Here is a 57671-nt window from a genome sequence, read left to right on the forward strand (position 1 = left end):
CATGGAGCTGACTGCTACTAATCGGTCGAGGGCTTGACCAAAAGGTCAGGGTAGGAAATGGTAATAGGTTTGAGATGGAAAGTTTGTGTGCAGTTTTGAAGGTACAGTGAAATATAAAGGTCGAAATTCCTTTTAAGGGGGAATTTCGGCTTTTTTTAATTTTTTGCAGTTTTTTGAAAAAAGTTCTTGACGGGGCCATTCACTTATGCTATACTACTCTAGCGTTTGGAAGGCGCAGGTCTTTTTTTTTATGCGCAAAAGACCGAAAAGTTTGCTAATTTATTACGACGGAGGTGGAGATTGTGCGAGTAAAGATCACATTGGCATGTACGGACTGCAAGCAGCGTAATTACAACATGACAAAAGATAAGAAGACACATCCAGACAGAATGGAGACAAAGAAGTACTGCAGATTCTGTAAGAAGCATACATTACACAAGGAAACCAAGTAATTGGTCTCCAGTAAGGAGTAGTTGATTATGGAAGAAACAGGAAAAAAGGCAGAAACCAAATCAAAGAAGCTGGCCAAGACAAAGAAGAAGTCTAAGCCATCCGTGAAAGAGCGCATAGTTGCGTTTTGGAAGGGTGTAAAGGCCGAGTTTCGCAAGATCATCTGGCCAAGCAAAGAATCATTAAAGAATCAGACAATTGCAGTGCTGGTTGTTTCTGTTGTACTCAGCGTGTTTATCAGGTTCTTTGATATTGCATGTCAGTATGTAGTTGAGTTTATCAGGTAAGAGAGGAATCAGAATGGAAGAGGCAAAGTGGTATGTTGTCCATACCTTTTCAGGTTATGAGAATAAGGTAAAGGTTGATATCGAAAAAACTGTCGAGAACCGGAATCTTCAAGATCAGATTCTCGAGGTTGCGATTCCCCTTCAGGAAGTGATGGAGAACAAGGATGGTCAGAAGAAGTCCTCTATGAGGAAAATCTTCCCAGCATATGTGTTGGTTCATATGATTATGAATGACGATACCTGGTATGTAATCCGCAACACCAGAGGTGTTACAGGATTTGTAGGCCCGGGATCAAAGCCGGTGCCGCTGACGGAGGAAGAGATGATTGCTCTTGCTACCTTTATGGGTACTCCGCAGGAAAAGGTGAACTTCGCAGAAGGCGACCTTATCAGTGTTATTACTGGTGCATGGCAAGGTACCGAGGCTGTGATTCGTTCTGTAGATGCTGAAAAGCAGACCGCTACAATTTTTATTGACATGTTTGGACATGAAACACCGGTTGAACTGAATTTTACCGACATTAAGAAAGTTCAGTAAAACGCCTATTTGGCGTATGGTTCTGCTGTGGGAGGGTATCCCCCGCAAATACCACATTATTAGGAGGTGCCACAATGGCAAAGAAAGTTACAGGTTATATTAAGTTACAGATTCCTGCTGCAAAGGCAACACCGGCTCCACCGGTTGGACCTGCTCTTGGACAGAAGGGTGTCAACATTGTACAGTTTACAAAGGAGTTTAACGCAAGAACTGCTGATCAGGCTGGTATGATCATTCCGGTTATCATCACTGTATACGCAGACAGAAGCTTTACCTTCGTTTGCAAGACTCCGCCGGCTGCTATTCTTATTAAGAAGGCATGCAATATTCAGACTGCTTCTGCAGCACCAAATAAGACTAAGGTTGCAACTCTTTCCAAGGCTGATCTTCAGAAGATCGCTGAGACAAAGATGCCAGACCTTAATGCAGCAAGCCTTGAGGCTGCTATGAGCATGATCGCAGGTACTGCTCGCAGTATGGGTGTTAAGGTAGAAGAGTAAGAATATCAACATTAAGTGGGAGGGATATTCCCGCAAATACCACCAGGAGGTTTTTCGATGAAAAGAGGAAAAAAGTATGTAGAGGCTGCCAAGTTGGTAGACCGCGCTACTCTTTATGATGTAAACGAAGCCGTATCTATCGTAAAGAAGGCTTCTAGTGCAAAGTTTGATGAGACAGTTGAAGCTCATATCAGAACAGGTTGTGATGGACGTCACGCAGATCAGCAGATCCGTGGTGCAGTAGTTCTTCCTCATGGAACAGGTAAGAATGTTCGCGTTCTTGTATTCGCTAAGAATGACAAGGCTGATATCGCAAAAGAGGCAGGAGCTGATTACGTTGGAGCTGAGGAGCTGATTCCGAAGATCCAGAACGAAGGATGGCTTGATTTCGACGTTGTAGTAGCTACCCCGGATATGATGGGTGTTGTTGGTCGTCTGGGTCGTGTACTTGGACCGAAGGGCTTAATGCCAAACCCGAAGGCTGGTACCGTAACTATGGACGTTGCAAAGGCTATTAAGGAAATTAAAGCTGGTAAGATTGAGTACAGACTGGATAAGAGCAACATTATTCATGTTCCGGTTGGTAAGGTTTCCTTCACCGAGGAGCAGTTAGCAGACAACTTCCAGGCGCTGATGGGCGCAGTAATCAAGGCTAGACCGAGCACTCTGAAGGGTACCTTCTTAAAGAGTGTTACCATGGCTTCTACCATGGGACCTGGCGTTAAGTTAAATACCGTTAAATTTGGTCAGTAAAAAGTACTTGACAAGTGATTGTCAGTATGATATTATTGCAATGTTTGAGGCCGCAAGGCTTTCATATATTTGCCGAAGACAGCAGGTGCCGCAAGGCATAAGGAGAAAACGCCTGCCGAGGAGAGATCTATATTAAAGATTATCTTTGCCTCTCTGTCTTTGCAGAGAGGCATTTTTCGGCCTTTTCTTAAAATTTTCAAGAAGGAGGGCACATATCATGGCTAAAGTTGAGCTGAAGCAGCCGATTGTTGAGGAAATCAAAGCATCCTTAGACGGCGCAAAGGGTGTAGTTCTGGTTGACCATCGTGGTCTTACCGTTGAGCAGGATACCGTACTGCGTAAGAGTCTGAGAGAAGCTGGTGTTACTTATAAGGTATATAAGAACACACTGGTTAAGCGTGCAATCGAGGGCACTGAGTTCGAGAGCTTAAAGGATCTGTTAGAGGGTCCATCCGCAATTGCAATCAGCAAGAGCGAGGCAACCACACCGGCAAGCATTATCTGCAAGTTTGCTAAGACAAACGATAAGCTTGAGGTTAAGGGTGGTGTTGTAGAAGGAGCCTTCTACGATGCTAAGGGTGTTGAGGTTCTGTCCACAATCCCGTCCAGAGAAGAACTTCTTGCAAAGTTCCTGGGAAGCATCCAGTCTCCGATCACCAATTTTGCTCGTGTTATCAAGCAGATCGCAGAGAAGCAGGAAGCATAATCTGGTTTATGATTGGAATTTGGCAGCTGCGTAAAACAGCTGCATGAGATGATTCAAAATGGATCATCATTCGTAAAAGCCGTAAGGCATAGTTAATAATTCTTATATTAGGAGGAAAATTATCATGACAGCAGCAGAGATTATCGAAGCTATTAAGGGTATGAGCGTTTTAGAGTTAAATGACCTTGTAAAGGCATGTGAGGAAGAGTTTGGCGTATCTGCAGCAGCAGGTGTTGTTGTAGCAGCAGCAGGCGCTGGCGCAGCAGCTGAGGAAGAGAAGACTGAGTTCGACGTAGAGCTGACTGAGGTTCCAGCAGCTTCTAAGATCAAGGTTATCAAGGTTGTTCGTGAAGTAACCGGTCTGGGTCTGAAGGAAGCTAAGGAATTAGTTGAGGCAGCTCCGAAGGTAGTTAAGGAAGCAGCAGCTAAGGCTGACGCTGAAGAGCTGAAGAAGAAGTTAGAGGAAGTTGGAGCAAAGGTTACCTTAAAGTAATTTGTGCTTAACATTAGGTTCTGGAATCCTTGAAAAACAAGGGTTTCAGAACCTTTTTTTGTTTATCTGACTGATATTTGATAGATATTTGTTTCAAAAGAGCAGGCAATTGACTTTAGAAAGACAGCTGCACATGTAAAGTGCAATAAAAAAAGACCGGTTTTTCCGGTCTGATAAAAGATAAGGTCAGATAAAATTAAATAAAATCGGGGCGACAAGACTTGAACTTGCGGCCTCATGAACCCCATTCATGCGCGCTACCAAACTGCGCTACGCCCCGACGCTCACAAGTAAAAACAATTATATCAAATAAGCAGAAGTTTGTAAAGAAAAAAGTTAAAAAAATCAAGAAAACGGCAAAAAAATAGTTGACAGTCTGCCTATGCTATGCTATAGTGATATGTGCACTATCATGGACAAAATCGCTTTCTATGCTTTCCGTATAGAAGACAATGGTGTCTGCCAATATACTTTGAGGCAGCATGCCGCGCAGATATGGATCGGATAGAGGCACAAAATATATTTATCAGGGGTGAGCAAACATGGAAAAAAACAGAATTCGACCAGTCAAATCCGGCAGAACCTTCCGTATGAGTTATTCCAAGTCCAACGAAGTTCTTGAAATTCCGAATCTGATTGCGATCCAGAAGGATTCTTACCAGTGGTTCCTTGGCGATGGACTTAAAGAGGTATTTGATGATATCTCCCCTATCGTAGATTTCAGCGGCAATCTGGAGTTGCGTTTTGGCAAATTCCGTCTGTGCCCGGATGAAATTAAGCACACAATCGAGGAATGCAAGGAACGTGATGCAACATATTCCGCACCACTTAAGGTTGAGGTCAGACTTCATAATAAGGAAACTGATACCATTAAAGAACATGAGATTTATATTGGTGATCTTCCGTTGATGACGGATACAGGCTCCTTTGTAATCAATGGAGCAGAGCGTGTTATCGTTAGCCAGCTGGTACGTTCACCTGGTATTTATTTTACTATCGACCATGATAAGACCGGAAAAGAGCTGTACTCTTCTCAGGTCATCCCGAATCGTGGAGCATGGCTTGAGTATGAGACAGACTCAAATGATATTTTCTATGTAAGAGTCGATCGTACACGTAAGATACCGGTAACTGTTCTGATCCGTGCATTAGGATGGGGCAGCAATGAGCAGATTTTAGAGATTTTTGGCGAGGAGCCAAAGCTTCTTGCAACACTTGAGAAGGATGTCAGCAATGATTACAAGAGCGGTCTTCTTGAATTATATAAGAAGATTCGTCCAGGCGAGCCGCTTTCTACCGACAGTGCTTCCAGCTTGCTGCAGGGTATGTTCTTTGATGTAAGAAGATATGATCTGGCACGTGTAGGCCGTTATAAATACAATAAGAAGCTTCATTTCCGCAATCGTCTGAATGGACATACTTTAGCAGATGATGTAGTAGATGTTTCTACAGGCGAGATTATCGCTGAGGCAGGTACGACCTGTAATCGCGCAATCGCAACAAAGATTCAGAACTCAGGTGTTCCGTACGTATATGTTGATGTAGAAGGACGCCGTGTAAAGGTTCTGTCTAACCTCATGGTAGATGCTTCTGAGTATCTTAACCTGACAGAGGAAGAGCTTGAAGCTGCTGGAATCAATGAGCTTGTTTATTATCCAGTACTGACTCAGATCTTAGAGAAGGGTCTTGAGGGTGATGAGCTGATGGCAGAGCTTCGTGCAAATAATGCAGAGCTGATTCCGAAGCACATCATGAAGGAAGATATCTTAGGTTCTATTAACTACTGCTTAAACTTAGAGTATGGCATAGGACAGGATGATGATATCGACCACTTAGGAAATCGTCGTATCCGTGCTGTAGGTGAGCTGCTTCAGAACCAGTATCGTATTGGTATGTCCCGTATGGAGCGTGTTGTAAGAGAGCGTATGTCTACAAACGATCCGTCTGATCTGACACCACAGAGCTTAATTAACATTAAGCCTGTTACTGCTGCTGTTAAGGAGTTCTTCGGAAGTTCCCAGCTGTCTCAGTTCATGGATCAGAATAACCCGCTTGCAGAGTTAACTCATAAGAGACGTCTGTCTGCGTTAGGACCTGGTGGTCTGTCAAGAGACCGTGCCGGATTCGAGGTTCGAGATGTTCACTATACTCATTATGGACGTATGTGCCCAATTGAGACTCCTGAAGGTCCTAATATCGGTTTGATTAACTCACTTGCAACATATGCAAGAGTAAATAAATATGGATTTATCGAGGCACCGTATCGTATCGTTGATAAGAGTGATGCCCAAAATCCGCGTGTAACTGACGAGGTTCGCTACTTCACAGCTGATGAAGAGGATGATTTCGTAGTAGCACAGGCAAATGAGCCATTAGATTCAGAAGGCCATTTCATGAATAAGATGGTTTCAGGTCGTTTCCGTGAGGAGACTTCTGAGTTTGAGCAGAAAAATATCGACTTGATGGACGTTTCTCCACGAATGGTATTCTCTGTCGCAACTTCCATGATTCCATTCCTGCAGAACGATGATGCGAACCGTGCACTTATGGGTTCCAACATGCAGCGTCAGGCAGTTCCGTTAATGTTAACAGAGGCTCCGGTAGTTGGTACCGGTATGGAAGATAAGGCAGCATACGATTCAGGTGTTTGCGTAGTAGCAAAGCACGCAGGTGTTGTTGAGCGTTCCTCCTCTAAGTTAATTATCGTTAAGTGTGATGATGGTACAAGAGATGAGTATCGTCTGACAAAATTCTCAAGAAGCAACCAGAGCAACTGCTACAACCAGAGACCAATCGTTTTCAAGGATGAGCGTGTTGAGGCTGGACAGGTTCTTGCAGATGGTCCGTCCACAAAGAATGGTGAGATTGCACTTGGAAAGAACCCGTTAATCGGATTTATGACCTGGGAAGGTTATAACTACGAGGATGCTGTCCTTTTAAGTGAGCGTCTTGTTCAGGAGGATGTATATACCTCCATTCATATTGAAGAATATGCAGCAGAGTCTCGTGATACAAAGCTCGGACCGGAAGAGATCACAAGAGATGTTCCTGGTGTCGGCGATGAGGCTCTCAAGGATCTTGATGACCGTGGTATCATTCGTATTGGTGCGGAAGTACGTGCCGGAGATATTCTGGTAGGTAAGGTAACACCAAAGGGTGAGACAGAGCTGACTTCTGAGGAAAGACTGCTTCGTGCAATCTTCGGTGAGAAGGCAAGAGAAGTTCGTGATACATCATTGAAGCTTCCACACGGTGCATATGGTATTGTTGTTGATACAAAGGTATTTAACCGTCAGAATAGTGATGAGCTGGCTCCTGGTGTAAATCAGGTAGTACGCATCTATATCGCACAGAAGAGAAAGATCTCTGTCGGCGATAAGATGGCAGGTCGTCACGGAAACAAAGGTGTTGTCTCCAGAGTTCTTCCTGTAGAAGATATGCCGTTCCTTCCAAATGGACGTCCTCTGGATATCGTATTAAACCCGTTGGGCGTACCTTCTCGTATGAACATCGGACAGGTGCTGGAGACTCATTTGAGCCTTGCTTCAAAAGCACTTGGATTTAATATTTCTACACCAGTATTTGATGGCGCAAGCGAGAGTGATATCCTTGATACTCTTGATCTGGCAAATGATTATGTTAACATGGAGTGGGATGAATTCTACGAGAAATATAAGGATTCCCTGCGTGAAGATGTTATGGATTACCTTGGCACTCATCTGGAGCACAGAGAGCTGTGGAAGGGTGTTCCGATTCGCCGTGATGGTAAGGTAAGACTGCGTGACGGCCGTACCGGTGAGTATTTCGATAGCCCGGTAACAATTGGACACATGCACTACTTAAAGCTGCATCATCTGGTAGATGATAAGATCCATGCACGTTCAACAGGTCCTTACTCACTTGTTACCCAGCAGCCTCTTGGTGGTAAGGCACAGTTTGGTGGACAGCGTTTCGGAGAGATGGAGGTTTGGGCTCTCGAGGCGTATGGTGCCGCTTATACACTGCAGGAGATTCTGACTGTTAAGTCTGATGATGTTGTAGGACGTGTAAAGACATATGAGGCAATTATCAAGGGCGAGAATATTCCAGAGCCAGGTGTACCGGAGTCCTTTAAGGTACTTCTTAAGGAATTACAGGCACTGGCACTTGATGTACGCGTACTGGATGCAGATAATAATGAAGTAGAAATTAAGGAAAGCACAGAGTATGGCAATACTGACTTCAGAAGTATTATGGAAGACGGTGGAAAGCGCCATTATTCTGAGGAAGAGTTCCAGAGAAACGGTTCTACCATTCAGGAAGTAAAGGATGGAGAGATTGCAGACGTTGATATGGATGCTTCCAATGCAGATGATTTTGATAAAGATGATATGGACGGGTCATTTGGGTCTGATGGATTTGATACAGATGATTTTGATGATTTAGGAGACTCAGATAACTAAGAGCCAGAAGGGAGAACCATTTATGCCGGAAAATAAAACCGATGGAGGACAGTCAATTGCTTTTGAGTCCATTAAGATTGGTCTTGCTTCCCCTGAGAAGATCAGAGAGTGGTCAAGAGGCGCTGTCACAAAGGCTGAAACAATTAACTACAGAACGCTGAAGCCGGAACCGGATGGCTTATTCTGTGAGCGTATTTTCGGACCGCAGAAGGACTGGGAGTGTCACTGCGGAAAGTATAAGAAGATTCGTTACAAGGATATGATTTGTGATCGTTGTGGTGTTGAGGTTACAAAGTCCAGTGTCCGCCGTGAGCGTATGGGACATATCGAGCTGGCAGCTCCGGTTTCCCATATCTGGTATTTCAAGGGTATTCCGAGCCGTATGGGCCTGATCCTTGATATTTCACCAAGAAATCTTGATAAGATTTTATATTTTGCATCCTATGTCGTTCTTGACAGGGGTGAGTCTGATCTGAATTATAAGCAGGTACTCTCAGAGAGAGAGTACCGCGATGCAATCGAGCAGTACGGCTATGGCAAGTTCCGTGTAGGAATGGGTGCCGAGGCAATTCAGGAGCTGTTAAAGGCAATTGACCTTGAGAAGGATTCTGAGGAACTTCGCGCAGAGCTTAAGGATGCATCAGGCCAGAAGCGTGCTCGTATCATCAAGAGATTAGAGGTTGTTGAGGCATTCCGTAATTCTGGAAATCGTCCTGAGTGGATGATTCTTGATGCTATCCCGGTTATGCCGCCGGATCTTCGTCCTATGGTTCAGCTGGATGGAGGAAGATTTGCAACATCTGATTTGAATGATCTGTATCGTCGTATTATTAATAGAAATAACCGTCTGGAAAGACTGCTTGAGTTAGGCGCTCCGGACATCATCGTGCGCAACGAGAAGCGTATGCTTCAGGAGGCAGTTGATGCCCTGATCGATAACGGTCGTCGTGGACGTGCCGTAACAGGACCTGGAAATCGTAACTTAAAGTCTCTTTCTGATATGTTAAAGGGTAAGCAGGGACGTTTCCGTCAGAACCTGTTAGGTAAGCGTGTTGACTATTCTGGTCGTTCCGTTATCGTCGTAGGACCAGAGTTAAAGATTTATCAGTGTGGTCTTCCGAAGGAGATGGCAATCGAGCTGTTCAAGCCTTTCGTTATGAAGGAGCTTGTTGAGAACGGTTCTGCTCACAATATCAAGAGTGCAAAGAAGATGGTAGAGCGTCTTGAGACAAAGGTTTGGGATGTGCTTGAGAACGTAATTAAAGAGCATCCTGTTATGTTAAACCGTGCACCTACACTTCACAGACTTGGTATTCAGGCATTCGAGCCAATCCTTGTTGAAGGTAAGGCAATTAAGCTTCATCCGCTTGTTTGTACCGCATTCAACGCCGACTTCGATGGAGACCAGATGGCTGTCCATCTGCCGCTGTCCTTAGAGGCACAGGCAGAGTGCCGTTTCATGCTGCTGTCCCCGAACAACCTGTTAAAGCCGTCTGATGGAGGTCCTGTAGCAGTTCCTTCTCAGGATATGGTCCTTGGTATTTATTACCTGACTCAGGAAAGACCAGGTGCAAAGGGCGAGGGCATGTGCTTTAAGAGTATGGATGAGGCACTGCTTGCATATGAGAATGGCTGCATTACATTCCACAGCAGAATCAAGATTCGTGTAAGAAAGACAATGGCAGATGGCACTGTTCTTCAGGATACACTTGATACTACACTTGGAAGAAGTATGTTTAATGAAATCCTTCCACAGGATTTAGGATATGTAGACAGAAGCATTCCAGAGAACGCATTAAAGCTTGAGGTTGACTTCCATGTCGGCAAGAAGCAGTTAAAGCAGATTCTGGAGAAGGTTATCAATACACACGGAGCAACAAAGACTGCTGAAGTTCTTGACTCCATTAAGGCAATGGGTTACAAGTACTCAACAAGAGCAGCTATGACCGTATCCATATCTGATATGACAGTTCCGCCGCAGAAGCCAGAGATGATTAAGAAGGCTCAGGCAACTGTTGACCAGATTGCAAAGCACTACAAGATGGGTTGGATCACCGATGAGGAGCGTTACAACCAGGTTATCAAGACTTGGGAAGCAACTGATAAGGAGCTGACAAAGGCACTTCTTGATGGTCTTGATAAGTACAACAACATCTTCATGATGGCTGACTCTGGTGCCCGTGGTTCTGATAAGCAGATCAAGCAGCTGGCTGGTATGCGTGGACTTATGGCAAACACAACTGGTAAGGCAATCGAACTTCCTATTAAATCAAACTTCCGTGAAGGTCTTGACGTATTGGAGTACTTCATTTCCGCTCATGGTGCAAGAAAGGGTATGTCCGATACCGCACTTCGTACCGCTGACTCTGGTTACTTGACAAGACGTCTTGTTGATGTATCTCAGCAGCTTATGGTTCGTGAGATGGATTGTTGTGAAGGAAAGAACATTCCATATATGGAAATCGGTTCCTTTATGAATGGTCAGGAAGTTGTTGAGCAGCTTCAGGAGCGTATGACCGGCAGATTTATCGCAGAGACAATTGTTGATCCTGATACAGGAGAAGAAATTATTCACGAAAACTGCATGGTAACACCAAAGCGTGCTGCAAAGATTATGAATGCACTTGAGCGCATGGGCAGACATACAGTAAAGATCCGTACTGTTCTTAGCTGCCGTTCCCATGTGGGAATTTGTGCAAAGTGTTATGGTTCTAACCTGGCAACAGGACAGGCTGTACAGATCGGTGAGGCTGTTGGTATTATCGCAGCTCAGTCTATCGGTGAGCCTGGTACACAGCTGACCATGAGAACCTTCCATAGTGGTGGTGTTGCCGGCGGCGATATCACACAGGGTCTTCCTCGTGTCGAGGAGCTTTTCGAGGCACGTAAGCCAAAGGGTGTTGCAATCGTAACTGAGATTGGCGGTATTGCTACTGTTAAGGATGTCAAGAAGAAGAGAGAGATTATCGTAACAAATCCGGAGAGCGGAGAGTCAAAGACTTATATGATCCCATATGATGCAAGAATCCGTCCGATCGACGGCAAGGTAATAAATGCCGGTGATCCTCTGACAGAAGGTAGCATCAACCCGCATGATATCCTGCGTATTCAGGGTGTTCGTGCCGTACAGGATTACATGCTTCAGGAAGTTCAGCGTGTATATCGTCTGCAGGGTGTTGAGATCAACGATAAGCATATCGAAGTAATTGTTCGTCAGATGTTAAAGAAGATCCGTATCGAGAGAAGCGGAGATGCCGATGTTCTTCCAGGAGTATCTATGGATGTTCTTGATTTTGACGATATGAACGAGAAGCTTGTCGAGGAAGGTAAGGAGCCAGCAGAAGGAAAGCAGATTATGCTTGGTATCACAAAGGCATCTCTTGCAACAAACTCCTTCCTGTCAGCAGCATCCTTCCAGGAGACTACAAAGGCTCTGACCGATGCAGCTATCAATGGCAAGGTTGACCCGCTGCTTGGTATGAAGGAAAATGTTATCATCGGTAAGCTGCTTCCAGTAGGTACTGGTATGAAGCGTTATCGCAATCTGGAACTCAATACAGATTATCAGCAGTCTGATATTGTTGATTTCTCTGATGATGAGACTGAGACTGCAGGTGATGATACTATCGAGCTTTCTGAGGATTTTGATGAGTCTGATGATGCAGACGAGGCTGTAAAGGCAGCTGAGGAAGCATTTGCAGATGATGATGATGATACAGATGCAGATATAGACACAGATGATTTCGATGAGGAATATTTAAAGGCATTTTCTAAATCAGATGATTCTGATGCAAAATAAAATATAAAAAAAGCTGTTCCGGTGGCAATGCTGTCGGGGCAGCTTTTTTAGATAAGCCAATATTGCACCGAAGAGCTTTCGTAACATGACGCATGAACATTAACAAAAATGTTGATAAAAATGTGTAAAAACTTGAATTTCCTATTGACAGAAAAATATAAAGGATATATAATTTAAAGGCATGTGGCCTTGGAAGCAAAATGCTGTCCAACAACCGGGCTTGCATGATTCATTACATTATAATGTTTTTAATTTCCGCAGGAGGTGAAACGGATGCCTACATTTAATCAGTTAGTTAGAAAAGGAAGACAGACTCTGCAGAAGAAGTCTACTGCTCCGGCACTTCAGAAGGGATATAACTCCTTAAAGAAGAAGTCTACCGACAAGAGTGCTCCGCAGAAGAGAGGTGTTTGTACTGCAGTTAAGACAGCTACTCCTAAGAAGCCGAACTCAGCTCTTAGAAAGATCGCCAGAGTACGTCTTTCCAATGGAATCGAAGTAACAAGCTACATCCCAGGTGAGGGACATAACCTTCAGGAGCATAGCGTAGTTCTGATCCGTGGCGGCCGTGTTAAGGACTTACCAGGTACCAGATACCATATCGTAAGAGGAACCCTTGATACAGCAGGTGTTGCTAAGAGACGCCAGGCTCGTTCTAAGTACGGTGCTAAGAGACCGAAGGACGCTAAGAAATAATTTTAATTAAAACTAAATAAAACGCATTTTAATTAAGAAGAGATTCTTGCGCAAAACAAGTAAGTAAGTGTACCACTTTTTTTGATTAGTGCCGGCATTCGAACAATACCTTCCTGGCGGTTGCAGGAGATAGAAAGGTACAGCCAAGTGTGCGTCGAGGACGCTGCTTGTGTTGGAGAAACAAGAACCGAGCGCGAACACAAAGATGGATGTGAGTACCGATGAGATAACTGAGAGGCGAAAGCCTCGTATTGTAGTTAAGGAGGGAAGTATCGTGCCACGTAAAGGACATACTCAGAAGAGAGACGTATTAGCAGATCCGTTATACAACAATAAGGTTGTTACCAAGCTGATCAACAACATTATGTTAGACGGTAAGAAGGGTGTTGCCCAGAAGATCGTTTATGGCGCTTTCAACAAGGTTGAGGAAAAGACCGGAAAGCCAGCTGTAGAAGTTTTCGAAGAGGCAATGAACAATGTAATGCCAGTTCTCGAGGTTAAGGCTAAGAGAATCGGTGGAGCAACTTATCAGGTTCCGATCGAGGTTAAGCCAGAAAGAAGACAGGCTCTTGCTCTTCGTTGGTTAACCATGTTCTCCCGTAAGAGAGGCGAGAAGACCATGGAAGATAAGCTTGCAAACGAGATCATGGATGCAGCAAATGGAACAGGTTCCGCTGTAAAGAGAAAGGAAGATATGCACAAGATGGCAGATGCAAACAAGGCATTTGCTCACTATCGTTTCTAATAGTTGCATTATCTGATATTTACAGCAAGTTAAGGAGGAAAAAATCTTGGCTGGAAGAGAATATCCATTGGAGAGAACCAGAAATATTGGAATTATGGCTCATATCGATGCAGGTAAGACTACTCTGACTGAGCGTATTCTGTATTATACTGGAGTTAATTATAAGATTGGTGATACCCATGAGGGTACTGCTACCATGGACTGGATGGCTCAGGAGCAGGAGAGAGGTATCACAATCACATCTGCAGCTACTACATGTCACTGGACACTGGAAGAAAACTGCAAGCCGAAGCCAGGTGCTCTGGAGCATCGTATCAACATCATTGATACCCCAGGACACGTTGACTTTACTGTAGAGGTTGAGCGTTCCCTTCGTGTACTTGATGGCGCCGTTGGCGTTTTCTGTGCAAAGGGTGGTGTTGAGCCTCAGTCCGAGAACGTATGGCGTCAGGCTGATACCTATAACGTACCGAGAATGGCATTCATCAATAAGATGGATATCCTTGGTGCAAACTTCTACGGTGCTGTTGAGCAGATCCGTACCAGATTAGGTAAGAACGCAATCGTTCTTCAGCTTCCAATCGGTAAGGAAGATGATTTCCAGGGAATCATCGACCTGTTCGAGATGAAAGCTTATATTTACAATGATGATAAGGGTAATGATATCACCATCTGCGATATTCCGGAAGATATGAAGGAGCAGGCAGAGGAGTATCATACCGAGTTGATCGAGAAGATCTGTGAGCTTGATGATGACCTGATGATGCAGTATCTTGAGGGTGAAGAGATCGCAGTTGCTGATCTGAAGGCTGCTCTTCGTAAAGGCTGCTGCAATTGTACCGCTATTCCGGTATGCTGTGGTAGTGCTTATCGTAACAAGGGTGTTCAGAAGCTTCTGGATGCAATCATCGAGTATATGCCAGCTCCAACCGACATCCCGTCAATCAAGGGTGTTGATATGGACGGAAACGAAGTTGTAAGACATTCTTCTGATGAAGAGCCATTTGCAGCTCTGGCATTCAAGATCATGGCTGACCCATTTGTTGGTAAGTTAGCTTACTTCAGAGTTTACTCCGGTACTCTGAACTCCGGTTCCTATGTATACAATGCTACAAAGGATAAGAAGGAGCGTGTAGGCCGTATTCTTCAGATGCACGCTAATAAGCGTATGGAGCTTGATAAGGTTTATTCCGGAGATATCGCAGCAGCTGTTGGTTTCAAGATCACAACTACTGGTGATACAATCTGTGATGAGCAGCATCCAGTAATCCTTGAGTCTATGGAGTTCCCAGAGCCAGTTATCGAGTTGGCTATCGAGCCGAAGACTAAGGCTGGACAGCAGAAGATGGGCGAGGCTCTTGCAAAGTTGGCTGAGGAGGATCCGACCTTCCGTCAGCACACTGATCAGGAAACTGGACAGACCATCATCGCTGGTATGGGTGAGCTTCATCTGGAGATCATTGTTGACCGTCTGCTTCGTGAGTTCAAGGTTGAGGCAAACGTTGGTGCACCTCAGGTTGCTTACAAGGAAGCAATCACTAAGGCTGTTGATGTAGATAGCAAGTATGCTAAGCAGTCTGGTGGTCGTGGACAGTACGGTCATTGTAAGGTACACTTCACACCAATGGATTACAACGGAGAAGAACTGTTCCAGTTCAAGTCTTCTGTTGTTGGTGGTGCTATTCCGAAGGAATACATCCCGGCTGTTGGCGAAGGTATCGAAGAGGCTACTAAGAGCGGTATCCTTGGCGGTTACCCGGTTATCGGTGTATGCGCTGATGTATACGACGGTTCTTATCATGAAGTCGATTCTTCTGAAATGGCATTCCACATTGCTGGTTCTATGGCATTCAAGGAAGCTATGCAGAAGGCATCCCCAGTCCTTCTTGAGCCTATCATGAAGGTTGAGGTTACTATGCCTGAGGAATACATGGGTGACGTTATCGGTGATATCAACTCCCGTCGTGGCCGTATCGAGGGTATGGATGACCTGGGCGGTGGAAAGATCGTTAGAGGTTATGTTCCGCTGGCTGAGATGTTCGGCTATTCCACAGACCTGCGTTCTAAGACTCAGGGTCGTGGTAACTACTCTATGTTCTTTGAGAAGTATGAGCCAGTTCCGAAGAATGTTCAGGAGAAGGTTCTAAGCGCAAAGAACAAATAAACAAAATCATAATGCTGTGCAGCTTGTCTGCACGGCATATAATGATAAAATTTTTATTATTTCCTAAAATTAGACTTGAAAAAGTTCTCATTATGTAATATACTGAGAGCAGTGTCAGTCTAACACAAGACATTTATGCCCTCTGGGCAATATTTAAGGAGGAATTTCAATCATGGCAAAGGCTAAATTTGAAAGAACGAAACCGCATTGTAACATTGGTACCATCGGACACGTTGACCATGGTAAGACTACTTTAACTGCTGCTATTACCAAGACTCTTCATGCAAGATATGGTACTGGCGAGGAAGTTGCTTTCGAGAACATCGATAAGGCTCCAGAAGAGAGAGAGAGAGGAATCACTATCTCTACCGCTCACGTTGAGTATGAGACTCCACATCGTCACTACGCTCACGTTGACTGCCCAGGACATGCTGACTACGTTAAGAACATGATCACCGGTGCTGCACAGATGGATGGTGCTATCCTGGTTGTAGCTGCTACCGATGGTGTTATGGCTCAGACTAGAGAGCACATCCTTCTGTCCCGTCAGGTAGGCGTTCCGTACATCGTTGTATTCATGAACAAGTGTGATATGGTAGACGATGAGGAGCTTCTTGAACTGGTTGAGATGGAGATCCGTGAGCTGTTAAACGAGTATGAGTTCCCGGGTGATGACATTCCGGTTATCAGAGGTTCAGCTCTGCAGGCTCTGAACGATCCGATGGGACCGTGGGGAGACAAGATCATTGAGTTAATGGAAGCTGTTGATAGCTACGTTCCGGATCCGGTTCGTGATACTGATAAGCCATTCCTGATGCCAGTTGAGGACGTATTCTCTATTACTGGTCGTGGTACTGTTGCTACTGGTAGAGTAGAGAGAGGTACTCTGCATCTGAACGATTCCGTTGAGATCGTAGGTATCAAGGAAGAGAACAGAACCGTAGTTGTAACTGGTATCGAGATGTTCCGTAAGCTTCTGGATGAGGCTCAGGCTGGTGATAACATCGGTGCTCTGCTTCGTGGTGTTCAGAGAACTGATATCGAAAGAGGTCAGTGTCTGTGTAAGCCAGGTTCTGTAAAGTGCCACAAAAAGTTTACCGCTCAGGTATACGTTCTGACCAAGGATGAGGGTGGTCGTCATACTCCATTCTTCAACAACTACAGACCGCAGTTCTACTTCAGAACAACTGACGTTACTGGTGTTTGTGAGCTTCCGGCTGGTACCGAGATGTGTATGCCAGGTGATAACGTAGAGATGACCATCGAGCTGATTCACCCAGTAGCTATGGAGCAGGGTCTTCGTTTCGCTATCCGTGAGGGTGGACGTACCGTTGGTTCTGGTAGAGTAGTTTCTATCGTTGAATAATTTACGTTTGAGTAATTAAATAAGCGTGTGAAAGCGCGTGAGAGACAGTCATTGCAGGCTTGCCTGCAAGTGGCTGTCTTTTTTTTATACCTTTTGGTCTAAATCATGCTGACATGCAAAAGAAATAGCAATAAAATATTGTGGCTTTTTACCACACTAAACTGCTGAATAAAAAATCAGAATTAAACTAATATAGAAGAACTGCCTAGAATGAATTTCTAATATCTTGCAAAATCAAGCAAAATGACTGCTACAATCATAAAACTAACATTTGAAAAGTATTAAAAATAATAAAATACACAAAATTTCAATGGTTCATATAAAAATTTTCTATATGATTATGCGCTTGTGAATAATATAATAAGGACAGTTAATAAAGCACATACTTCAAAGGAGGAGTAAAACATGAAAAAGAGCAGAATCTTTCCATTACTTGTAGGAGCAGCACTTTCCAGTTCATTGGTAGCCTGCAGTTCAGGATCGGGATCAGGAAACAAGACGAGTGTTGACAATAGCAAGAAGCCATTAGTATGGTTCAACCGTCAGCCATCTAACAGTTCTACAGGAGAGCTTGACAAGGATGCTTTGAACTTTAACGATAAGACATATTATGTTGGTTTTGATGCAAATCAGGGTGCTGAACTTCAGGGTCAGATGGTACTTGATTATATTAAGGAAAATGCAGCATCTATGGACCGTAATGGTGACGGCGTAATCGGTTATATCTTAGCAATTGGTGATATCGGACATAACGATTCCATCGCACGAACACGTGGTGTTCGTTCTGCACTGGGAACTGGCGTTGAGACTGATGGAGTAGTTGATGCATCTCCTATCGGAACAAATGCAGATGGTTCTTCTAAGATCGTTCAGGATTCTACTATCGAGGTAGATGGAAAAGAATATACCATCCGTGAGCTGGCAGCACAGGAAATGAAGAACTCAGCAGGTGCTACATGGGATGCAGCTACTGCTGGTAATGCAATCGGAACTTGGGCAGCATCTTTTGGTGATGAGATCGATGTTGTTGTATCTAACAATGATGGTATGGGAATGTCTATGTTCAATGCATGGGCAAAGGAGAACGAAGTACCTACATTTGGTTATGATGCAAACAGTGACGCAGTTGCAGCAATTGCAGAAGGCTACGGCGGAACAATTTCCCAGCATGCAGACGTTCAGGCTTACCTGACACTGAGAGTTTTAAGAAATGCACTGGACGGTGTAGATATCGATACTGGTATTGGTACTGCAGATGCAGCAGGCAACAAGCTGGAAGAAGGCGTTGATTATAGATATAGTGCAGATGAGAGATCCTACTATGCATTAAATATTGCGATCACAGCAGATAACTATAAGGATTTCACCGATTCTACCAAGGTATACAGCAAGGTTTCAAATCAGCTGGATGCTTCTAAGAGCCCAGAGAAGAAGGTATGGTTAAATATCTACAATGCTTCTGATAACTTCTTAAGCTCAACTTATCAGCCACTTCTTCAGAACTATGATGATCTGCTGAACTTAAAGGTTGAATACATTGGTGGTGATGGTCAGACAGAGTCTAACATTACAAACCGTCTTGGTAATCCAGGCGAGTATGATGCATTCGCAATCAATATGGTTAAGACAGACAATGCAGCATCTTATACATCTCTCCTTAAGCAGTAATTGATAGAGATTTTTTGCTAGCAAAAGGTCCGAGGGTGTTAGAACTTCTGACACCCTCTTTTTCTGAAAGGAGTAAGGATATGGAAGAAGGTAATAAGGATATCGTCTTGTCGATCCGCGGCATGAGCAAATCATTCGGAAGGAACAAGGTTCTAAAGCATATCGACATGGATGTGCCGAGAGGATCAATCATGGGTTTGATGGGTGAGAATGGTGCAGGTAAATCGACAATGATGAAATGTCTTTTTGGTACGTATCAAAAAGATGAAGGAACAATAATTTTAGACGGGAAAGAGATTAGCTTTACAGGTCCAAAGGATGCTTTGGAAAATGGTGTGGCAATGGTTCATCAGGAGTTGAATCAGTGTCTGGAAAGAAATGTAATTGATAATCTATTCCTGGGTCGCTACCCGAAAACATCCCTCGGAGTAATTGATGAGGGAAGAATGAAAAAAGAGGCTTCTGATTTATTCCGTAAGCTTGGCATTACGGTAGATCTTTCACAGCCGATGAAAAAAATGTCTGTTTCAAAGAGACAGATGTGTGAAATTGCAAAGGCAATTTCTTATAATTCAAAGGTGATTGTTTTGGATGAGCCAACCTCATCTCTGACAGCACCAGAAGTTGAAAAATTATTTAAGATGATGAGACAGCTTCGTGAACAGGGAATTTCACTGATCTATATCTCTCACAAGATGGATGAGATCTTTGAGATCTGTGACCAGGTTTCTGTTCTTCGAGATGGTGCTCTTGTAATGACTAAAAACTGTAGTGATACCAACATGAATGAGTTGATTTCTGCTATGGTAGGAAGATCATTAGATAATCGTTTCCCGCCTGTTGATAATACACCGGGTGATGTGATTTTAAGAGTAGAGCATTTATCTACGAAATATGCACCGAAGCTTCAAGATATAACCTTTGATGTAAAAAAGGGAGAAATATTTGGTTTATATGGTCTGGTTGGTGCGGGTCGTACAGAGCTTCTTGAGACAATATTTGGTATTCGTACAAGAGCAGCCGGACGTGTCTACTATGATGATAAGCTGATGAATTTCAATTCATCAAAAGATGCAATGGATCATGGATTTGCGTTAATTACTGAGGAACGTAAGGCTGATGGATTATTCTTAAAAGCAGATATCACCTTTAATACAACAATTGCTAATATGAATCAGTATAAATCTGGCATTGCATTATCTAAGGATGAAATGGTAAGAGCAACTGCAGAAGAAATTCGTATTATGCATACAAAGTGCATGGGACCAGATGATATGATTGCAAACCTTTCTGGTGGAAATCAGCAGAAGGCAATCTTTGGAAGATGGTTGGAGCGTTCACCAAAGATTTTCATGATGGATGATCCGACACGAGGCATTGATGTTGGTGCTAAGTACGAGATTTATGAACTGATTATTGATATGGCTAAGCAGGGAAAGACAATCATTGTTGTTTCATCTGAGATGCCGGAGATTCTTGGAATTACAAACCGAATCGGTGTAATGTCAAACGGTCATCTGGCAGGAATTGTAAACACCAAGGAAACAAATCAGGAAGAACTGCTTAGACTTAGTGCAAAGTATTTGTAATAGAGAGGAGTACGAGAGCTATGGCAAATGATATGAGATATCTTTCGGCAGAAGAGGAAGCAAAGCTTTTAAAGCCGATTGATGAATATGTTGGTAAAATACAGGCACAGATAGATGCCCTGCGTGTAGATGGTTCTGATAAGGTGCAGGCATTAAAGACACATATCTCTTTAACAAAGGAAGATAAGAATTATACAAAAGAGGAGCAGAATGCAATTATCCGAAAGGATCAGGAGCTTCTTGTAAAGGCAAGAGAGGTAGAAACTGCAAATAAAGATAAAGTTTCCAAGCTGATTGCAGATGCAGAATCTTATTTGAAGACTCATTTTAAGAAAGATTATTACGATAAGGTTGCAGCAAGTTGTGCAGCTCAAAAGGAAGCTGAGAATGCAGAATATGAAAAGATTCGCGCAAATCTCAAAGCAGAGCATGAGCGTACAATTTCCGGCATGACAGACAAACAGGAGCTTAAGGACGAGAAGTATGTATATAAGAATCGTCTGTATGACGCACAGATGGTGCATGAGTCAAAGCTTCAGGAAATCAAGGACAGAAAGCATGAGGCATTTGTGCATCAGTATCATCTGATTGATTTGCTTCGTATGTCAAAGTTTACTTATGGACAGAAGAAGCTTCAGAAACTGGAAAATTACAAGTATACATTTAACACACCGCAGTTCCTTTATAAGAACGGACTTTATATTGTAATTATCCTGATTTTTATCGCACTTTGCTTTATAACACCAGTTGTAAAGGATACGCAGCTTCTGACAACAGCTAATATTTTGAATATTCTTCAGCAGGCATCACCTCGTATCTTCCTGGCTCTTGGTGTAGCAGGATTGATTCTGTTAACCGGTACTGATCTTTCTGTAGGCCGAATGGTTGGTATGGGTATGGTAACAGCAACCATTATTATGCACAATGGTATTAATACGGGCGGTGTATTTGGCCATATCTTTGACTTCACTGGAATCCCTGCACCAGCTCGTGCAATATTTGCACTGCTTGTATGTGTGATTCTGACAACTGGATTTGCATCAATTGCAGGTTTCTTTATGGCAAGATTTAAGATGCATCCATTTATCTCTACCATGGCAAACATGCTTATTATCTTTGGTCTTGTAACATATGCAACAAAGGGCGTATCCTTTGGAGCAATTGATTCTTCCATCCCGGCAATGTTTATTCCAAGAATTGGAAATTTCCCAACCATTATTCTGTGGGCAGTTGTTGCAGTTGCAGTTGTATGGTTTATCTGGAATAAGACAACGTTTGGTAAGAATCTGTATGCAGTTGGTGGTAATCCAGAAGCAGCTGCTGTATCTGGTATTTCTGTATTTGCAGTAACAATGGGCGCATTCGTTCTTGCAGGTATCCTGTATGGATTTGGTGCTTGGCTGGAATGTAATCGTATGATCGGTTCTGGTAGTGCAGCTTATGGACAAGGATGGGATATGGATGCTATCGCTGCCTGCGTTGTTGGTGGTGTATCCTTTACTGGTGGTATTGGTAAGATCTCTGGTGTTGTAACTGGTGTACTTATCTTCACTGCACTGACTTATTCCCTTACTATTCTTGGTATTGATACAAACCTTCAGTTTATCTTTGAAGGTATTATCATTCTCGTAGCAGTTACACTCGACTGTCTCAAGTACGTAAAGAAGAAGTAATGCACAAAAAATGTATAAAAAAATAATATTACTAGTGGAAAATTGGTAAAAAAAGAGTATAATGAAGATGGCACGAATCTATTTATAAAGAAGTTCGTGCCATTTTTTGTAAATGCAGAAAGATTTCTTAGTAAACATGGAGGAATATAGATGACTACATATAAAGTACTTCTTGTAGATGATGAGGAAGAAGTCAGAAATGCAATTGAACAAAGAATTAATTGGGAAGAATTGGGATTTGAGGTAATCGGAAAAGCACAGAATGGTGTAAAAGCTATGGAAATAGCAGAAAAACTGCAGCCAGATGTGGTCATTACCGATATCAAAATGCCATATATGAATGGATTGGAACTGGCACGTAATTTAAAGGAAGAGAATCCAGGCGTGCGAATTTTAATTCTGACTGGATTTGACGAGTTTGAATATGCCAAAGAAGCAGTTCATCTTGAAATTGAAGAGTATATATTAAAACCGATCAATGCCAATGAGCTTTCTGAATGTCTCAAACGATTAAAAAACGTACTCGATAAAGAGAGAGAAGAAAAATTAAATGTCAGAAAGCTAGAGCAGTACTACACAGATTCCCTTCCTGTACTTCAAACAAATTTCTTTTGTTCTCTTGTGGAGGGACGCATTTCGGACAGTGAAATAAATAAATATTTAAATGATTATCAGATTTCTTTGCCAGGTTCATATTTTTGCTGCGCTGTTTTCCATACATCAGAAAATCATGTTCCTGACGGGATGACACCACTTCTGCTTTCGATATCTGTACAAAGAGAAGTAAAAGAAAAATTCCGCGGCAAATGGGACTGCAGATATTTTTCTTATCTGGGAAATATTGTTATGGTAGCAAATTTAGGCAAAGAAGATGAAATCACGAGACTGACGGATGACTGTGACCGCTTCTGCAAATGGGCAGACCGCTTTTTTGGTGCAGTTGTTACTGTTGGAATAGGTAAGGTGTGCAATGAAGTATCAAATCTTCGTTTTTCCTATGAAGGGGCATGGGAAGCACTTTCGTATCGTGTTATTTACGGATCAGGCTGTTCTATCAATATTGCAGATATTGCACCGAAGGGGCAGGGACTTTCCATGCAGCCAGATGATATTAATATGAATGATGTGTTCAAGGCAGTTCATATTGGGGTACGTGAAGATATTGAACATGCAGTTTTTTCTTTAGTGAAGGAACTAAAAGATAATGCAAAAACAATTATGCAGTATAATTTTACTGTGCTGGAAATTGTAGGGCATCTATATCGTTTCTGTGGAAATAATCATATGAAATTTGAAGATCATGCCGGAGAAATCAAAAATGCGTATGAAGAAATTACAAAGATGGATGAAAGTGCATTAATGGCCTGGCTTGTCAGAGTAGCACTATCGATCAGTGATGAACTAAAAAATGCCAGAAATTCTTCACTGCGTTACCTTATTTCAGAAGCAAAAAATATTGTTCGTGATGAGTATGCAGATGCAGATCTGTCACTTGATACCGTATGTTCAAAGCTTGGTGTATCAAATTCCTATTTTTCTTCTATTTTTAAGAAAGAAGTGGGCATTTCATTTATTACATATTTGACAGATTACAGAATGCAGCAGGCTGTTCATCTGATGCTTGAAACAAATGAAAAAAATTATGAAATTGCAGAACATGTTGGCTATGAGGACGCAAACTATTTTGGATATGTTTTTAAACGCAAATATGGAATGTCGCCTTCAAAATATCGCACAGAGCATATGGGAAAATGAGTATGAAAAAAAGAAAAGTGTCAGATATTCAGTCTGTCATTATGACGGTTCTTTCTTTGATGACGGTAATTACGTCTATATCTATGGGGTTATTGCTTTACAATCGATATGAAATGGCTATGCGTCAGAATGAAGTTCGCAACACACAAAACCTGATGGAAAGCACAGTCAATTCCATGGAGCAGTATCTGAAAAATATGAGACAGATTTCAGATACTGTCACATATAATATTATACAGGCATTTGATGTGTCTAGTCCGGAGTTTAATCAGCAGCTGAGTTTTCTATATGATTTTAATAAGGACAAAATACAGAGTATTGCGCTTTATGATATGGAAGGAAATCTTATTGTGGCAGAGCCAGTTACGCTGCAGAAGGATGGCATAGAGGTGCTTTGGCAGTCTTGGTTTGAAAATGCAGCAGAGGAAATTGAAAATATGCACTTTTCAACGCCTCATATGCAGAATTTATTTCAGGATGATGCAAAGAGCTATCATTGGGTGATTTCCCTAAGTCGTGCGGTAGACGGTATTGATGGAGACAGACCTGAAAATGGTATTTTGCTTGTTGATATGAAATATTCCTTTATTGAGGAAATGATGAATCAGGTGAATGATCAAAACAGGGGGCGATATTATTATGTCTGTGATGGGGAAGGAAATCTGATTTATCATCCTTATGCAAATGAAATCAGCAATGGATTGTTTGAGGAAGATTTCAGTATTGTATGCAGCAATGAAGATGGTGTATATAAAAATTTGCGCAGCCCAAGTGGAGATAAGCAGACTGCAATTGTAAGCACTATATCATATACGGGCTGGAAGATGGTAGGCATTGTAAAGCAGGACATTAGAACAGACAGCCGAGAACAGTTTCGTATTTATATGGTAATTGTTGTGATTATGCTGATTATGATGCTTCTTTTAGTCAATCGCATTGTGTCGAAAAGGATTTCAAGTCCAATTCTTAAACTGGATGCATCTGTAAGGGCATATGAAGCTGGGGAAAAGCCTGATATCTATATTGGAGGCTCATATGAGATTCGTCATCTTGGAAAATCTGTCCAGCATTCGTATGAAGAAATTGAGCGGTTAATGAAAGAAATTGTGAAGCAGCAGAATGAGAGAAGAAAGAGTGAATTGGCAGCACTGCAAAGTCAGATCAACCCGCATTTTCTTTATAATACTTTGGAATCTATCACTTGGATGGTTGAGGCCAATAAAAATCAGGATGCAGTTTTTATGATATCTGAGTTGGCCAAGCTGTTTAGAATCAGTTTGTCAAGAGGAAAGACGATTATTAGTATTGAGGATGAGCTAAAGCACTGCAAAAATTATATGAATATTCAAAAGTATCGCTACAAGGAGCGTTTTGTGACAGAATATGATGTTTCAGAAGAAATTTATCCGTTTTGTACGGTAAAGCTTATTTTGCAGCCGATTCTTGAAAATGCTATATATTATGGTGTAGGAAATATGGATGAGGATGACCAGCCTAAAATTATTGTCAAAGGTTGGAAAGATGATGCAGAAATCTATCTTTCAGTTACGGATAATGGAATGGGAATGCGTCATGAAGATGTAGAAAATATTTTAAAAGATAATCAGAAAGGACCCAAACATGGTTCTGGTGTAGGACTCATTAATGTGCACACGCGTATTCAGCTGATGTTTGGAAATAAATATGGTCTTATTGTGGAGAGTGAACTAGATGAGGGAACAACGGTCACGATTCATTTGCCTGCTGTGCCATACACTAAGGAAAATTGTGAAGTGCTTGAGACTCCGGGGAAGCCAGTCAGAAAAGAGGGTGAATCATGAAAAAAACAAAAACTACTTTTTTGTTAGCAGAAATTTGTCTTGGCATATTACTGCTGTTTTGTGTGCATCTGATTTTTGAAGATGAAAAGCCTCAGAAGCGTGTAGCAGTTATTGTTGAAAAATCAGGTGATGAAAAATGGAACTCCTTTATGAATGGTCTAAAGCAGGCAGCTGGAATCGCAAATATACATTTGATTATTTGCAATACAGATGAAATTGAAAATGCAGATGAGGAGAAGAACTTGATTTATGATCAGCTGGATAATCAGGTTGATGCATTTATTGTTCAGGCGGCGCCGGGCAGGGATACTATTGATATGCTTAGAGAAATTCGCGTACAAAAGCCAATGCTTCTTGTAGCAAATGATGCGCTGCGTGAAAAAGAGGAAGACCATACATCAAAATATTCTGATTTGCCTGTTATTACGCCGGACTATTACCGTATGGGATATACATTGGCACAGGACTTATTAAGCCGCAATCAAAATAATATTCAAGGCAAAACTGTTGGAATTATAAGCGGATTTAAGAAAACAGACTGTACTGATAAATGTATGCAGGGTGTATTAGATGTGCTTTCTGATACGGGATGTGAGATTCAGTTTGATATGAATATCACATATGATATGGAAATTACACAGAGGTTAAAAGAGCAGCAGCCAGTTGACTATTTGATTGTATTTGACACAAGTGCCTTAGAGCAGGTAGCAGGGATGTATGCACAGAAAAAAGAGAGTGACACGAAAATCTATGGGATTGGAAATAGTATAAAGTGTGTATATTATCTTGATGATTCTGTGATTGATGGATTGATTGCGATAGATGGATATGGAATGGGATATCATAGCGCTATAGAAATTTCAAAAGTGCTGAAAAATCATCTGTATACGATTAACAACCAGACGATTGAGTATCATCTGCTGCATAAAGAAGATATTTTCAGAGAAGAGGTACAGCATTTTCTTCATACGTATGATTGAGAATTTGCATATAGTCAGCCAAAAAGGAATGGAGATTTCAATGAAACAGTATCAGATAAGAAGTATTCTGATCGGATGCATGTTGTTGTGTCTGACAGGATGTACGGCGAATAGTGAGAAAAAAAGAGATGTTCTTCGTGTTGGTGTTGTGCTATACACGCAGGACGACCCCTTTATTAATGCGCTTACAGATTGTCTGAAGGAAGATCTGGCGGGATATGAGTCAGATTCTCTAAAGGTGATTATGACTGTAAGGGATGGAAAAAATGATCAGAAGATTCAAAATGAAGTTGTGAAGGAAATGCTTGATGCTGGCTGTGAGATACTTGCTGTTGATCTCGTTGACAGGACAGAGCCGTCAAATATAATAAAGATGGCAAAAAAGGAAAATATACCTGTTATTTTCTTTAATAGAGAGCCAGTGAGAGAGGATTTGATGCAGTGGGATAAGCTGTATTATGTAGGCGGAGATGCCAGACAGTCTGGTATGATGCAGGGTGAGATTGCAGCAGATATGATACGAGACAATGACGCAGTAGATCGAAATCAGGACGGAAAGATTCAATATGTACTTCTTGAGGGTGAGACAGGTCATCAGGATGCAATCATTCGAACAGACAGTGTGGTAAAAACAATTAAAGAACAGGGCATTATATTAGAAAGACTAAGTTTCCAGTTTGCAAACTGGAATCGTGGACAAGCTGAAAATAAGATGACACAGTTGATTAATCAATATGGAGACGAGATTGAACTAGTGCTTTCTAATAATGATGAGATGGCTCTTGGTGCAGTTGCTGCGTATGATGCACTTGATTATGATAAAGACAGACGTCCGATGATTTTTGGAATAGATGGTTTGGAAGGTGCATTGGATGCTGTCCAAAAAGGCACCATTCAGGGGACTGTGTATAATGACAGGCATGGACAAGCTGAGCAGATTTCGCGTCTTGCGATGACACTGTTTCAAGGTCAGACACCGCCAAAGGAGGATCTGGAAAATGAACGATATATTTTTTTGCCGTATAAAAAGGTGACAGTAGAAAATGTGGAATCATTTATGGAACAATAAAAAGGTTCATTTTCGGAAAGGAAAGATTGAAAATGGAAGATTGGCTGATAAACTATTATGAACAGACAGATCCGCTTAAAAGACAGCAGATGCTTCTGGAAAATAAAAATGAAACCATGAGTGAAGAAGATAAACTTCGAATGAAGCTCTGGGAGACCAGATATGGAAAAGGTAAGCCACGGAAGGATATGTTTGTTGGTTATCTTATGAATTTAAAATATATTGTAGAAAGCGGAAGCATGGATTTGGGAGGCAGAAAGAAAAAGCTTGCGATAGAAGCTATTCTTGGTCTGAATTTATATGAATTTGAAAGAAAGTCAAAGACTCAGCAGGAAATAATTTTTTTAGAGTTAAAAAACACATGCAGAAAATATATTGAGATTAGTACAGGAGGACGTGGCTTTACTTCTGTTATTTTTGGAATGGGACAGCTGTCAGATGAAAGCATTGCAGGAAAGATCGCTGAACAAATAAGCAGAATTGTGTTTGATGCACCTCATAGTCTGCGAATGGAAAAAGAATTTGAGCCGCTTCAAAGAGCTGCTTTAGAGGTGTTTAGGGAAATTTATCCTAATCGCGAACATTTTCTGAAAAAAAGATAAGGAATGATAAACGGTGCATTTTCTCTTTAACGCTACTTGTATTTGCAAAGCAAAAAAGATATACTGTAACTGTTTTAATGCTTTAATTATAAGGAGGAGATGAGTATGGCAGAATATTGCATCAGCTGCTGTTCTACAGCTGATTTGACGAAGGAATATTTTGATAAGCGTGGAATCCGCTATGTGTGCTTTCACTATGAACTGGGAGGAACGGACTATCTGGATGATCTTGGTCAGACGATGCCTCCGGCAGAATTATATCGCAGAATGCTTGCAGGTGAGGATGTAAAGACATCACAGGTTAGTATCGGTGAGTATGCAGATTTTTTTAGAAAAATATTTGATGAGGGAAAGGATATCCTTCATTTAACGCTTTCAAGCGGAATTTCAGGCAGCTACAATTCAGCATGTATTGCAGCAGAACAGGTAAGAGAAGAATATCCAAACAGAAAAATTTATGTAGTGGATTCATTGGCAGCTTCCTCAGGTTATGGTTTGTTAGTAGATACTCTGGCAGACAGAAGAGATGCAGGAGAGAGCATAGATGAATTGTATGCATGGGTGTGTGAAAATAAAAAGAAACTGCAGCACTGGTTTTTTACTTCTGATCTTACTTTTTTTATCAGAGGCGGAAGAGTATCAAAGGCAGCTGGATTTTTTGGAGGTATGCTTGGAATCTGTCCTTTGTTAAATGTGGACTATGAGGGACATTTGACAGCAAGAGAGAAGGTGCGCACGAAGAAAAAAGTGATTCAGCGCATCGTTCAGAAGATGGAAGAAAATGCCGAGGGAGGTTTGGCATATTCGGGCAAATGCTATATCTGTCAGTCAGAGTGTATGGATGACGCAAAAGCTGTTGCAATGCTTGTTGAGAGCCGCTTTCCTAATTTAAATGGAAAAGTTGAAATTTATCCGATTGGTGCTACAATTGGCAGTCATACCGGCCCGGGAACAGTAGCATTATTTTTCTGGGGAAAGGAACGCGTGGATTGACGCAGTTTTGTAAAAGAAATGTAATGTTTTTGGATATTTGAAACATTGAAATAAACTCATACTTATGGTATGATACGAAAGGTTAAAGGCGTTATCGTTTACGTTACACGCAGACGATAACTTAAAAAAAGCCGCAAAAATGCGGCAGAACGGAGAAGCATATGATTTGCCCGAAATGTGGTGCCAGACTAGCGCAGGGAAGCACGATTTGTCCAATTTGCGGAACAAAGATACGCCCCTCTAAAGTCAAGGTACAAGACAATTATGAAGAGCAGCCAGATCAAGGCTACGATTCAGATTCAGATGATGATTATGAAGAAAATCTGAATGATGATTACGATTATGACGAAGAGGATGACAGCTACGGTAATGATGATTACGACAATGATGATTATGAACCGGCTCATCCAAAAACAAATCGTATTCTTGTTGTTATTATTGTCACAGTAATTGCATTGATTGCTGCGATGATCGTATTGATTGTTCTTCTTTTCAGCAGTGGAAAAAAGAGCAATAAGCAGATTCCGTATACAGTAGATAAGATACAGGATACGGATACGAAGAAAGAAACACAGAAAGAAACTCAAAAGGAGACAGAAACTGAAGTAGTTGAAATCAAAGACAACAAGGTTACTTCCGGAAGAAATGTCTATGAGCTTTCAAATGATGAGTTAAAGCTTGTTGAGTACAATGATCAGGGACAAGTTGTTCGTATTCCGGCAGAAATCGGCGGATATTCGGTAACTTCAATTGGTTCACATGCATTTAAGAACAATACGTCAGTTCAGTATTTAAAGCTTCCAGATGGAATGAAGAAACTGGATGATTCTGCATTGTCTGATATTGAGCTTTTGAAAGAAGTTGTAGTTCCGGAATCAGTTGAAGAGATTGGAAACCTTGCTTTTTCAAAGGTTCAGAAGGCAATTTGTGTAAAGGGAAGCTTTGCATGGAATTATATGAAGTATATGGCAGATGAGGTAGTTGAGGGAACTTCACTTTCACTTGACAATAATGCGTCCACGCCATCAAGCTCTGCGCAGCAGACAGTTCCAACACAGCCGACGACCGCACAGCAGGCAGCGTCACAGCCGCAGCCGCAGCAGACGCCAGCCCCAGCCCCGTCCCCAGAGCAGACACCGGCCACAGCCCCCTCTTCAGAGCAGCAGCCAGCCACAAATCCATCACCGGATCAGACACCAGCCCCGGCTCCATCTTCAGATCAGCAGCCAGCCACAAATCCATCACCGGATCAGACACCAGCCCCGGCTCCATCTTCAGATCAGACACCAGCACCATCACCAGATGAGACACCAGCGCCAGCACCGTCACCAGATGAGACATCAGCACCAGCACCGTCACCAGATGAGACGCCAGCAACAGATCCATCACCAGATGAGACGCCGGAAGCACCAACGGAGCGAAATGCAGAAAATATTCTTGCAAAGATTTCTGCAGATTCTGGTGGAAGTGTTGTAGGAAACAGCTATATGTTCTACGATTTTAATGGAAATGGTGTTCAGGAAGCATTTGCACTTGTTGATGTAGGCGGACGAAAGGAAATCTGGTACAATGGAGAGGATTCTACTTCCAATGCAGTTGAGATTTTCCCAATCACTGATGTTGCATCATGCAGTGTTAATGCTATTGCAAACGGCACAACACAGTTTGTTTTGAGCGTCACCACTTCAACAGGAGAATCATATTCCTGCATTTATGGAGCAGATGGTGCAAATGGCTATATGGTAGCAGATTTGCTTCCGGGTGTATTTGTATCAGATGGCGTAAGCTTACAGTTAGACAATGGAATGAATGGAGTTGCATATCTGCTTGCTTCTGACGGAGGCTATAGTGAGTATGCAGCACAGGAACTGGCAAAGAGTCAGTTTGATGCGATGCCGGGTGCACAGGATATCTGGTCACAGGTAAGCGCACTAATTGGTGCAGAACCAACAGACCTTCATTTCTGGAATCGTTCAAGTGCAGTTGGTAATTTGATTCAGATTGCATTTACAGATGCAGCAGGAACACCAAGTTACATCAATGTGTCATGGACTCAGGATGGAATGCAGTTTGAAGATGGTGCACTTAATGTTCATAATGGTGTGGTAAAATCTTCTTATACAGGATTAAATCAGATTCAGCCGCAGGAAGTTCCGCAGGTAGAGACAGAGCCGGCTGATCCAGCTACAGAGATTTCATTTGCAGATGGAACAGCAGTTACACTTTCAGCAGAAGGAACTAATTATACGGCAGATCTTAATGGAGATGGTGCAGCAGACTTCTTCAAATATCGTACTGAGGTAGCAGAGGATGGAAGTACAACCAGCCTTATCGTCAATGTGAATGGTACCGATTATACAGTTGGTACAGGAATCAGTGCAGCATATAAGGTAGAGGTATGTGATTTAAATACATCCGATAATCAGCTTAATATTGTAGTTGTTGGAACAGGTGCAGACAACTCTGTTACCAGTTTCCGCGTATTAAGCGGAACCGATCTTTCTACACCGCTTATGCAGGATGGAACATTTACCGTGCTTAACGGATATGGAAATGCAGCGCGCCTGTATAATACGTCCCATGTACTTACACCTTCTTCCGCAAATGGAACATTTGATGAAAATGGTGGATTTACGTTAGCAGTGACAAGCCCAATTTCTATTGACAGTCTTGGCCGTTATGTCTGCAAGATTCCATATGAATTAAAGGATGGTGTGATTGCAGAGGATGCATTAAGTGAGACAACTGGAAACTACGAATATGAGCTTGTTGATCTGACATCACAGGAACAGTTTAATTATATTCTGGCAGCAGATACGAATTTGTTAAGTTCGGCAGCAGCAGATGCTGCGCCAGCGGCAACACTTGGCACGGGAACACAGGTATTCCCAAGAAAGCTGATCCAGGCGGCAAATGAACCAGGTGCATTTTATCTTTACGTAGAGGATGCATCAGGAAACGCTGGATATCTTCCACTTGGTGAGGGACAGACATTGTTTCAGAGCGTACCACAATAATCTATAAGTAGACAAAAAAAACTGGCCTCCCAGGGGAGACCAGTTTTTTTTGAGGTGTTTCTTCTATACTATATAATGTGATACCTACGAATTGCTCCGTTGCGATGCAACTCTCGCAATTCTAAAAACATTCGGATTCGCTGATTTTCTTCGAAAATCGCTGCATCCTCATGTTTTTGCGGGTTCCAAGCTCAAAGCCTTTAGTGCAAGCACGAACGGCTTTTTGAGCTTTTAACCCTGGTATCACATACTTGTCCAGCGACCAGATGAACCGCATGGAAGAACAAGACCAGACTGTGTTACAGGAAGACCAATTTCATCAGAAACAACATGACCGCCAAATTTGCTTACAACCTCAAGTCCAAGAAGATATGTTAAGACAGAAGCAGCAAAACCGGTTGTATAGCTGTTAATAAGGAAAAATAGCGGTTTGTCAGAAAGTAGCTGTGAACACAGTGATACGAGTGGATGAATAGCATCCTCAATTTTCCAGATTTCACCCTTAGGTCCGCGTCCATAAGATGGCGGATCCATGATGATTGCATCATAGTGATTGCCGCGTCGGATTTCTCGTTCAACAAATTTCTGACAATCATCAACAATCCAGCGAATCGGTGCATCAGACAGTCCACTAGATGCTGCATTTTCTTTTGCCCAGGCAACCATGCCCTTTGAAGCATCTACATGAGTAACAGAAGCGCCAGCAGCTGCTGCAGCAAGTGTTGCACCGCCGGTGTAGGCAAATAAATTAAGTACTTTAATAGGACGGTTTGCATTTTGAATCAGGTTAGAAAACCAATCCCAGTTTGCAGCCTGTTCAGGGAATAAGCCTGTGTGCTTAAAAGAGAATGGCTTTAACTGGAAGGTAAGCTTTCCATAATGAATGCTCCACTGCTGCGGCAGAGAGAAAAACTCCCATTCACCGCCTCCCTTGCTGCTTCTATGATAATGTCCGTTTTTTTTCTTCCAACCCGGATTGGTGTGAGGTGTGTTCCATACAACCTGAGGGTCCGGACGTACCAGAAGATAATTTCCCCAGCGCTCAAGTTTCTCTCCGTTAGAGGTATCAAGGACTTCGTAGTCCTTCCAGTTATCAGCCAGCCACATAATAATATCCAACCTTTCTTATATATATACGATACCGAATGTTTTTAGAATTGCGAGAGTTGCATTGCAACGGAGCAATTCGTTGGTACCAGTAATTCTAAATCACATATATAAGTATAAGAAAGAACAGGCATCCTGTCAATAGAGTGTTGCCAATCGTCGAACCACCCTTCGTAAACTTCCGGGTCGAAAAAAACTTTAAAAAATTTGAAAAAAGTGCTTGCATTTTGTTTTGATATAGTGTATAGTATACCTTGCTGTGACATGATAGCAAAGAAGCGCGAGGTTGCTGCCGATAGGGCAGGTTTTCCGTGGAGCGAATGTCAAGTCAAGAAACTGGCGACAAGTCACTGTATACAATGAAACATCTACAAACATTGAGGTAGAAACGGACTGTGCGGAGATTAGGAAACGCACGGGGTAGTGTACAGTCACCACTTGTCGTACTTATTTAAAAAGTGCGAAAAGGAGGCGGCTTTTTTTTATGGCAAGTCAAGTAATGAGAATCACTCTGAAGGCGTACGATCATCAGCTGGTAGATCAGTCCGCTGCAAAGATCGTTGATACTGTTAAGAAAACAGGCTCTAAGGTAAGCGGACCAGTTCCGATGCCGACTAAGAAAGAGGTTGTTACAATTCTGAGAGCGGTACACAAGTACAAGGACTCCAGAGAGCAGTTCGAGCAGAGAACTCACAAGAGACTCATCGATATCATTCAGCCATCTCAGAAGACAGTAGATTCACTGTCCCGTCTGGAGATGCCAGCTGGTGTATATATTGATATTAAGATGAAAAACAAGTAATTTTAAACAAGTATGTCCGGAATTACGTTGATATAGAAGCAACAAGCAATTGTTCCACTTATGTCCACGGTTCTAGGATGATTGGGAAAAATCCCAATCCGCTGTAGATTCACAGGAGGTAATAGGATGAAGAAGGCTATTTTAGCAACAAAGGTCGGAATGACACAGATCTTCGACGAAAAGGGCACACTGGTTCCGGTTACCGTACTGCAGGCTGGACCATGTGTAGTAACACAGGTTAAGACCGTAGCAAACGACGGTTACAGCGCAGTTCAGGTAGGTTTCGTTGACAAGCGCGAGAAGCTGGTTAACAAGCCGGTTAAGGGACATTTTGACAAGGCTGGCGTTTCTTACAAGAGATTCGTAAGAGAGTTCAGACTTGATGATGCTGAGAATTACTCAGTTAAGGATGAGATTAAGGCAGACGTTTTCGCAGCAGGCGAGAAGGTTGATGCTACTGCAATCTCCAAAGGTAAGGGCTTCCAGGGCGCTATTAAGAGACACGGACAGTCCAGAGGACCTATGGCTCATGGTTCTAAGTACCATCGTCATGCTGGTTCCAACGGCCCTGCAACAACACCAGGACGCGTATTCAAGGGTAAGCACATGCCAGGTCATATGGGACATGTACAGGTAACAATCCAGAACCTTGAGATCGTAAGAGTTGATGCTGAGCAGAACCTGATTCTGGTTAAGGGTGCAGTACCTGGACCGAAGAAGTCTTTAGTAACATTGAAGTATTCAGTAAAGGCTTGATTGCTTTTACAGAAGTTGGAAGGAGGACCACACTAATGGCTACAGTAGCTGTTTATAATATGCAGGGTGCCGAGGTCGGTAAGATGGATCTTAATGATGCAATCTTTGGCGTAGAAGTCAATGAGCATCTGGTAAAGATGGTTGTTACCGCACATCTGGCAGCAGAGCGTCAGGGAACTCAGAAAGCAAAGACACGTTCTGAGGTATCCGGAGGCGGAAGAAAACCATGGAAGCAGAAGGGAACCGGTCACGCAAGACAGGGTTCAACAAGAGCTCCGCAGTGGACAGGCGGTGGTGTTGTATTCGCTCCAGTACCGAGAGATTACACCATTAAGCTGAACAAGAAAGAGAAGAGAGCTGCTCTGAAGTCTGCTCTGACCAGCAGAGTACAGGAGAACAAGTTCATCGTTGTTGATGAGCTGGCTCTGAATGAGATTAAGACAAAGAAGTTCGTAGAAGTTATGAACAACCTTAAGGTTTCTAAGGCTTTAGTTGTTCTGGCTGAGGACGATCAGAACGTAATCAAGTCCGCAAGCAATGTAGCATCTGTAAAGACTGCAAATGCAGGCATGATCAACGTATACGATATTTTAAAGTACAGCACTGTTGTTGCTACTAAGGCAGCAGTAGAGAAGATTGAGGAGGTCTATGCGTAATGGCTGATATTAGATATTATGACGTTATTTTAAAGCCGGTTGTTACAGAAAAGAGCATGGACATCATGGCTGACAAGAAGTACACCTTCCTGGTTCATCCGGAAGCTAACAAGGCAATGATCAAGGAAGCTGTAGAGAAGATGTTCCCTGGAACCGAGGTTAAGACCGTTAACACAATGAACAATGACGGAAAGACCAAGAGAAGAGGAAGAACAGAAGGAAAGACCGTAAAGACAAAGAAGGCAATCGTAACCTTGACTGAGAACAGCAAGGAGATTGAGGTATTTGCAGGTCTGTAATTCCCACAAGGAATATACGCACAAAAGCGTGACAATAAATGCTGTAAAGGAGAACAATCATGGGAATCAAAAAGTATACCCCATATACACCGTCCAGAAGAAATATGACGGGTCTGGATTTCACTGAGATCACAAAGAATGCTCCAGAGAAGTCCCTGACAGTATCTTTAAAGAAGAACTCCGGCCGCAATAATCAGGGTAAAATTACCGTAAGACATCATGGCGGCGGTTCAAGAAGAAAATATAGAATCATTGATTTCAAGCGCAACAAGGATAACATTCCTGCAACCGTTCTTTCTATCGAGTACGATCCGAACAGAACAGCTAATATCGCTCTTATCTGCTACGCAGATGGTCAGAAGGCTTACATCTTAGCTCCTCAGGGACTTAAGGTTGGTCAGAAGATCATGAACGGTGAGCATGCAGAGGCTAGACTTGGTAACTGTTTACCATTATCCTTAATTCCGATTGGTACTGAGGTACACAACGTTGAGCTGTATCCGGGTGCTGGTGCACAGATGGTACGTTCCGCTGGTGTTGCTGCTCAGCTGATGGCTAAGGAAGGCAAGTATGCTACATTAAGACTTCCATCAGGTGAGATGAGAATGGTTCCGATCAACTGCCGTGCTACTATCGGTGTTGTTGGTAACGGAGAGCACTCTCTGGTTAACATTGGTAAGGCTGGACGTAAGCGTCACATGGGTATTCGCCCGACAGTCCGCGGTTCTGTTATGAACCCGAATGACCATCCACACGGTGGTGGTGAGGGACGTGCTCCGGTAGGACGTCCAGGTCCGTGTACACCTTGGGGTAAGCCTGCACTGGGTCTGAAGACCAGATCTAAGAAGAAGGCATCCAATAAGCTGATCGTAAGAAGAAGAGACGGAAAAGCTTTATCTAAGTAATTTTGTCTCACATTGAATCGAATTAAGGAGGTTAAAACCTATGGCTCGCTCATTAAAGAAAGGACCATTTGCTGACGAGAGTTTACTGAAGAAGGTAGACGCTATGAACGCAGCGGGACAGAAGCAGGTTATTAAGACCTGGTCTCGTCGTTCTACAATCTTCCCGCAGATGGTTGGACATACAATTGCAGTTCATGACGGAAGAAAGCATGTTCCGGTATATGTTACCGAGGATATGGTAGGTCATAAGCTGGGCGAATTCGTTGCTACCAGAACCTTTAAAGGTCACGGTAAGGACGACAAGAAGAGCAAACGTTAATCGGATATACTTGAAAGGAGGTAACACAAGTCATGGCAAAAGGACATAGATCCCAAATTAAGAGAGCAAGAAATGAGCAGAAGGACACCAGACCATCTGCAACCCTTTCTTATGCAAGAGTTTCTGTTCAGAAGGCTTGTTTTGTATTAGATGCCATTAGAGGCAAGGACGTTGCAACTGCACTTGGTATTGTAACTTACAATCCGAGATATGCATCTTCTTTAATCAAGAAGTTGCTTGAGTCTGCAGTAGCAAACGCAGAGAACAATAATGGAATGAAGGCAGGTAACCTTTACGTAGAGGAGTGCTACGCTAACCAGGCACCTACCATGAAGAGAATCAAACCGAGAGCACAGGGTAGAGCTTATCGTATCTTAAAGAGAACAAGCCACATTACTGTAGTTCTGAACGAGAAATAATAGGAGGGCACTATGGGACAGAAAGTTAATCCTCATGGCATGAGAGTCGGCATCATCAAGGACTGGAATTCCAAGTGGTATGCTGAAGCTGATTTTTCTGATAATCTTGTAGAGGACTACAATATCAGAAAGTTCTTAAAGAAGAAGTTATACAGTGCTGGTGTATCTAAGATCGATATCGAGCGTGCATCAGACCGTGTTAAGATTATTATCTTCACTGCTAAGCCGGGTATTGTAATCGGCAAGGGCGGAGCTGAGATCGAGAAGTTAAAGGGCGAGCTTGCTCCGTACGTAAATGGCAAGAAGGTTTTTGTAGATATTAAAGAGGTTAAGAGACCGGATAAGGAAGCTGTTTTAGTAGCTGAGAACATTGCTGCACAGCTTGAGAACCGTGTATCTTTCCGTAGAGCTATGAAGTCCGTTATGAGCAGAGCTATGAAGTCTGGTGCTCTTGGTATCAAGACAACCTGTTCTGGACGTCTGGGCGGTGCTGATATGGCCCGTACCGAAACTTACAGCGATGGAACTATCCCGCTGCAGACTCTGCGTGCTGACATTGATTATGGTTTCGCAGAGGCAAACACTACCTACGGTAAGGTTGGTGTTAAGGTTTGGATCTACAAGGGTGAGGTCCTTCCTACCAAGTCTAACAAGGAAGGGAGCGATAAATAATTATGTTAATGCCAAAGAGAGTTAAGCGTCGTAAGCAGTTCCGCGGTTCTATGGCTGGTAAAGCTAACAGAGGAACTACGATCACCTATGGTGAGTACGGTATTGTTGCTACCGAGCCTTGTTGGATTAAGTCCAACCAGATCGAGGCAGCTCGTATTGCCATGACACGTTACATCAAGCGTGGTGGCCAGGTATTCATTAAGATTTTCCCAGATAAGCCAGTATCCGCAAAACCGGCTGAGACTCGTATGGGTTCCGGAAAGGGTGCTCTTGAGTATTGGGTAGCAGTAGTAAAGCCAGGCCGCGTTCTCTTCGAGATCGGCGGTGTGGATGAAGCAACAGCAAAGGAAGCTCTTCGTCTTGCAACACACAAGTTGCCACTGAAGTGTAAGATCGTTTCCAAGGCAGACTTAGAAGGCGGTGATAACAGTGAAAATTAATAAGTATGTAGAAGAACTTAATGCGAAATCGTCCGCAGAGTTAAATGAAGAATTAGTAGCTGCTAAGAAGGAACTTTTTAATTTAAGATTCCAGAATGCAACCAACCAGTTAGATAATACCAGCAGAATCAAAGAGGTTCGCAAGAATATTGCAAGAATTCAGACTGTTTTGGCTGCCAAGGCAAACTAAATGGCAACGAAAGGAATGGTTATGGAAGAGAGAAATCTGAGAAAGACCCGTACAGGTAAGGTTGTCAGCAACAAGATGGACAAGACCATTGTCGTTGCTGTTGAGAATAATGTAAAGCACCCGGTTATCGGTAAGATCGTTAAGAGAACCTACAAGCTGAAGGCTCACGACGAGAACAACACCTGCAACATCGGTGACACCGTAAAGGTTATGGAGACTAGACCGCTGTCTAAGGACAAGAGATGGAGACTGGTTGAAGTAATCGAGCGTGCGAAGTAATTTTTCGATTTTCAAGTGAGTTAATGAATAGATCCTGAATCGTTTCAGGACGGAAGGAGTAAGGCATGATTCAGCAGGAAACCAGATTAAAGGTTGCTGATAACAGCGGAGCAAAGGAGCTCCTTTGCATCCGTGTTATGGGTGGATCTACAAGAAGATATGCAGATATCGGTGATGTTATCGTTGCTTCCGTTAAAGATGCAACACCAGGCGGTGTTGTAAAGAAGGGCGACGTTGTAAAGGCCGTAGTTGTTCGTACTGTAAAGGGTGTTCATCGTGCAGACGGTTCTTATATCAAGTTCGATGAGAACGCAGCAGTTATTATCAAGGAGGATAAGACTCCAAGAGGAACCCGTATTTTTGGACCAGTTGCAAGAGAGTTAAGAGAGAAGCAGTTCATGAAGATCGTTTCTCTGGCTCCGGAAGTATTATAAGGAGGATCACGACTGTGGCTAGCAAGATTAAGAAGGGCGATACCGTTAAGGTTATCGCCGGCAAGGATAAAGAAAAGGAAGGCAAGGTTCTTTCTGTAGACGCTAAGAACAACAAGGTTGTTGTTGAGGGCGTTAATATGGTAACAAAGCACAGCAAGCCAAGCGCAGCTAATCAGCAGGGCGGAATCATCGAGAAGGAAGCTCCGATCGATCTTTCTAACGTAATGTACAGCGCTAAGGGACAGGCTGTAAGAGTTGGCTTCTCTGTTCAGGACGGCAAGAAGGTTCGTGTAAACAAGAAGACCGGCGAGGTTATCGACTAATACAGAGAGGAGGTAAGAAACAGTGAGTGCAAGATTAAAGGAAATGTATCAGAACGAGATGGTTGATGCCATGATTAAGAAGTTCGGCTACAAGAACATCATGGAAGTTCCGAAGCTTGACAAGATCGTAGTAAATATGGGTGTTGGCGAAGCTAAGGAAAATGCGAAGCTGCTTGATTCTGCTGTAAAGGATATGGAGATCATTACCGGACAGAAGGCTATCGTAACAAAGGCTAAGAAGTCCGTTGCTAACTTCAAGATCAGAGAGGGTATGCCGATCGGCTGCAAGACCACTCTTCGCGGAGACAAGATGTATGAGTTCGCTGATCGTCTGATCAACCTGGCTTTACCTCGTGTACGTGACTTCAGAGGTGTAAGCGCTAATTCATTTGATGGCAGAGGTAACTATGCTCTGGGTATCAAAGAGCAGTTAATCTTCCCTGAGATCGAGTATGACAAGATTGATAAGACCAGAGGTATGGATATCATTTTTGTTACTACCGCTAAGACAGACGAAGAGGCACGTTATTTACTGACATTATTTAATATGCCGTTTGAAAAATAATTAGGAGGAGATTTCCATGGCAAAGACTTCTATGAAGATTAAGCAGTCCAAGAAAGCAAAGTTTTCTACACAGGAATATACCCGTTGTAGAATTTGCGGACGTCCGCACGCTTATTTAAGAAAATACGGCATCTGCAGAATTTGCTTCCGTGAATTAGCATATAAGGGTGAGATCCCGGGAGTTAAGAAGGCAAGCTGGTAAGCAATATGCACAGGGCATTTTGCCTTTGTGCGGCTACCCGGCCAGACTTACAAACCAGTGAAGAGTAGTATATAAGGAGGAAAACTTCAATGGCAATGAGCGATCCAGTTGCAGATATGCTTACAAGAATCCGTAATGCAAATACTGCAAAGCATGATACAGTAGATATTCCGGCATCCAAGATGAAGGTTGCAATCGCAGATATCCTTGTTAACGAGGGATATATTGAGAAGTATGAGTTAGTTGAGGATGGTAATTTCAAGAACATCCATGTAGTTTTAAAGTATGGTAAGGACAAGAACGAGAAGGTTATCACTGGTTTAAAGAAAATTTCCAAGCCAGGCCTTCGTGTTTACGCAAATTGTGAGGATCTTCCTCATGTTCTGGGCGGACTTGGTATCGCAATCGTTTCTACCAATAAGGGTGTAATGACCGATAAGGAAGCAAGAAAGCTCAATGTAGGCGGAGAGGTATTAGCGTTCGTTTGGTAATAAGCGAGCGAGATTATCGCATCAGGCAAGTGGCAGCGATTAGGTTGCCATACTGCCATGCATTTAAATAGAATCCACATATATAGGAGGTATGGGCATGTCACGAATTGGAAGGATGCCGATCGCTATCCCAGCAGGTGTAACTGTTACGGTAGCAGAAAATAACACGGTGACTGTAAAAGGACCAAAGGGAACTCTTGAGAGAACCTTTGCTCCGGAATTAGGAATTAAGGTTGAGGGCAACGAAGTTGTTGTTACTAGACCAAATGACACAAAGAAGAGCAAGTCTTTACATGGTCTGACAAGAACTCTGATCAATAACATGGTTATTGGTGTAAGCGCAGGCTTCGAGAAGGTTCTTGAGATCAATGGTGTTGGTTATAGAGGAGCTAAGCAGGGCAAGAAGCTCGTGCTGAACCTTGGATATTCTCACCCGGTTGAAATCGCTGATCCAGAAGGTATTGAAACTGTTATGGAAGGACAGAACAAGATCATTATCAAGGGTATTGATAAGGAGAAGGTTGGTCAGTTCGCAGCAGAGATCAGAACTAAGAGAGAGCCAGAGCCGTATAAGGGCAAGGGTATCAAGTACGCTGATGAGACAATCAGACGTAAGGTTGGTAAGACCGGTAAGAAATAAATAAGGAGAGTGAGAAAGAATGGTTAGTAAGGTATCTAGATCAAAGGTTCGCGAAGAAAAGCATAGAAGAATGCGCAGACATATTATCGGTACTCCTGAAAGACCTCGTATGGCAGTGTTCAGAAGCAACAACCATATGTATGTTCAGATTATTGATGATGTAGCAAAGACAACCTTAGTGTCAGCTTCTACTCTTCAGAAAGACGTTAAGGAAAAATTAGAAAAGACCAACGATGTAGCAGCAGCTGCATATTTAGGAACTGTTATTGCAAAGAAGGCTCAGGAAGCTGGAATCAAGTCTGTTGTATTTGACAGAGGTGGCTTCATTTATCAGGGTAAGATTCAGGCACTGGCAGATGCAGCAAGAGAAGCTGGTCTGGAATTCTAATCAAGGAGGAAGAAGACACATGAAACGTACAAATATTGACGCAACTCAGCTTGAATTAGCTGATACCGTAGTTGCTATCAAGCGTGTATCCAAGACCGTTAAGGGTGGACGTACCATGCGTTTCTCCGCTCTGGTTGTAGTTGGAGACAAGAATGGTCATGTAGGTGTTGGTATGGGCAAGGCTGCTGAGATCCCGGAGGCAATCCGTAAGGGTAAGCAGGCAGCTGAGAAGAACATGATTACCGTTCCGCTTGATGAGAATAAGAGTATCCCACACGATTTTATTGGAAAGTTCGGAAGCGCATCTGTACTTCTGAAGAAGTCCCCGGAAGGTACCGGTATCATCGCAGGCGGTCCAGCTCGTTCCGTACTTGAGTTCGCAGGCGTAGAGAATATCCGTACTAAGTCCTTAGGCTCCAGCAACAAGGCTAACGTTGTTCTTGCAACATTGGCTGGTCTGGCTGCTCTGAAGACCCCGGAGGAAGTTGCAAAGCGTCGCGGTAAGACTGTAGAAGAGATTATCGGCTAAGGAGGGAAATACAATGGCTGAAAAGTTAAAGATCACATTAGTGAAGTCCCCGATTGGTGCAATCCCAAAGCAGAGAGCAACCGTAGAGGCTCTTGGACTTCGCAAGCTTAACAAGACTGTTGAGCTGCCGGATAACGATGCTGTAAGAGGCATGGTATGGCATGTAAAGCATTTAGTAAAGGTTGAAGAGATTTAATTTCAGAGGAGGTTACGTGATGGACTTATCTAATTTAAAGGCAGCTGAAGGCTCCGTACACAGCGGTAATTTCAGAAGAGGCCGTGGACATGGTTCGGGCAACGGTAAGACTGCTGGTAAGGGCCATAAGGGTCAGAAGGCACGTTCTGGAGCACCAAGAATCGGTTTCGAGGGTGGCCAGATGCCGTTATACAGAAGACTTCCTAAGAGAGGCTTCACAAATAGAAATACAAAGCTCGTTGCATACGTTAACGTAGAGAAACTTAACAAGTTTGAGGATGGCGCAGTAGTTGACATCCAGACTTTAGTTGAGGCTGGTGCAGTAAAGAACAGATTTGATGCTGTAAAGATTCTTGGAAACGGAGACCTGACCAAGAAGCTGACCGTTAAGGCAAACGCTTTCTCTGAGGGAGCTAAGGCTAAGATCGAGGCTGCTGGTGGAAACGTAGAGGTGATCTAATGTTCAAAACGCTTCAGAATGCGTTAAAGATGAAGGAATTAAGAGGTCGTCTTATATTCACATTTTTAATGCTCCTGGTAATCCGTTTTGGTTCACAGTTACCAGTTCCGGGCGTTGATCCTGATTATTTCGCTGATTTCTTTAATGGAAGCAACGGCGATGCGTTTAACTTGTTCAATGCTATGACGGGTGGTTCTTTTGAGAACTTCTCCATCTTGGCATTGAGCATTTCGCCATATATTACATCTTCCATTATTATTCAGCTGCTGACAATTGCAATTCCAAAGCTGGAAGAGCTGCAGCAGGATGGTCAGGAAGGAAGAAAAAAGATCGCAGAGATTACCAGATATGTTACAGTAGGTCTTGCTCTGATTCAGTCTACTGCTATGTCTATCGGATTTGGCAGAAGCGGAATGTTTGAGCATTATACCTGGTACAATGTGGTAGTATGTGTAATTACTCTGACAGCCGGCAGTGCTTTCCTTATGTGGGTTGGTGAGCGTATCACAGAAAAGGGTGTTGGAAATGGTATTTCAGTTGTCCTGTTATACAACATTATTTCAAGACTTCCAGATGATGCGATCACGATTTATGAAACCTTTATGTCAGGACGCAGCATCGCTGTACAGATTTTAATTGCAGTTTTCGTAATTGCAATTCTTCTTGCAATTCTTGGATTTACGGTACTGCTGAATGCAGCTGAAAGAAGAATTCCGGTTCAGTATGCGCAGAAGGTGCAGGGACGCAGAAGTGTAGGCGGACGTTCAACATATATTCCTGTAAAGGTGAATACTGCAAACGTTATGCCTGTTATTTTTGCATCCTCACTTATGTCCATGCCACAGATTATCGGATCATTTTTCGGCTACCAGATCGATGTAACAACGATCAGCGGAAAGATTATGGCAATGTTAAGCTCAAACTACTGGTTTAGACCGTCACTTCCGTTCTATTCAATTGGCGTTGTGGTTTATGTAGCGTTGCTTATCGTTTTTGCTTATTTCTATACATCAATTTCTTTCAATCCATTAGAGATTGCCGACAATATGAAAAAGTCTGGTGGTTTTATTCCAGGTGTAAGACCAGGAAAGCCAACTAGTGATTTCTTAAACAACATGCTCAATCACCTGATCATCATCGGTGCTGTTGGATTGACCATCATTGCATTGCTTCCGATCATTTTGAGTGGTATATTCAATATTACAAGACTTTCCTTCATGGGAACTTCTTTGATCATTATTGTAAATGTTGTTTTAGAGACGGCAAAATCAATTGAATCCAAGATGGTGGCTAGAGAGTACGAGAGTATATTCTAAAACAGTTCACGTGTTCCAGCAGATTCGGATAAATTCCATGCTTGCATGGGAATTTGACGAATCAATGGAACAAGGTGAATGCCTGTGAACTGTATTTTTACGAGAAAATCTCCTGTTTTGCAGGGGATTTTCTTGCTTTTTAAGCACAAATCTGTTATGATATTTCTGATTATAATTATAATTGCGGTAACGCATGCTGCTTTTGCGGCGGAATGAGAGGGAAATATGAAGATTATCATGTTAGGAGCACCTGGTGCAGGTAAGGGCACACAGGCAGCAAAGATTGCAGCAAAATATCAGATTCCACATATCTCTACTGGAGATATTTTCCGTGCCAATCTGAAGGCTGGAACAGAGTTAGGCAAGAAGGCAAAGGAGTACATGGATCAGGGACTGTTAGTTCCGGATGAGCTTACTTGTGATCTTGTAACAGATCGTGTGTCAAAAGACGATTGCGCAAATGGATACATTTTGGATGGATTTCCAAGAACAATTCCGCAGGCAAAAGCGTTAGAGGCTGCACTTGAGAAGATGGGAACTGATGTTGACTATGCAATAAATGTAGATGTTCCGGATGCAAATATTGTAAAACGTATGTCCGGCCGCAGAGCCTGTGTAACCTGTGGAGCTACCTATCATATCGAACACATTCCGCCTAAGGTAGAAGGCATCTGTGATCGCTGCGGCGGCGAATTAATCCTGCGCAGTGACGACAAGCCAGAAACCGTACAGAAGCGTCTTGACGTATACCATGCACAGACACAGCCTCTGATTGATTTCTATGAGTCAAAGAAAAAGCTGGTTACAGTGGATGGTACAAAGGATATGGAAGACGTGTTCGCTGATATCACGGCAGTTTTGGAAGGCTGAAAAGCAAGACGAAAATAGGATTCGTCATTGAAGATCTGTGGCAGGGACACTGCCACAGGTCTGTGCGTATAGGGTTACGCAAGGAATGAGGAGAAAATGGCTGTTTCAATTAAATCAGAAAAAGAAATTGAGTTGATGAGAGTGTCCTGCAAGAACCTCTCTGTTATGTTTGATGAGCTGGAAAAGATCATTAAACCGGGTATTTCCACGTGGGAGATCAACAAGGTTGGTGAGGAGATCATCCGTGATTTTGGATGCATCCCGAACTTCAAAAACTACGAGGGATATCCGGCTTCAATCTGTACTTCTGTAAATGAAGTTGTAGTTCATGGAATACCAAGCAAGAAGCGTATTTTAAAAGAAGGTGATATTATCAGTCTGGATGCGGGAATGATTTATAAAGGATATCATTCTGATGCTGCCAGAACATTTGCTGTTGGCGAGATTTCAAAAGAAGCCAGACAGTTAGTTGATGTTACCAGACAGAGTTTCTTTGAAGGAATACGTTATGCAAAAGCAGGAAATCATCTTCATGATATTTCAGCAGCGATTCAGAAATATGCGGAGAGCTTTGGTTATGGAGTTGTGCGTGAGCTTGTTGGCCATGGCATTGGCACACATTTGCATGAAGATCCGCAAATTCCAAACTTTAAGACAATTGGAAGAGGAATCCGCCTGCGCCCTGGCATGACACTGGCTATAGAGCCGATGATCACGATGGGTGATTATGCAGTCAGCGTATTAGATGATGACTGGACGGTAGTAACAGATGATAACTCGTTGGCAGCGCATTATGAAAACACAGTTCTGATTACGGAGGGAGATCCAGAAATTCTGACACTTCCGAATTGGGACAAAAAAGAATGGCAGTAGGCATGTAAGTAAGAAAGGATTGAAAAAGTAATGTCAAAGGCAGAAAAGTTTGAAATGGAAGGCAAAGTATTGGAGAAGCTCCCGAACGCAATGTTTCAGGTAGAACTGGATAATGGTCATCAGGTGCTGGCTCATATCAGCGGAAAGCTTCGTATGAACTATATCCGTATCCTTCCGGGTGATAAGGTAACAGTAGAGCTGTCTCCATATGACCTGGCAAAGGGCAGAATCGTTTGGAGAGATAAGTAAAGAAAAATTTTGAAAAAAATTTAAAAATATGCTTGACGAAATCTAAATGATTGTGCTATACTAAAAAACGGACTTTTGTGAAGTTTCTTTCTTTTTAATAGAACTTTAATTAGGTTTTTAAATAAGAATAGAAGCAACCCAAACCATTACCAATGTGGTTCCAGAAAGGAGAAAATACTGTGAAAGTAAGATCATCAGTAAAGCCGATCTGCGAAAAGTGCAAGGTTATTAAGAGAAAGGGTATCATCCGCATTATTTGTGAGAACCCGAAGCATAAGCAGAGACAAGGCTAATGACCCGGGCAATTGAGACACACGGAAACGTTGTTTCAAAAAGTTCAATTTTATGAAAGTGAAAATGGAGGTGCAAAACACACATGGCTCGTATTTCAGGCGTTGATTTACCAAGAGAAAAGCGTGTGGAGATTGGTCTGACTTACATCTACGGAATCGGTAGAGTAAGTTCCAACAAGATTCTTGCTGCAGCAGATGTTAACCCGGATACCCGTGTTAAGGATCTGACTGACGAGGAAGTTGCAAGAATTCGTGACGTTATCGATGGAGAGTACACTGTAGAGGGTGACTTAAGAAGAGAAGTTGCCATGGATATCAAGAGACTCCAGGAGATTGGTTGCTATAGAGGCATCCGTCACAGAAAGAGCCTTCCTGTCCGCGGACAGAAGACAAAGACCAACGCTAGAACACGTAAGGGTCCTAAGAAGACAGTTGCTAACAAGAAGAAGTAATTTAAGTAAATAGCAGCTTATAACTACTCGTAAAGAGAGAAAGAGAAATAAGAAGAAAGTAGGTTAGTTTAATGGCTAAGAATGTGTCAGCAAAGAAAGTGACAAAAAAGCGTGTAAAGAAAAACGTTGAACGTGGACAGGCCCATATTCAGTCATCTTTCAACAATACAATTGTTACGTTGACTGATACCCAGGGAAACGCTTTATCCTGGGCAAGTGCAGGCGGTCTTGGATTTAAAGGTTCAAGGAAATCTACTCCTTATGCAGCTCAGATGGCAGCAGAGACTGCTACTAAGGCAGCTTTAATACATGGATTAAAGTCCGTTGATGTTATGGTAAAGGGACCGGGTTCAGGTCGTGAGGCAGCTATCCGTGCACTTCAGGCGTGTGGTCTTGAAGTTACCAGCATCAAGGATGTGACACCAGTTCCGCACAATGGTTGTCGTCCGCCAAAGCGTAGAAGAGTTTAATTAGGAGGTATTAAAGATGGCAGTAAGTAGAGTTCCAGTGCTTAAGAGATGCAGATCTCTTGATATGGACCCAATTTATCTTGGATATGACAAGAAGTCTAATAGACAGTCTAAGAGAGCTAATAAGAAGATGAGCGAGTACGGTCTGCAGATGCGTGAAAAGCAGAAGGCAAAGCTTATCTATGGTGTTTTGGAGAAACCTTTTAGAAATTATTATGCAAAGGCAGAGCGTCAGACTGGTATGACCGGTGAGAACCTGATGATTCTTCTGGAGCGTAGATTAGATAATGTTATTTTCCGTCTTGGTTTCGCTCGTACAAGAGACGAGGCTAGACAGATTGTTGACCACAAGCATGTGCTTGTAAACGGTTCCTGTGTAAACATCCCGTCTTACTTAATCAAGGCTGGTGATGTAATCTCCATCAAGGAAAAGGTTCAGGATTCCCAGCGTTATAAGGACATCGTAGCAGTAACAGGCAGCAGAATGGTACCGGAGTGGTTAGAGGCTAACATCGAGGCTTTAAGTGGAACTGTTAAGCAGATCCCGACTAGAGAGATGATCGATGTTCCGGTAGACGAGATGCTGATTGTCGAGTTGTATTCCAAATAATAATTATTCATTGTTTAGCAGTAACGGTTTTGCAAAGCTTTGCAGCCTACTGCTAAACAAGCTGATTTTATTTGAATGCTTCTCTTAAAGCATCCTATAAGGAGGGGCTAATAGTGTTTGATTTCGAAAAACCCAAGATTGAAATTAAGGAGATGTCTGAAGATAACAGATATGGCAAGTTTGTAGTGGAGCCGCTTGAGAGAGGCTATGGTATTACACTTGGCAATTCCTTAAGAAGAATCATGCTGTCTTCGCTTCCGGGTGCAGCTGTCAGTCAGATTAAGATTGAGGGCGTGCTTCACGAGTTCTCCTCTATCCCGGGAGTGAAAGAAGATGTTACAGAGATCGTCATGAATGTGAAGAGTCTTGAAATCAAGAACAACAGCGAGACAAACGAGCCAAAGATTGCTTATATCGAGCATGAGGGCGAAGGTGTTGTTACCGCTGCTGACATTCAGGTTGATCAGGATATTGAAATTATGAATCCGGACCAGGTAATTGCAACACTTAGCGGCGGAGAAGATTGCCGTCTCTATATGGAGCTTACCATTACCAAGGGACGTGGATATATCAGTGCAGAGAAGAATAAGAACAGTGAACTGCCAATCGGCGTGATTGCAGTAGATTCCATCTACACACCAATCGAAAGAGTCAATGTGACTGTTGAGAATACCCGTGTGGGACAGGTTACTGATTATGATAAACTGACACTCGACGTATATACTAACGGTACGTTAGCACCAGATGAAGCAGTCAGCCTGGCTGCAAAGGTTCTGAATGAGCACCTGAATCTGTTCATTGATCTTTCCGAGAACGCCAAGTCCGCTGAGGTCATGGTTGAGAAGGAAAACAATGAGAAGGAAAAGGTTCTCGAGATGAACATCGATGAACTGGAGCTGTCCGTTCGTTCCTACAATTGTTTGAAGAGAGCCGGAATCAACACAGTTGAAGAACTTTGCAACAAGACTGCTGAGGATATGATGAAAGTCAGAAACCTTGGTAAGAAATCTCTTGACGAGGTTAACGCAAAGCTGAAGGAACTGGGGTTGGATTTTAAGTCCGGTGAAGAGTAAGTTAAACGGAGGTAAATCACAGTGGCAGGTTACAGAAAGCTTGGAAGAACTTCTAACCAGAGAAAGGCCATGATCAGAGGCCAGGTTACAAGTCTTCTTTACAATGGCAAGATTGTTACAACAGAAGCAAGAGCAAAGGAAGTCAAGAAGGTTGCTGAAGGACTTATCGCTCTGGCTGTTAAGGAAAAGGATAACTACGAGACCGTTACTGTTAAGGCTAAGGTTGCCCGCAAGGACGCTGATGGCAAGAACGTAAAGGAAGTAGTAAACGGCAAGAAGGTTACTGTTTATGATGAAGTAGAGAAGGAAATCCAGAAGGATAAGGCTTCCAGACTTCATGCAAGAAGACAGATGATGAAGGTTCTCTACGGAGTAACTGAGGTTCCGTCTACCAACGCTGGTAAGAAGAAGGGAACAAAGTCCGTAGATATGCCGAAGAAGCTCTTCGATGAGATCGCTCCAAAGTACGTTAACCGTAACGGCGGTTACACTCGTATCGTAAAGATCGGTCTTCGTAAGGGTGACAACGCAATGGAAGTACTGTTAGAGTTAGTTTAATCCTTAGATTAAAACATTACATTAACAATTCCATACGAATAGAAGATGAGCCATGCAGGTATCTGCATGGCTTTATTTTGTTTTACAGTTCACACATCGCGTGCGGTTTTGTGAATGGCGCCCTGTGAACTGCATCATAGCTTGCAATTCGAGCGGCGTCATGCTATGATAATCGAGTGTTAGAGAGAGGAGGCCACAGATGGGCATTATCAGTATAAAAAATCTAGTTCACCGTTTCAGCAAGTATGGCGACAATGGTGAAGAGATTGGCGAAAAGACTGCGCTAGAACAGGTATCTCTTGATATTGAGAAAGGAAGCTTTGTTGCAATATTGGGTCATAACGGCTCAGGCAAGTCAACACTGGCAAAACATTTAAATGCCTTGCTGCTGCCTACCGAGGGAACTGTATATATATCGGACAAGTTGTCATCCGATGAGAAAAACTTATGGAAGATTCGTCAGTCTACCGGTATGGTTTTCCAGAATCCAGATAATCAGATTGTAGCTAATGTTGTGGAGGAAGATGTCGGATTTGGCCCAGAAAATATGGGCATACCGACAGAGGAAATCTGGAAGCGTGTCAATGAAAGTTTAAAGGCTGTTGGTATGGAAGCATACCGTATGCAGTCACCAAATAAATTGTCTGGCGGACAGAAGCAGCGTGTTGCAATCGCAGGAATCATGGCGATGAAGCCACAGATTATTGTTATGGATGAACCGACTGCTATGCTTGATCCGAGCGGCCGAAAGGAAGTTCTTGATACCGTTCATGAATTGAATAAAAAGGAAAAAATCACAGTCATTTTGATCACCCATTATATGGAAGAGGTCATTGATGCTGACCGCGTAGTTGTCGTAGATGGCGGTCGAATTGTTGATGATGGAACACCACGAGAGATTTTTTCGCAGGTAGAGCAGTTAAAGCGTTATCATCTTGATGTGCCGCAGGTGACGGAACTTGCATGGGAGTTAAAGAAGGACGGCCTGCCATTTAAAGATGGTGTGCTCAGTGTCAATGAGTTTACAGATGAGTTTAAGCGAGTGTGCGATGTAGATTTTTCTGTTCATGGAGCACAAGTTTCAGGAAAAGAAAATTATTCAGAAAATAATTGTTCAAAAACAATGAATAGTGAGCAGGAAAAGGTTTTGCTGCAGTTATCTCATGTCACACATGTCTATGACCCGGATAGCAAAGAGTCATTCCCGGCATTAAATGATGTGAGTTTGTCTATTCATAAAAATGAGTTTATCGGAATTATTGGTCATACAGGTTCCGGAAAGTCGACGCTGATCCAACATTTAAATGGTCTTATGAAGCCGACAAGCGGAACAATCACCTATGATGGAAAAGATATATGGCAGGATGGATATCCGTTAAAAGAGCTTCGCAGCAAGGTAGGTCTTGTATTTCAGTATCCAGAGTATCAGCTGTTTGAGGAAAGCGTCTTTAAGGATGTATGCTTTGGCCCGAAAAATCAGGGATTGATTGAAGATGAAGTAAAGGCAAGGGCAACCGAGGCACTTAAGATGGTAGGAATTGATGAATCACTTTATGAAGCATCACCATTTGAGCTGTCGGGAGGACAGAAGCGCCGTGTGGCAATTGCTGGTGTGTTGGCAATGAATCCACAGATTTTAATATTAGATGAGCCGACAGCAGGTCTTGATCCAAAGGGAAGAGATGATATCTTAGGTCAGATCGCAAAGCTGCAGAAAGAGCGCGGCATCACAATAGTGCTTGTCTCACACAGCATGGAGGATGTGGCACAATATGCAAGCCGTATTCTTGTTGTAAATGGCGGAAAGATTGTGTTCGATGATAAGCCGCGAAAGGTATTTGAACATGAAAAAGAGCTTCACGAGATGGGTCTTGCGATTCCACAGGTGACACAGCTGATGCATAGGCTAAAGAGTGAAGGCTACCCTGTTTTTGAAAATGCCATTACTGTACAAGAGGCAAGAAAGAATCTTTTAATGTATTTTCAGGGAAAGAAAAAACAAGATTGCAAGAGCAAAGACCAGAATAATCAAGATCAAAAGAGTCAGATTGAATCACGTAGAAAGCCGGAGGAAAAAACTGTATGATTCGAGATATTACAATAGGACAATATTATGCGGCAGATTCCATAATTCATAAGCTTGATCCGCGTGTCAAGCTGGCAGGTACTATGCTCTATATTATTAGTCTGTTTACAGCAGATGGATCGATCTGCTATTTGCTAGCCGTGTTTGCGTTAGCAGCTGTGATTCATCTGTCAACTGTTCCATTCAAATTTATGGCAAGAGGATTAAAGAGTATTGTAATTATTCTTTTGATTACAGTTTCTTTTAATCTGTTTTTGACACCAGGAACAAGTATTATAGATGTGTGGCTGCTTCGCCATATAACATGGGAGGGCTTAGAAAAGGCCGTATACATGGGAATACGTTTGATTCTTTTGATTCTTGGCTCATCAATCATGACACTTACGACAACGCCAAATGCGCTGACAGATGGCCTAGAGAAGAGCCTTGGTTTCTTAAAAAAGGTCAAGATTCCAGTGCATGAAATTGCAATGACCATGTCAATTGCACTTCGTTTTATCCCAATTTTGATTGAAGAGACAGACAAGATCATGAAGGCGCAGACAGCCAGAGGAGCCGATTTTGAGAGCGGCGGTTTTATAAAAAAAGCCAAAGCGATGGTGCCGCTTCTTGTACCGCTTTTTATCTCAGCATTTCGCCGTGCATCCGATCTTGCAATGGCGATGGAAGCAAGATGCTATCATGGAGATGAGAACCGTACAAAAATGAAGCCGTTAAAATATGCAGCGATTGATAAGAAAGCATATGGCTGCCTGCTCTTATACATGGTGGTTATGGTTGCGTTAGCAGTGATGTGGAAGTAAGCAGATAAGAAAATAGATTTTTCCAAATAAGTTTTGAGAGTGAGAAATAGAATGACAAAGCGAGTAAAAATGGTCGTTGCCTATGATGGAACGAATTACTGTGGATGGCAGAAGCAGCCAAATGGCATCTGTATCGAGGAAGTATTAAACCGTGAGCTGTCCAAGCTGCTAAATGAGCCGATAGAGGTGATCGGTGCCAGTAGAACCGACTCTGGTGTTCATGCAAGAGGCAACATTGCGGTGTTTGATACCCATGCGCGTATGCCGGCTGACAAAATCTGTATCGCGCTTAATCAGCGTCTGCCAAAGGATATCGTAATTCAGGAGTCCTGCGAGGTGGCACCAGATTATCATCCGCGAAAGCGCAATACAAGAAAGACTTACGAGTATCGCATTTTAAACAGAAGAGTGCCGCTGCCTGATCAGCGTTTAAATTCCTATTTTTATTATTATGCGCTTGACGTGGACAAGATGAGAGAAGCAGCGCAGTACCTTGTCGGTGAGCATGATTTTAAGAGCTTTTGCTCGATTCGTACACAGGTAGAGGATACAGTTCGTCGTATTTATTCGATTACAATAAAAAAGAATGAAGACGACCGCATTGACATTCGCATCAGCGGAAATGGATTTCTCTACAATATGGTGCGCATTATTGTGGGCAGTTTAGTAAAGGTGGGCTGCGGTTTCTGGAAGCCAGAACAGATCAAAGAGGCGCTTGAAGCACGAGATAGAAGCAAGGCGGGTCCAAAGGCACCGGCAGAGGGACTGACGCTGATTTCCATCGAGGAAGAGACGCTTCCGGCTGTAATCCGTGAGGAGAATGAGCATTGGTCCTACCGTGTCAATCAGGGCGAAATCGAAAGTTTCGGAAAAGCATACATCCAAATTTATGCTTGCGATGAATGCGATTTTGAAAGGCTTCTAGTGCGTCTTGTCAAGCAGGCATCCAGAAACGGAGCAAAGCAGATCCACGTAAGAGACAATACCGGTCATTTAAAGATTGGATATCAGGCTGAGTATTTCTCATTTGATACCAGTTACAACCAGTGGAAGCTTGCCAAGACAACGAAGGTAGATTCAAAAACAAATGGAGTGGCAATTCAAGCGGTATCGTTAGATACTAACGACAGCGAACTTGTTGAGGAATACTGTAATCTTGAAAATGAATGCTTCAAGCAGGTTCCAGGTGGTGTAAAAAGAACATCAAAGCAGCTGCTTTTGGATATTGCAGAGGGAGAACGATGTTTTTCACTTTGTAAAGGTGATGCGCAGGTAGGTTTTTTTTCTGCAAAGAAGATCAAAAACGAAGAGACAGGCGAAGAATTTTTTGAGCTGGAAAGTCTTGGCGTAAGCGAAGCTTTCAGAAATCAAGGAATTGGCAAGGAAGGTCTTTTGATGTTTGAACAGCTTGCAGCAGAGAATGGTTATGAGAAACTTAGCATGATATGTGCAGATAGCAATCCGGCGATTTACTTATATGAGCGTTTGGGCTATCAGAAAGAGAAAATGCTCTCTACTTGGTACACGACAAGAGACAAAAAAAGGGATCTTTATGAACAAGAGAACAAACAGTAAGGAAAACGATACGATAAGCAAGAAAACAGGTAATAAAGCAAGACAACTATCTATTTATTTTTTTCAGGCGATCTCATTGATAGCCTTACTTTTCTGTGTGTGGTTGCTTACAAGGGAAAAAGAATATCGAGAAATCGATGTAAACACAGTGGCGCAAAATTTAGTTGAGCTGATGCCAGATACAGTCGCGTCAGAGAGCGATATGGTTGTAAAAGAGCGGTTTGGCTTGGAAGCCAATGCATTTAATGGACTTGTCTACTATGGACCAGACTCCAATATGGAAGCGGCAGAGCTTTTGTTAGTCAATTTAAAAGATACTAGTCAGAAAGAGTCAGTAGAAGAAGCAATTCAAAAACGAATCGAATACCAAAAGTCATGCTTTGAGGGCTATGGTGTCGATCAGATGGAGCTGATTAACAATGCAATGACAATCACTTATGGCCACTATATGTTGTTTATTGTATCAAAGGACAGCTCACTGGCAAGAGAGGCATTTGCAGATGCGACAGTCAAATAAAATCACAAATAGGAGAAGAAGATAACAATGGTATTTTCAAGTATGACTTTTTTATTTGCATTTCTGCCTGTTGTGGTTTTGGTGTACATGCTTAGTCCCAAGCAGATGAAAAATGCAATTCTTTTAATCGCAAGTTTATTCTTTTATGCATGGGGAGAACCGAGAAATATACTTCTTATGCTTTTAAGTATCGGTATCAATTATGTTTTTGGACGCATTATAGAAGCAGACAGAGCATCACAGTCAAAAATGCGTGTCTGGAACTTGGGTTTTGCAGTTTTATGGAATGTGCTGATACTTGGTATTTTTAAATACGTTTCCGGGATCTCGCAGACACTTCATATAATGTTGCCGTCCCTCATTCCAGTTGTAAAGATTGCACTTCCGATTGGCATTTCATTTTATACATTTCAGGCAATTTCCTATCTGGTCGATGTATATCGAGGAACAACAAGGGCACAAAACAATCTTATTAATTTTGCTCTCTATATTGCAATGTTTCCGCAGCTGATCGCTGGTCCAATCGTGCGGTATGAGGATGTAGAGCAGCAGATTAGAAGCCGCAGGGTAACGATTGCAGGCTTTGGCGTGGGCTGTGAGTTTTTTATTCGAGGCATGGTGAAGAAGGTATTGTTTGCCAATTTGTTAGGCCAGATTTTTGTGCGTATTCAAGCGCTAAGCAATGTGCAGTCGTCTATTGTGACAGCATGGATCGGCGCCATTTTATATACGCTGCAGATTTATTACGATTTTAGCGGTTACTCGGATATGGCAATTGGTCTGGGAAGAATGTTTGGCTTTCGTTTTCCACAGAATTTCAATTATCCATATATCGCCGAAAGCATAACCGATTTCTGGCGCAGATGGCATATGACACTTGGAACCTGGTTTCGCGAGTACGTGTACATTCCGCTTGGCGGGAATCGCGTGACAACTGCAAAGCATATCCGAAACTTGCTGATTGTTTGGGGACTAACTGGTGTATGGCACGGCGCAGGCATTAACTTTTTGCTTTGGGGACTTTACTATGGTGTGTTGCTTATCATCGAAAAGTATTTGATTGGCGGATTTTTAAAAAAGCATAAGGTGATTGGTCATACATTTACACTCATTGCCGTAGTGATTGGCTGGATGTTGTTTGCAAATACAAGCTTTGCTTCACTTGGACAATATTTTTGTATGATGTTTGGCATAGGCAAAGTTTCCTTTTTTAACGCAACGGCAGGATATTTTCTGCGCACAAGTATTGTTTTATTGGTGCTTGGTGTTCTCTTTTCCACGCCGATTATGCACCAGCTCGGCGAGCAGATTTTTGTACGTTACCCAAAGGTAAGCGCAGCAGTTCGAGTGTTTTTATTTTTACTTTGTATTGCAGCGCTTGTCTACCAGACATATAATCCATTTTTATATTTCAGATTCTAAGGAGGTTTGCTTTGAACACAAAAGAAATTCGCAAAAGAAAAGGCTTTTATTTTTGCTTGCTGGCATTTACCAGCGTATTGCTGCTTTTGCTTTTGAGTGTCGTCAGCCTGTTCTGGCCGACCAGACGTTTTTCTGCATCTGAGCGTAGAAATCTTGCTCAGCGTCCTAAGCTTTCCTATGAGGGAATTGTTGATGGAACTTTTTCAAATGAGGTAGAAAGCTACCTGGCGGATCAGTATCCTGCAAGAGACATTTGGGTTTATTTAAATTCTTTGCAAAACCGCATCCTTGGAATTGATTATCAAAATGGAATTTATCGAGGCAAGGATGGGTATCTGATTCAAGGTTTTGAAAAGAGTGAAATTGATAAAGAGGATCAGGAAAAGCAGAAGATTTTGAATTCATTTTTAGAACGCAATTCACAACTTCAAAGCTATGTCATGCTTGTACCGACAGCATCATGGATTTTAAAAGATCTCTTGCCTTCAGGTGCACCGCAGGGAGATGAAAAGAGCTGGTATGAGAGCTGGATTTCGACTTCGAAAATCTCAGAGTTATCTAATGTCACAGTTGTTGACTGTGCAGATGAATTGGCAGAGGCAGCAAAGACTAATCAGATTTATTATCGAACCGATCACCATTGGACAACGTATGGTGCAAGTGCTGCATTTAAAGAGCTTGCAAAGCAGATGGATCTTACTTATGAGGAAGGTGATTTTGAGGCATACACTGTTCACGCCAAGTTTCAGGGAACTATGATGTCTTCGAGTGGGTTTTATTCAGGAACAAAAGACACAATTGATCTTTATTTGCCAAAGGAGCCGGAAACAATTCTTGTAACCAACAAAGAAGCACAGACGACAACAACGACTATTTACTCAGAAGAGGGACTCCTTGGAAATGATCCATATGAGGTCTTTTTAGGTGGAAATTATGGGCTCTTGAATATTCAAACTAGCTCGCAGAGTGGAAGAAAACTGCTTTTATTAAAGGATTCCTATGCGAATGCAATGATTGGCTTTTTGACTCCATATTTTTCAGAGATTGATATTGTTGATCCGCGCTACTACAGCAGTGATCTTGATATGCAGATCGCTGTCAATAAGTATACCGATCTTCTGATTCTCTACAATTTGCAAAGCTTTGCAAAGGATTCGTCACTTGCACTTGTCTTGGGAGAGGAGGCAGCAGAATGAGACAATATACACGTTTGCTTCGTATTGCGTTGTCAATTTTAGGAAGCTTCTTGCTTGCCTTTATGGTGCTTGGATTGGTATTTACCTTTCGAATCAAGAAATCAATGGTCACGGCAGAGGCAAAGAGCCTG

General features: G+C 42.6%; 62 protein-coding genes, 1 tRNA gene and 1 other annotated feature (1 of these 64 running past the window's edge). Of the genes, 61 read left to right on the plus strand and 2 right to left on the minus strand.

What is annotated here, in order from left to right; translation table 11 throughout:
* The first annotated feature begins 302 nt into the window (after positions 1 to 302).
* From rpmG to rplL, 7 genes are all read left to right on the plus strand, one after another.
* Complete coding sequence (gene rpmG, locus LKD48_RS09565; RefSeq protein ID WP_066562058.1) at positions 303 to 452, plus strand: 50S ribosomal protein L33; 150 nt, start codon at positions 303 to 305, stop codon at positions 450 to 452.
* A 27-nt stretch (positions 453 to 479) separates the two neighbouring features.
* Positions 480 to 737, plus strand: coding sequence for a preprotein translocase subunit SecE (gene secE / locus LKD48_RS09570; protein WP_308731895.1), 258 nt, complete (start codon positions 480 to 482; stop codon positions 735 to 737).
* A 13-nt stretch (positions 738 to 750) separates the two neighbouring features.
* Complete coding sequence (gene nusG / locus LKD48_RS09575) at positions 751 to 1275, plus strand: transcription termination/antitermination protein NusG (RefSeq protein WP_066562059.1); 525 nt, start codon at positions 751 to 753, stop codon at positions 1273 to 1275.
* Between the two features lie 74 nt (positions 1276 to 1349).
* Positions 1350 to 1775 carry a 50S ribosomal protein L11 gene (gene rplK / locus LKD48_RS09580; protein WP_066562064.1) on the plus strand — a complete coding sequence of 142 codons (426 nt, stop codon included), beginning with the start codon at positions 1350 to 1352 and terminating at the stop codon, positions 1773 to 1775.
* Between the two features lie 57 nt (positions 1776 to 1832).
* A complete protein-coding gene (rplA, locus tag LKD48_RS09585) occupies positions 1833 to 2528 on the plus strand; it encodes a 50S ribosomal protein L1 (RefSeq protein ID WP_066562068.1) in 696 nt (231 codons plus the stop codon).
* Between the two features lie 54 nt (positions 2529 to 2582).
* Positions 2583 to 2715 (plus strand) — a sequence feature (ribosomal protein L10 leader region).
* Positions 2716 to 2745: 30 nt separating this feature from the next.
* Positions 2746 to 3234, plus strand: coding sequence for a 50S ribosomal protein L10 (gene rplJ / locus LKD48_RS09590; protein WP_066562070.1), 489 nt, complete (start codon positions 2746 to 2748; stop codon positions 3232 to 3234).
* A 124-nt stretch (positions 3235 to 3358) separates the two neighbouring features.
* Complete coding sequence (gene rplL / locus LKD48_RS09595) at positions 3359 to 3727, plus strand: 50S ribosomal protein L7/L12 (protein ID WP_066562072.1); 369 nt, start codon at positions 3359 to 3361, stop codon at positions 3725 to 3727.
* 206 nt (positions 3728 to 3933) lie between these two features.
* Here rplL and LKD48_RS09600 read toward each other — a convergent pair.
* Positions 3934 to 4007 (minus strand) — tRNA-Pro (locus tag LKD48_RS09600).
* Between the two features lie 262 nt (positions 4008 to 4269).
* Here LKD48_RS09600 and rpoB point away from each other — a divergent pair.
* From rpoB to LKD48_RS09680, 16 genes are all read left to right on the plus strand, one after another.
* Positions 4270 to 8169 carry a DNA-directed RNA polymerase subunit beta gene (gene rpoB / locus LKD48_RS09605; protein WP_308731896.1) on the plus strand — a complete coding sequence of 1300 codons (3900 nt, stop codon included), beginning with the start codon at positions 4270 to 4272 and terminating at the stop codon, positions 8167 to 8169.
* A 22-nt stretch (positions 8170 to 8191) separates the two neighbouring features.
* A complete protein-coding gene (gene rpoC, locus LKD48_RS09610; RefSeq protein WP_308731897.1) occupies positions 8192 to 11968 on the plus strand; it encodes a DNA-directed RNA polymerase subunit beta' in 3777 nt (1258 codons plus the stop codon).
* 273 nt (positions 11969 to 12241) lie between these two features.
* The gene (gene rpsL / locus LKD48_RS09615) at positions 12242 to 12664 is read left to right on the plus strand and encodes a 30S ribosomal protein S12 (RefSeq protein ID WP_066562081.1); all 423 of its coding nucleotides are present in this window, start codon (positions 12242 to 12244) and stop codon (positions 12662 to 12664) included.
* 274 nt (positions 12665 to 12938) lie between these two features.
* Positions 12939 to 13409, plus strand: coding sequence for a 30S ribosomal protein S7 (gene rpsG, locus LKD48_RS09620; RefSeq protein ID WP_066562083.1), 471 nt, complete (start codon positions 12939 to 12941; stop codon positions 13407 to 13409).
* Between the two features lie 46 nt (positions 13410 to 13455).
* Positions 13456 to 15573, plus strand: coding sequence for an elongation factor G (gene fusA, locus LKD48_RS09625; RefSeq protein ID WP_227100208.1), 2118 nt, complete (start codon positions 13456 to 13458; stop codon positions 15571 to 15573).
* A 172-nt stretch (positions 15574 to 15745) separates the two neighbouring features.
* On the plus strand, positions 15746 to 16939 hold the full coding sequence (gene tuf / locus LKD48_RS09630; protein WP_227100207.1) for an elongation factor Tu: 1194 nt from the start codon (positions 15746 to 15748) through the stop codon (positions 16937 to 16939).
* A 405-nt stretch (positions 16940 to 17344) separates the two neighbouring features.
* Positions 17345 to 18607 (plus strand): substrate-binding domain-containing protein, encoded by a 1263-nt coding sequence (locus tag LKD48_RS09635; RefSeq protein WP_227100206.1) that lies wholly within the window; start codon positions 17345 to 17347, stop codon positions 18605 to 18607.
* An 80-nt stretch (positions 18608 to 18687) separates the two neighbouring features.
* Entirely contained in the window at positions 18688 to 20196 is a 1509-nt protein-coding gene (locus tag LKD48_RS09640) for a sugar ABC transporter ATP-binding protein (RefSeq protein ID WP_308731898.1), read from the plus strand.
* A gap of 20 nt (positions 20197 to 20216) precedes the next feature.
* A complete protein-coding gene (locus LKD48_RS09645) occupies positions 20217 to 21869 on the plus strand; it encodes an ABC transporter permease subunit (RefSeq protein ID WP_308731899.1) in 1653 nt (550 codons plus the stop codon).
* Between the two features lie 150 nt (positions 21870 to 22019).
* The gene (locus LKD48_RS09650) at positions 22020 to 23624 is read left to right on the plus strand and encodes a response regulator (RefSeq protein WP_227100203.1); all 1605 of its coding nucleotides are present in this window, start codon (positions 22020 to 22022) and stop codon (positions 23622 to 23624) included.
* 2 nt (positions 23625 to 23626) lie between these two features.
* On the plus strand, positions 23627 to 25444 hold the full coding sequence (locus LKD48_RS09655; RefSeq protein ID WP_308731900.1) for a sensor histidine kinase family protein: 1818 nt from the start codon (positions 23627 to 23629) through the stop codon (positions 25442 to 25444).
* A complete protein-coding gene (locus tag LKD48_RS09660; protein WP_308731901.1) occupies positions 25441 to 26424 on the plus strand; it encodes a sugar ABC transporter substrate-binding protein in 984 nt (327 codons plus the stop codon). Before LKD48_RS09655 ends, LKD48_RS09660 begins: the two co-directional genes overlap by 4 nt.
* A 40-nt stretch (positions 26425 to 26464) precedes the next feature.
* Positions 26465 to 27493, plus strand: a complete 1029-nt coding sequence (locus tag LKD48_RS09665; protein WP_308731902.1) for a galactose ABC transporter substrate-binding protein — start codon at positions 26465 to 26467, stop codon at positions 27491 to 27493.
* Between the two features lie 32 nt (positions 27494 to 27525).
* A complete protein-coding gene (locus LKD48_RS09670; protein ID WP_308731903.1) occupies positions 27526 to 28095 on the plus strand; it encodes a DUF6553 family protein in 570 nt (189 codons plus the stop codon).
* Positions 28096 to 28200: 105 nt separating this feature from the next.
* Positions 28201 to 29088: a DegV family protein gene (locus LKD48_RS09675; protein WP_227100198.1), complete on the plus strand. Its 888-nt coding sequence runs from the start codon at positions 28201 to 28203 to the stop codon at positions 29086 to 29088.
* A 161-nt stretch (positions 29089 to 29249) separates the two neighbouring features.
* The gene (locus LKD48_RS09680) at positions 29250 to 32105 is read left to right on the plus strand and encodes a leucine-rich repeat protein (protein ID WP_308731904.1); all 2856 of its coding nucleotides are present in this window, start codon (positions 29250 to 29252) and stop codon (positions 32103 to 32105) included.
* Positions 32106 to 32348: 243 nt separating this feature from the next.
* On the opposite strand, the gene LKD48_RS09685 is transcribed toward LKD48_RS09680, so the two are convergent.
* Complete coding sequence (locus LKD48_RS09685) at positions 32349 to 33212, minus strand: class I SAM-dependent methyltransferase (protein ID WP_308731905.1); 864 nt, start codon at positions 33210 to 33212, stop codon at positions 32349 to 32351.
* Positions 33213 to 33696: 484 nt separating this feature from the next.
* Between LKD48_RS09685 and rpsJ the strand changes: the two genes are divergently transcribed.
* The 38 genes from rpsJ to LKD48_RS09875 all read left to right on the plus strand — a co-directional run.
* Positions 33697 to 34014, plus strand: coding sequence for a 30S ribosomal protein S10 (gene rpsJ, locus LKD48_RS09690; protein WP_066562108.1), 318 nt, complete (start codon positions 33697 to 33699; stop codon positions 34012 to 34014).
* Positions 34015 to 34140: 126 nt separating this feature from the next.
* Entirely contained in the window at positions 34141 to 34770 is a 630-nt protein-coding gene (gene rplC, locus LKD48_RS09695) for a 50S ribosomal protein L3 (RefSeq protein ID WP_066562109.1), read from the plus strand.
* Between the two features lie 35 nt (positions 34771 to 34805).
* A complete protein-coding gene (gene rplD / locus LKD48_RS09700) occupies positions 34806 to 35426 on the plus strand; it encodes a 50S ribosomal protein L4 (protein WP_066562111.1) in 621 nt (206 codons plus the stop codon).
* Positions 35426 to 35725: a 50S ribosomal protein L23 gene (gene rplW / locus LKD48_RS09705; RefSeq protein WP_066562113.1), complete on the plus strand. Its 300-nt coding sequence runs from the start codon at positions 35426 to 35428 to the stop codon at positions 35723 to 35725. Before rplD ends, rplW begins: the two co-directional genes overlap by 1 nt.
* A gap of 59 nt (positions 35726 to 35784) precedes the next feature.
* Positions 35785 to 36630 (plus strand): 50S ribosomal protein L2, encoded by an 846-nt coding sequence (gene rplB / locus LKD48_RS09710; protein WP_066562115.1) that lies wholly within the window; start codon positions 35785 to 35787, stop codon positions 36628 to 36630.
* Positions 36631 to 36670: 40 nt separating this feature from the next.
* Complete coding sequence (rpsS, locus tag LKD48_RS09715) at positions 36671 to 36949, plus strand: 30S ribosomal protein S19 (RefSeq protein ID WP_066562117.1); 279 nt, start codon at positions 36671 to 36673, stop codon at positions 36947 to 36949.
* Positions 36950 to 36981: 32 nt separating this feature from the next.
* A complete protein-coding gene (gene rplV, locus LKD48_RS09720) occupies positions 36982 to 37368 on the plus strand; it encodes a 50S ribosomal protein L22 (protein ID WP_118613765.1) in 387 nt (128 codons plus the stop codon).
* A gap of 12 nt (positions 37369 to 37380) precedes the next feature.
* Positions 37381 to 38040, plus strand: a complete 660-nt coding sequence (gene rpsC, locus LKD48_RS09725; protein ID WP_066562119.1) for a 30S ribosomal protein S3 — start codon at positions 37381 to 37383, stop codon at positions 38038 to 38040.
* Between the two features lie 2 nt (positions 38041 to 38042).
* A complete protein-coding gene (gene rplP / locus LKD48_RS09730; RefSeq protein ID WP_066562121.1) occupies positions 38043 to 38480 on the plus strand; it encodes a 50S ribosomal protein L16 in 438 nt (145 codons plus the stop codon).
* On the plus strand, positions 38470 to 38670 hold the full coding sequence (rpmC, locus tag LKD48_RS09735) for a 50S ribosomal protein L29 (protein ID WP_066562122.1): 201 nt from the start codon (positions 38470 to 38472) through the stop codon (positions 38668 to 38670). Before rplP ends, rpmC begins: the two co-directional genes overlap by 11 nt.
* Positions 38671 to 38691: 21 nt before the next feature.
* Entirely contained in the window at positions 38692 to 38949 is a 258-nt protein-coding gene (gene rpsQ, locus LKD48_RS09740) for a 30S ribosomal protein S17 (RefSeq protein ID WP_066562123.1), read from the plus strand.
* A 65-nt stretch (positions 38950 to 39014) separates the two neighbouring features.
* On the plus strand, positions 39015 to 39383 hold the full coding sequence (gene rplN / locus LKD48_RS09745; RefSeq protein ID WP_066562125.1) for a 50S ribosomal protein L14: 369 nt from the start codon (positions 39015 to 39017) through the stop codon (positions 39381 to 39383).
* A 14-nt stretch (positions 39384 to 39397) separates the two neighbouring features.
* Positions 39398 to 39706 carry a 50S ribosomal protein L24 gene (rplX, locus tag LKD48_RS09750; protein WP_066562127.1) on the plus strand — a complete coding sequence of 103 codons (309 nt, stop codon included), beginning with the start codon at positions 39398 to 39400 and terminating at the stop codon, positions 39704 to 39706.
* A 22-nt stretch (positions 39707 to 39728) separates the two neighbouring features.
* Positions 39729 to 40271, plus strand: a complete 543-nt coding sequence (gene rplE, locus LKD48_RS09755; RefSeq protein WP_262538245.1) for a 50S ribosomal protein L5 — start codon at positions 39729 to 39731, stop codon at positions 40269 to 40271.
* Positions 40272 to 40287: 16 nt separating this feature from the next.
* On the plus strand, positions 40288 to 40473 hold the full coding sequence (locus LKD48_RS09760; RefSeq protein ID WP_066562129.1) for a type Z 30S ribosomal protein S14: 186 nt from the start codon (positions 40288 to 40290) through the stop codon (positions 40471 to 40473).
* An 89-nt stretch (positions 40474 to 40562) separates the two neighbouring features.
* On the plus strand, positions 40563 to 40964 hold the full coding sequence (rpsH, locus tag LKD48_RS09765; RefSeq protein ID WP_066562130.1) for a 30S ribosomal protein S8: 402 nt from the start codon (positions 40563 to 40565) through the stop codon (positions 40962 to 40964).
* Between the two features lie 97 nt (positions 40965 to 41061).
* Positions 41062 to 41604 carry a 50S ribosomal protein L6 gene (gene rplF, locus LKD48_RS09770; RefSeq protein WP_118613767.1) on the plus strand — a complete coding sequence of 181 codons (543 nt, stop codon included), beginning with the start codon at positions 41062 to 41064 and terminating at the stop codon, positions 41602 to 41604.
* Positions 41605 to 41623: 19 nt separating this feature from the next.
* On the plus strand, positions 41624 to 41992 hold the full coding sequence (gene rplR / locus LKD48_RS09775) for a 50S ribosomal protein L18 (RefSeq protein ID WP_066562132.1): 369 nt from the start codon (positions 41624 to 41626) through the stop codon (positions 41990 to 41992).
* Between the two features lie 19 nt (positions 41993 to 42011).
* Positions 42012 to 42521 carry a 30S ribosomal protein S5 gene (rpsE, locus tag LKD48_RS09780; protein ID WP_066562133.1) on the plus strand — a complete coding sequence of 170 codons (510 nt, stop codon included), beginning with the start codon at positions 42012 to 42014 and terminating at the stop codon, positions 42519 to 42521.
* 13 nt (positions 42522 to 42534) lie between these two features.
* On the plus strand, positions 42535 to 42717 hold the full coding sequence (gene rpmD, locus LKD48_RS09785) for a 50S ribosomal protein L30 (protein ID WP_066562135.1): 183 nt from the start codon (positions 42535 to 42537) through the stop codon (positions 42715 to 42717).
* 19 nt (positions 42718 to 42736) lie between these two features.
* Positions 42737 to 43177 carry a 50S ribosomal protein L15 gene (gene rplO, locus LKD48_RS09790; protein WP_066562137.1) on the plus strand — a complete coding sequence of 147 codons (441 nt, stop codon included), beginning with the start codon at positions 42737 to 42739 and terminating at the stop codon, positions 43175 to 43177.
* On the plus strand, positions 43177 to 44493 hold the full coding sequence (secY, locus tag LKD48_RS09795) for a preprotein translocase subunit SecY (protein WP_308731906.1): 1317 nt from the start codon (positions 43177 to 43179) through the stop codon (positions 44491 to 44493). The genes rplO and secY overlap by 1 nt, the downstream gene beginning before the upstream one ends.
* Before the next feature lie 225 nt (positions 44494 to 44718).
* Complete coding sequence (locus LKD48_RS09800; protein WP_066562142.1) at positions 44719 to 45363, plus strand: adenylate kinase; 645 nt, start codon at positions 44719 to 44721, stop codon at positions 45361 to 45363.
* 96 nt (positions 45364 to 45459) lie between these two features.
* Complete coding sequence (gene map / locus LKD48_RS09805) at positions 45460 to 46236, plus strand: type I methionyl aminopeptidase (protein WP_066562144.1); 777 nt, start codon at positions 45460 to 45462, stop codon at positions 46234 to 46236.
* A gap of 30 nt (positions 46237 to 46266) precedes the next feature.
* Positions 46267 to 46485 carry a translation initiation factor IF-1 gene (gene infA / locus LKD48_RS09810; RefSeq protein ID WP_066562146.1) on the plus strand — a complete coding sequence of 73 codons (219 nt, stop codon included), beginning with the start codon at positions 46267 to 46269 and terminating at the stop codon, positions 46483 to 46485.
* 179 nt (positions 46486 to 46664) lie between these two features.
* Positions 46665 to 46778 (plus strand): 50S ribosomal protein L36, encoded by a 114-nt coding sequence (gene rpmJ / locus LKD48_RS09815; RefSeq protein ID WP_066562148.1) that lies wholly within the window; start codon positions 46665 to 46667, stop codon positions 46776 to 46778.
* An 83-nt stretch (positions 46779 to 46861) separates the two neighbouring features.
* Positions 46862 to 47230: a 30S ribosomal protein S13 gene (gene rpsM / locus LKD48_RS09820; protein ID WP_066562150.1), complete on the plus strand. Its 369-nt coding sequence runs from the start codon at positions 46862 to 46864 to the stop codon at positions 47228 to 47230.
* Positions 47231 to 47301: 71 nt separating this feature from the next.
* Positions 47302 to 47700, plus strand: coding sequence for a 30S ribosomal protein S11 (gene rpsK / locus LKD48_RS09825; protein ID WP_066562152.1), 399 nt, complete (start codon positions 47302 to 47304; stop codon positions 47698 to 47700).
* Positions 47701 to 47716: 16 nt separating this feature from the next.
* A complete protein-coding gene (gene rpsD, locus LKD48_RS09830; RefSeq protein WP_118613775.1) occupies positions 47717 to 48310 on the plus strand; it encodes a 30S ribosomal protein S4 in 594 nt (197 codons plus the stop codon).
* Positions 48311 to 48423: 113 nt separating this feature from the next.
* Positions 48424 to 49383, plus strand: a complete 960-nt coding sequence (locus tag LKD48_RS09835) for a DNA-directed RNA polymerase subunit alpha (protein WP_066562156.1) — start codon at positions 48424 to 48426, stop codon at positions 49381 to 49383.
* 21 nt (positions 49384 to 49404) lie between these two features.
* On the plus strand, positions 49405 to 49941 hold the full coding sequence (locus LKD48_RS09840; protein ID WP_066562162.1) for a bL17 family ribosomal protein: 537 nt from the start codon (positions 49405 to 49407) through the stop codon (positions 49939 to 49941).
* A gap of 199 nt (positions 49942 to 50140) precedes the next feature.
* The gene (locus LKD48_RS09845; RefSeq protein WP_308731907.1) at positions 50141 to 52027 is read left to right on the plus strand and encodes an energy-coupling factor transporter ATPase; all 1887 of its coding nucleotides are present in this window, start codon (positions 50141 to 50143) and stop codon (positions 52025 to 52027) included.
* Complete coding sequence (locus LKD48_RS09850) at positions 52024 to 52830, plus strand: energy-coupling factor transporter transmembrane component T family protein (RefSeq protein ID WP_308731908.1); 807 nt, start codon at positions 52024 to 52026, stop codon at positions 52828 to 52830. The genes LKD48_RS09845 and LKD48_RS09850 overlap by 4 nt, the downstream gene beginning before the upstream one ends.
* Positions 52831 to 52881: 51 nt before the next feature.
* Complete coding sequence (gene truA, locus LKD48_RS16635; protein ID WP_308731909.1) at positions 52882 to 54405, plus strand: tRNA pseudouridine(38-40) synthase TruA; 1524 nt, start codon at positions 52882 to 52884, stop codon at positions 54403 to 54405.
* On the plus strand, positions 54383 to 54922 hold the full coding sequence (locus tag LKD48_RS09860; RefSeq protein WP_308731910.1) for a DUF4358 domain-containing protein: 540 nt from the start codon (positions 54383 to 54385) through the stop codon (positions 54920 to 54922). Before truA ends, LKD48_RS09860 begins: the two co-directional genes overlap by 23 nt.
* A 27-nt stretch (positions 54923 to 54949) precedes the next feature.
* A complete protein-coding gene (locus LKD48_RS09865) occupies positions 54950 to 56344 on the plus strand; it encodes an MBOAT family O-acyltransferase (RefSeq protein ID WP_308731911.1) in 1395 nt (464 codons plus the stop codon).
* Positions 56345 to 56355: 11 nt separating this feature from the next.
* Positions 56356 to 57540, plus strand: coding sequence for a DHHW family protein (locus LKD48_RS09870; protein WP_308731912.1), 1185 nt, complete (start codon positions 56356 to 56358; stop codon positions 57538 to 57540).
* Positions 57537 to 57671 carry the 5' end (the start) of an SGNH/GDSL hydrolase family protein gene (locus LKD48_RS09875; RefSeq protein WP_308731913.1) on the plus strand. It continues 795 nt past the right edge of the window, so only the first 135 of its 930 coding nucleotides appear in the window; its start codon is at positions 57537 to 57539; its stop codon lies off the right edge, out of view. The genes LKD48_RS09870 and LKD48_RS09875 overlap by 4 nt, the downstream gene beginning before the upstream one ends.

This window comes from Anthropogastromicrobium aceti, assembly GCF_020687335.1.
Taxonomy (GTDB): Bacteria; Bacillota; Clostridia; order Lachnospirales; family Lachnospiraceae; genus Anthropogastromicrobium; species Anthropogastromicrobium aceti.

What these genes read in the sequence shown, in the direction of transcription:
- nusG (WP_066562059.1), top strand. Translation starts at nt 751, where the DNA reads ATGGAAGAGGCAAAGTGGTATGTTGTCCATACCTTTTCAGGTTATGAG.
- rpsH (WP_066562130.1), top strand. Translation starts at nt 40,563, where the DNA reads ATGGCAATGAGCGATCCAGTTGCAGATATGCTTACAAGAATCCGTAAT.
- map (WP_066562144.1), top strand. Translation starts at nt 45,460, where the DNA reads ATGGCTGTTTCAATTAAATCAGAAAAAGAAATTGAGTTGATGAGAGTG.
- LKD48_RS09645 (WP_308731899.1), top strand. Translation starts at nt 20,217, where the DNA reads ATGGCAAATGATATGAGATATCTTTCGGCAGAAGAGGAAGCAAAGCTT.
- LKD48_RS09800 (WP_066562142.1), top strand. Translation starts at nt 44,719, where the DNA reads ATGAAGATTATCATGTTAGGAGCACCTGGTGCAGGTAAGGGCACACAG.
- LKD48_RS09865 (WP_308731911.1), top strand. Translation starts at nt 54,950, where the DNA reads ATGGTATTTTCAAGTATGACTTTTTTATTTGCATTTCTGCCTGTTGTG.
- rplB (WP_066562115.1), top strand. Translation starts at nt 35,785, where the DNA reads ATGGGAATCAAAAAGTATACCCCATATACACCGTCCAGAAGAAATATG.
- rpsK (WP_066562152.1), top strand. Translation starts at nt 47,302, where the DNA reads ATGGCTAAGAATGTGTCAGCAAAGAAAGTGACAAAAAAGCGTGTAAAG.
- rplC (WP_066562109.1), top strand. Translation starts at nt 34,141, where the DNA reads ATGAAGAAGGCTATTTTAGCAACAAAGGTCGGAATGACACAGATCTTC.
- rplW (WP_066562113.1), top strand. Translation starts at nt 35,426, where the DNA reads ATGGCTGATATTAGATATTATGACGTTATTTTAAAGCCGGTTGTTACA.
- rplK (WP_066562064.1), top strand. Translation starts at nt 1,350, where the DNA reads ATGGCAAAGAAAGTTACAGGTTATATTAAGTTACAGATTCCTGCTGCA.
- truA (WP_308731909.1), top strand. Translation starts at nt 52,882, where the DNA reads ATGACAAAGCGAGTAAAAATGGTCGTTGCCTATGATGGAACGAATTAC.
- infA (WP_066562146.1), top strand. Translation starts at nt 46,267, where the DNA reads ATGTCAAAGGCAGAAAAGTTTGAAATGGAAGGCAAAGTATTGGAGAAG.
- rpsE (WP_066562133.1), top strand. Translation starts at nt 42,012, where the DNA reads ATGAAACGTACAAATATTGACGCAACTCAGCTTGAATTAGCTGATACC.
- LKD48_RS09670 (WP_308731903.1), top strand. Translation starts at nt 27,526, where the DNA reads ATGGAAGATTGGCTGATAAACTATTATGAACAGACAGATCCGCTTAAA.
- LKD48_RS09650 (WP_227100203.1), top strand. Translation starts at nt 22,020, where the DNA reads ATGACTACATATAAAGTACTTCTTGTAGATGATGAGGAAGAAGTCAGA.
- LKD48_RS09680 (WP_308731904.1), top strand. Translation starts at nt 29,250, where the DNA reads ATGATTTGCCCGAAATGTGGTGCCAGACTAGCGCAGGGAAGCACGATT.
- rpsJ (WP_066562108.1), top strand. Translation starts at nt 33,697, where the DNA reads ATGGCAAGTCAAGTAATGAGAATCACTCTGAAGGCGTACGATCATCAG.
- LKD48_RS09850 (WP_308731908.1), top strand. Translation starts at nt 52,024, where the DNA reads ATGATTCGAGATATTACAATAGGACAATATTATGCGGCAGATTCCATA.
- rplO (WP_066562137.1), top strand. Translation starts at nt 42,737, where the DNA reads ATGGACTTATCTAATTTAAAGGCAGCTGAAGGCTCCGTACACAGCGGT.
- rpsL (WP_066562081.1), top strand. Translation starts at nt 12,242, where the DNA reads ATGCCTACATTTAATCAGTTAGTTAGAAAAGGAAGACAGACTCTGCAG.
- rpsD (WP_118613775.1), top strand. Translation starts at nt 47,717, where the DNA reads ATGGCAGTAAGTAGAGTTCCAGTGCTTAAGAGATGCAGATCTCTTGAT.
- rplD (WP_066562111.1), top strand. Translation starts at nt 34,806, where the DNA reads ATGGCTACAGTAGCTGTTTATAATATGCAGGGTGCCGAGGTCGGTAAG.
- rpsM (WP_066562150.1), top strand. Translation starts at nt 46,862, where the DNA reads ATGGCTCGTATTTCAGGCGTTGATTTACCAAGAGAAAAGCGTGTGGAG.
- rplJ (WP_066562070.1), top strand. Translation starts at nt 2,746, where the DNA reads ATGGCTAAAGTTGAGCTGAAGCAGCCGATTGTTGAGGAAATCAAAGCA.
- rplN (WP_066562125.1), top strand. Translation starts at nt 39,015, where the DNA reads ATGATTCAGCAGGAAACCAGATTAAAGGTTGCTGATAACAGCGGAGCA.
- LKD48_RS09665 (WP_308731902.1), top strand. Translation starts at nt 26,465, where the DNA reads ATGAAACAGTATCAGATAAGAAGTATTCTGATCGGATGCATGTTGTTG.
- rpmD (WP_066562135.1), top strand. Translation starts at nt 42,535, where the DNA reads ATGGCTGAAAAGTTAAAGATCACATTAGTGAAGTCCCCGATTGGTGCA.
- rpsC (WP_066562119.1), top strand. Translation starts at nt 37,381, where the DNA reads ATGGGACAGAAAGTTAATCCTCATGGCATGAGAGTCGGCATCATCAAG.
- LKD48_RS09860 (WP_308731910.1), top strand. Translation starts at nt 54,383, where the DNA reads ATGAACAAGAGAACAAACAGTAAGGAAAACGATACGATAAGCAAGAAA.
- rpsS (WP_066562117.1), top strand. Translation starts at nt 36,671, where the DNA reads ATGGCTCGCTCATTAAAGAAAGGACCATTTGCTGACGAGAGTTTACTG.
- tuf (WP_227100207.1), top strand. Translation starts at nt 15,746, where the DNA reads ATGGCAAAGGCTAAATTTGAAAGAACGAAACCGCATTGTAACATTGGT.
- rplF (WP_118613767.1), top strand. Translation starts at nt 41,062, where the DNA reads ATGTCACGAATTGGAAGGATGCCGATCGCTATCCCAGCAGGTGTAACT.
- LKD48_RS09760 (WP_066562129.1), top strand. Translation starts at nt 40,288, where the DNA reads ATGGCAAAGACTTCTATGAAGATTAAGCAGTCCAAGAAAGCAAAGTTT.
- LKD48_RS09685 (WP_308731905.1), bottom strand. Translation starts at nt 33,212, where the DNA reads ATGTGGCTGGCTGATAACTGGAAGGACTACGAAGTCCTTGATACCTCT.
- rpoC (WP_308731897.1), top strand. Translation starts at nt 8,192, where the DNA reads ATGCCGGAAAATAAAACCGATGGAGGACAGTCAATTGCTTTTGAGTCC.
- LKD48_RS09640 (WP_308731898.1), top strand. Translation starts at nt 18,688, where the DNA reads ATGGAAGAAGGTAATAAGGATATCGTCTTGTCGATCCGCGGCATGAGC.
- secY (WP_308731906.1), top strand. Translation starts at nt 43,177, where the DNA reads ATGTTCAAAACGCTTCAGAATGCGTTAAAGATGAAGGAATTAAGAGGT.
- rplR (WP_066562132.1), top strand. Translation starts at nt 41,624, where the DNA reads ATGGTTAGTAAGGTATCTAGATCAAAGGTTCGCGAAGAAAAGCATAGA.
- rpsQ (WP_066562123.1), top strand. Translation starts at nt 38,692, where the DNA reads ATGGAAGAGAGAAATCTGAGAAAGACCCGTACAGGTAAGGTTGTCAGC.
- rplP (WP_066562121.1), top strand. Translation starts at nt 38,043, where the DNA reads ATGTTAATGCCAAAGAGAGTTAAGCGTCGTAAGCAGTTCCGCGGTTCT.
- rplA (WP_066562068.1), top strand. Translation starts at nt 1,833, where the DNA reads ATGAAAAGAGGAAAAAAGTATGTAGAGGCTGCCAAGTTGGTAGACCGC.
- LKD48_RS09845 (WP_308731907.1), top strand. Translation starts at nt 50,141, where the DNA reads ATGGGCATTATCAGTATAAAAAATCTAGTTCACCGTTTCAGCAAGTAT.
- LKD48_RS09655 (WP_308731900.1), top strand. Translation starts at nt 23,627, where the DNA reads ATGAAAAAAAGAAAAGTGTCAGATATTCAGTCTGTCATTATGACGGTT.
- LKD48_RS09660 (WP_308731901.1), top strand. Translation starts at nt 25,441, where the DNA reads ATGAAAAAAACAAAAACTACTTTTTTGTTAGCAGAAATTTGTCTTGGC.
- secE (WP_308731895.1), top strand. Translation starts at nt 480, where the DNA reads ATGGAAGAAACAGGAAAAAAGGCAGAAACCAAATCAAAGAAGCTGGCC.
- LKD48_RS09635 (WP_227100206.1), top strand. Translation starts at nt 17,345, where the DNA reads ATGAAAAAGAGCAGAATCTTTCCATTACTTGTAGGAGCAGCACTTTCC.
- rplL (WP_066562072.1), top strand. Translation starts at nt 3,359, where the DNA reads ATGACAGCAGCAGAGATTATCGAAGCTATTAAGGGTATGAGCGTTTTA.
- rpoB (WP_308731896.1), top strand. Translation starts at nt 4,270, where the DNA reads ATGGAAAAAAACAGAATTCGACCAGTCAAATCCGGCAGAACCTTCCGT.
- rplV (WP_118613765.1), top strand. Translation starts at nt 36,982, where the DNA reads ATGGCAAAAGGACATAGATCCCAAATTAAGAGAGCAAGAAATGAGCAG.
- LKD48_RS09675 (WP_227100198.1), top strand. Translation starts at nt 28,201, where the DNA reads ATGGCAGAATATTGCATCAGCTGCTGTTCTACAGCTGATTTGACGAAG.